Consider the following 55,658-nt stretch of genomic DNA (forward strand, 5'->3'; position numbering starts at 1 on the left):
GTTTCGGTGGTCATAGCGTGAGGGAAACGCCCGGTTACATTCCGAACCCGGAAGCTAAGCCTCACAGCGCCGATGGTACTGCAGGGGGGACCCTGTGGGAGAGTAGGACACCGCCGAACAAATATTGCGAAAACCCCCGCACTTTCGAGTGCGGGGGTTTTTTGTTTTCCGGTTTTCCGCGGGGGTACTACGGTGATCTCCATGAGCAGTTTTGTGGTCAGGTCTGTGCGGGCGGACGAGTGGCGTGCCGCCAAGGCGCTTCGGCTGGCTGCCCTGCGGGATCCCGTCGCGCATCTCGCCTTCCTGGAGACGTACGAGGAGGCCGTGGGCCGGCCTGATTCCTTCTGGCAGGAGCGGGTGAAGCAGGCTGCCGAGGGGGCGGCCGGTGCTCAGCAGATCATTGCGGAGGGACCCGACGGGGAGTGGGTCGGGGGGCTCGTGGTGCTTGTCGAGGAGCCTGGGACGACTGACTGGACGGGGGCTGCTGTCGAGCGGCGGCAGGGGCACGTTGTCGGGGTGTTCATGCTGCCCGAGCATCGGGGATGCGGGCTGACCGATGTGCTCTTCGACGCCGCTCTGGAGTGGGCCTGGGAGGCCGCGGGCGTTGAGCGGGTGCGGTTGATCGTGCACCAGGACAACGTGCGTGCGCAGCGGTTCTATCGGCGCGTGGGGTTCGTACCCAGTGGGGTCACCATGCCGTTGGGTGAGGGCTCCGATGGCTCCGAGTCCGAGATGGAGTTGGAGTTCGTGGTGGAGCGGGAGTCACACCCGTAGGTCGTGGTGGGGCCATCTGGCTCGGAGTTGTTCTCTTGATCGGAGCAGGGCCAGGGTTGGCATGCCCCGGTTCGTTCCGGTGGTGAGAAGCTCCGGGAGCTGGGGTAGCGGGGCGACCGCCGCGACGTCGTCCAGGACTAGCGTCATTGGTGGGTCGAGGCGACCGGAGGATGACCGTTCGGCCATGCGCCGGCCGCGCTCGACCACGCTTGCGGTGAGTGCCGTCAGGAGGGGCATCGCGCCCGGGTTCGACCGGGGGTCCTCGATCGGTTCACCGACCACATAGAGCGTGCCCCCTTCGGCGATGAAGGAATCCAGCACGAGGGCATCACTTCGGTTCGCCGTGCACGCCTCGCGGATGTTCACCGTCGAGAGTGAGGCGAGGGCTCGGCTCGTCAACTCCTGGGCGATGTCCCGGCGTTCGGGGTGCGCGGTGAGGGCGGCTTCGAGTTCGCCGGCGGCGCCGGGGGCTGCTTTGGGGTTGGTCCTGAGGATGCGCACGGCTTCCTGGACGTTGGTGCCCTGGGACCAGCGGTGTACGTGGCGGACTGTGCGGGCGTCTATCGCGGCGGCGTGGAGGTAGCTGCGGAGGAGTGTCTCCGCGGTTTCCGCGGTTGTCTGGTCGATCTTCGCGGTGGGGCGGACCGGGGTGAGGAGCGCGATTGCCCTTGCGGCCGCGGTGGGTCTGTCCTCGCAGCCTGTGGTGGGGGGCCAGTGGAGGCGGGACGGGGTGTCGCAGAGGTGGGTGGGGTCGTAGAGGAGGACGGGGCCGAGTTTGGCTCGGGCGTCCTTGGTGTCCCCCCAGAGGGCGGGGTTGGAGGTGAGGACGAGGGCGGGGCCCTCGGCGTCCTGGATGGCTTGGGTTGCGGGGATGGTGCGGGTGTTTTGGGTGCCGAAAAAGATGGTTTCCCACCCGCTCGCCCGTTTGCTGGCTGTTGCCATGGGTGCCATCGACAGCACCTGCGTGGGCGTCGGCGGAAGGTCCTTCGAGGCCTCAGGCGCAAGGACTTTCGGGGGCTCTGGCGGAGTTGGCTGTTCGCGGGGCTCCGGCAACGGTAGCTGTTCGCGGGGTTGCGGCTTTGTCTGGGGAGGCTCTTCGGGGAGCTCCTCCGCGTCGGGCGCTGGTTGCGTGCGTTGTAGCGGGACGTCGCCGCGCGTCGCCTTACTTGCCGCTCGTACGGACTTCCAGCGGGCCAGGGTGCCTACCACGAAGACCGTCAGGACGAAGAGGATCATCAGCTGGCCGATGAACAGGCCCCAGAACAGCCCCCAGCCTGAGAGCTGTCCCGGTGGTGTCCGGGGCCAGGCGCCCGGCACGTCGCGTGGCTCCGTGATCAGGTGGCGTAGTGCCTCCGGGGTGCGGGTGAACGTGACGCCCTGGGGCCAGGCGGCGTGGGAGAGCAGGGCCGCGAGGCCTGTTGCCGACCAGACCAGTACCGTCAGGCCGAGAAGGAACCCGATCAGGCCGACCAACAGGCCGTCGGAGACGCCGCGTTGGCCCTGTCGCGCTTCGCCCCCGTGCCGTTCGTCCGGTCTCATCGCGTCATGCCACCGTGGACTCGGAGGAGTCGTCGAGGTCGCTGAGGTGCTGTTCTACGAAGGCCGCCGCGCGTTCCTCGGCCTCCAGTTCCGCGGCTCTCAGGGCGTCGTCGGTCAGTTCGAGGTCGCGGGACGACTCCGTCATCGCCCTGTCGGTGAAGACCAGGGACCGTTCGGTCTCCGTGACGAGGTGTTTGACGACCTGGACGTTGCCGTTGACGTCCCATACGGCGATGCCCGGTGTCAGGGTCGGGATGATTTCCACGGCCCACCGGGGTAGGCCGATGACGCGACCCGTTGCCCTTGCCTCGTCGGCTTTCTGTGCGTAGATCGTTCGTGTCGACGCCATTTTGAGGATCGCCGAGGCTTCCTTTGCCGCCGCTCCGTCCACCACGTCGCTCAGGTGGTGGACGACCGCCACGAAGGACAGGCCGAGGCGGCGGCCGAACTTGAGCAGGCGCTGGAAGAGTTGGGCCACGAACGGGCTGCTGATGATGTGCCAGGCCTCCTCGACCAGGAAGATGCGCTTCTTCCGGTCGGGGCGGATCCAGGTGTGCTCCAGCCATACGCCGATGATCGCCATCAGGATCGGCATGGCGATGGAGTTGCGGTCGATGTGGGACAGGTCGAAGACGATCAGCGGGGCGTCGAGGTCGATGCCGATCGTCGTCGGGCCGTCGAACATGCCTCGCAGGTCGCCGTCGACCAGGCGGTCGATGACCAGTGCCACGTCCAGGCCCCAGGCCCGTACGTCGTCCAGGGCGACGTTCATCGCCTCCGCCGACTCCGGCTCGGGGTGGCGGAGTTGCTCGACGATGTCCGTCAGCACCGGCTGGCGTTCGACGATCGTCTCGTTGACGTAGGCGTGCGCGACCTTGAGGGCGAAGCCGGAGCGTTCGTCCAGGCTGTGGCCCATCGCCACTTCGATGATCGTACGGAGGAGCGCCAACTGGCCTGTTGTCGTGATCGCGGGGTCGAGGGGGTTCAGGCGGATACCCATGTCCAGAGCGGCCATCGGGTCCAGGCGGATGGGGGTTATCCCCAACTCCTCCGCGATGAGGTTCCATTCGCCGACGCCGTCCTCGCCCTGCGCGTCCAGGACGACCACCTGGCGGTCCCGGAAGCGGAGTTGACGTAGGACGTAGGTCTTCTCCAGGGCTGACTTGCCGTTGCCCGATTCGCCCAGCACCAGCCAGTGCGGGGCGGGGAGTTGCTGGCCGTACAGCTGGAAGGGGTCGTAGATGTAGCCCTTCCCGGAGTAGACCTCGCGGCCGATGATGACGCCGGAGTCGCCGAGGCCGGGGGCGGCCGTGGGGAGGTAGACGGCCTGGGCCTGGCCCGTGGAGGTGCGGACGGGCAGGCGGGTCGACTCGATCTTGCCGAAGAGGAAGGACGTGAAGGTGTCGGTGAGGGCGGTCAGCGGATCCCGCATCAGCGCATCAGCCCTACCTTCGGATTCCGGTGGCGAACGGGAGTGTGTTGACGAACGCTCGGTGGTGCTCTCGGTCGCACCACTCCAGCTTCAGGTACGATTTGCCCGCCGACGCCCTGATCGTGCGCTTGTCGCGCGCCAGGGCCTCCGGTGAGCGGGAGGAGACGGTGATGTAGCCGACCAGGTTCACGCCGGCCGCGCCGCTCGCGAGGTCCTCGCCGCGCTGGTCGATGCGGTTGTGGGAGGCCACGTCGCGGGGGTCGACCGTGCGGTTCATCTTGGCGGCCCGGCTCGCCTCGGCGTCGTCGTTCGTCTTCTCCGTCAGCATGCGCTCGATGGCCACTTCGGTGGGTTCGAGGTCCATCGTGACGGCCACCGTGCGGATGACGTCGGGAGTGTGGACGAGGAGCGGGGCGAGGAAGTTGACGCCCACCGGGGTCATCGGCCACTCCTTCACCCAGGCGGTGGAGTGGCACCAGGGGGCGCGCGTCGACGACTCGCGGGTCTTCGCCTGGAGGTACGTCGGCTCCATGGCGTCCAGTTCGGCCGGCCAGGCGTTGCGCTTCGTCATCGCCTGGAGGTGGTCGATCGGGTGGTCCGGGTCGTACATGGAGTGGATGAGGGAGGCGAGTCTGCCCTGGCCGAGGGGCTGGCGGACGCGGATGTCCGCCTCCTGGAGCCGGGAGCAGATGTCCGTCAGTTCGCGGGCCATGACCACGGCGAGGCCCGCGTCCCGGTCGACCTTCTTGCCGCCGTGGGGACGCGCCGCGCGCGCCATCGTGTGTGCCTCGGCGGCGAGTTCGCGGTTGAAGTGCATACAGGCGACGAGGTACGCGCGGTGCTGCTCGCTGCTCGTCGACACCATGGACTGCAGCTGGTCGTACGAGTGCTGCAGCCACGGCGGTGACTTCTCGTCGCCGCGTACGGCGACGTCCTTGGCGTGCGCGTCCGGGTCGGCGGGGAGGGTGCGGGCTAGCATCTGGAGGCGGGTGACGAAGCCGTCGCCGTTCGCCACGTGCTTGAGCAGCGTGCCGAAGCGGTCGACCAGGGCTTCCTGGTCCTCGCTGTCGCGCAGGCCGACGCCCGGGCCCTCGATCTCGATCGCCGCCGTCACCGTACGGCGGTCCGCGTGCAGGAGTACGGCGATCTCGTCCGGGCCGAACGGGGCCGCGAGCCAGTTGATGCGGCCGATGCCCGGGGGCGGGCCGATCTCGACCTCGCGGCCGTCGATCTGGGTGCCGGCCTCCATGACGGAGCTGCGGTAGGCCGTTCCCTGGCGGAGCGAGCGCTTGTAACTGCGGTTGATCTCGAACCACTTGTAGAACGTGCGGCGCTTGTACGGGACGTACACCACCGCCAGTGCCAGCATCGGGAAGCCGGTCAGCAGCACGATGCGCAGGGCCAGAACGGGCACGACCAGGCCGGACACCATGCCGAGGAAGGCGCCCACGATGATGAGCGCGATCTCGCCGGACTCGCGGTTGCGGCCGACGATCGCGTTCGGCCGGGCACGGCCGATGAGATACGTACGGCGGGGCGTGACCACGTGGGACATGTGGGCGACATGGGAATCCGTCGTCAACGCCCTTCACCTCCAGGGCGGTTGGTTCGGTTGCTGTTGCCGGCGTGCGGGCTGCGCGGCGGGGGTGCGGCGGAGGGAACGGATCCGCCGCCGCCCGAGGGCCGCGAGCTGTGTGCGGCCACGCCGCCGGACGCGGGGTTGGCCGGGCGCGGCGCGGAGGACGACTGGCCGCCGCCTCCACCGCCTCCGTTGTTGTCCGCCCGGCTGCTGTGGGTCTTGATGCCCTGGGCGACGAGGGTCGCCGGGGAGCTCATCACTGCGGCGGCCTTGCTTTCGGCGCCCTGCATGATGCGGTTGTTGCGGGAGTTGGCGATCTCGTCGCCGAAGCCCGGTACGAAGCGGTAGATCATCGCGCTCGCGAAGATGGCGAGGAGAATGATGGAGAGGCCGGAGACGACCGCCGAGAAGGCGTCCGGCCCGTCGTTGGTGGAGAGGGCGCCTGCCAGGCCCAGCACGATGGCGATCACCGGTTTGACCATGATGACCGCGATCATGATGCCGGCCCAGCGGCGGACGTGCCCCCACAGGTTCTTGTCGACCAGCCCCGCGTACACGACCGTGCCGAGCAGGGCGCCGACGTACAGCAGGGCGGCCCGGATGACGAGTTCCAGCCAGAGGACGCCGGCCGCGAGGATCGACACCATGGACACCACGATCAGCATGACCGGGCCGCCGCCGATGTCCTGGCCCTTGGCCAGCGCACCGGAGAAGGTGCCGAAGAACGTGTCGGTCTGGTCGCCGGTCGCGCTCGCGAGGACCTCGGTGACGCCGTCGGTCGCCGAGACGACGGTGTAGAGGATGAGGGGGGTGAAGGCGGAGGCGATGACGGTCAGCCAGAGGAAGCCGATCGCCTCGGAGATGGCCGTGGTGAGGGGGACGCCCCGCACGGCCCGCTTGGAGACCGCGAGCAGCCACAGCACCAGCGTCAGGACGGTGGACGCGGCGAACACGACCGCGTACTGCTGGAGGAACTTGGTGTTGGTGAAGTCGACGTTCGCGGTCTCCTTCACGGCCTCGCTGAGCTTGTCGACCGTCCAGGAGGCGGCGTCGGCGCAGCCCTTGGCGAGGGAGGACAGGGGGTCGAGGGTGGAGGTGGGGGTGGTGACCGATCCCGAGCCGCTCTGCTGTCCCTCGCAGACCGCCTTGGCCTGGTCGGGGAGCAGCGCGCAGTCCGGGTTGCCGGCTGTCGGCGATGCCGACGGTGAGGCGGACGGTGTCGGGTCCGCGTACGCCTGGGAGGCCAGGAGTACGGCCGCTGTCTGTACGGCTGTCAGCGCGCCGGCGAGCTTGAGCACGAGGTAGGACCTACCTGGCGTGTTACCGGGCATAGGTGAACCCTCCGTACTCGTCGATGGCCTTGCTGATCTCGGCGGAGGTGGCGGCCCTGTCGTCGCCGGGGACCGGGTTGGGGCCGTCCTTCGCCGAGTAGGAGACGATCTTCCAGTCGTTGCCCGACCAGCGCATGTCGTAGGTCCAGGTGCTCCAGGACGAGGTGACCGGGCTGGTGGAGTTCTCACCGGCGATGCCGCTCAGGCCGACGTACCAGACGTCCACCGTGGCGGTGGCGCCGCCGTACGCCACGGTCTTCGTGCCGACCGGGGTCACGCGCGAGACGAACGTGCTGCCCTCGGGGGCGTTGGCGTTGGCGTCGAGGCCGAGTCTGGCGAGGAGGCTCGCCGAGTAGGCCTTGTCCAAGGGGGTCTTGAGTTTGGCGGCGGCCTCGGGGGTGAAGAGGGTGTCGACGAGCTTGTCCCGGCTGTCCTTGCGGAACATGCCGGTCGAGCCCAGGGACACCGCGTAGTTGGCCGCCGCGGACTGGACGCCCTGCCGGTTGTGCGCGAACCCGGACGGGATGGCGGCGGCCTTCGTGGTGACGGGCTGCTCGCCGGAGGCCGCGGTGGGCGCGGTGTCGGGCTGGCCGGCGCTGTCACTGTCGCTGTTGGAGCCGCTGCCCGCCGTGGACGACGAAGTGGACTTTGAGGAATCGTCTCCTCCGCGGTTCGCGAAGGCGATCGCCGCGATCAGCAGGACGACCACGCCGACCGCTGTCACCGTGCCCCGCGACGACTTGGTGCGCCGGGCGCCGCCGTAGACACCGCCGTTGCCCTGGTCGTGGTAGCGGGTCCGGGTCTGGCCGGTGCCGCCGTACCCGCCGTCGTCGGGGTGCGTGGAGTCGCCGTTGTTCTGGCTGTCACCGAGACTCATCAAGCGCCCGTCCCCTCGAACTCGTGTCGAATCGACGCGTACGGGTACGCGTGACAGTACGACGGTAGCCGTGCTGGTTCCCGCGCGGGCGCGGTGTGGTGACTCGACATCAGGGAGACGCAACCTCAGCCGGTGGGCACGACGGGTGGGTGGGGTGATGGGAGGAAGAACCGGGCGAGCCCGGCGGTCCGACTGACGAGATGCGCCACGCACGGGTGGCGCCGCCTACACGGCCATGCCGTACACGATGGTGAAGAGGGTGCCGAGCGAGCCGATGATGAACACGCCCGTCAGGCCCGCGACGATGAGGCCCTTGCCCTGTTCCGCGCTGAAGGTGTCACGCAGCGCCGTGGCGCCGATGCGCTGCTTGGCCGCACCCCAGATCGCGATGCCCAGGCACATCAGGATGGCCACGGCCATCACGACCTGGACCATCGTCTTCGCTTCGGTGCCCAGGCTGCCGAAGGGGCCCCAGTCTGGAGCGATCCCGCCGATGATGGTGTTGATGTCGCCCTTTTCGGCCGCAAGCCACATGTAAGTCACCGCCCCTGTCGGGTAGTTCCGCGCGCCCCCTGCCGCAGTGCAGAGGTCAGGTCCATTCTCGCCGACAAAGACGCTGTCGGATGTCGACTTGACGTCATTCATTGGCGGGATTCGTACGAATACCTTGCCATCGCCTCTCGCGACACCCTATGGGGGAGCGCGAGACGGTGTCCGGAGGGTTGAACGGATCGTATGGTCACTCTGTGTATCACGACTGGTCACGCCGGGCAATGAAGTGTGGGCGGAACCTGTGGTGTGGTCCCGTCGTTAACCACCGATGGCCAGCTGCGACCATCGGTACGGTCACGGACTGCTTCTGACGGTCCGTATCCAAATCCGTATTCAGGTCCAGGCTATCGCGGACCTCGGACATGGCGACGGGCCGCGGCTGGTAGCCGCGGCCCGTTCCCCAGTGCCCGCCGGTGATCCCCACGACCTCCGGTGGCGTTTGTGTTCCTTCTACCGGTTCTACCGGTTCTTGTTGGCTCTGTTGGCTCTGTTGGTTCAGCCGGTGAAGGCGTCCAGGCCCTGCGGGGTGCCCCAGCCGGTCGGGCCGTCGTAGCCGGACGCGGCGGTGCAGTAGTAGCTGGTGGTGCAGGTGCCGTTGTTGCCCGACGTCACGTCGTTGAGCGCCGAGGTGCCGGCCGCCGCGTAGGGGTACGCGGCCGGGTAGTCGCTGCTGCCCGGGGTGCCGGCGAGGGCGTAGACGCCCGCGATGATCGGGGCGGAGGCGCTGGTGCCGCCGTAGGTGACCCAGCCGGTGCCGTCGCCGTAGGTGTCGTAGACCGAGACGCCGGTCGCGGGGTCGGCCACGGCGGAGACGTCGGAGATCATGCGCTTGGTGCAGGTCGCGTCGGTCTGCCAGGTCGGCTTCGCGTCGTACGAGGAGCAGCCGGAGCCGGTGCCCTCGGTGCTGCTGGTCTTCCACACGCTCTCGGTCCAGCCGCGGGTGGTGGAGGAGGTGGACAGCTTGGTGCCGCCGACGGACGTGACGTACCTGGAGGCGGCCGGGTACTCGGCGCCGTAGCCCTCGTCGCCCGCGCTGACCGTGATGGCGACGCCGGCGTGCTTGAAGTACGAGGTGTCGTACGTGGTGTCGGAGGACGACTCGGAGCCGCCGTAGCTGTTGGAGACGAACTTGGCGCCCAGGGTGACCGCGCGGTTCACGGCCGTACCGAGGTTGGCCATCGAGGACGACTTGGCCTCGACCAGCAGGATGTTGCAGTTCGGGCAGATCGCGCTGGCCATGTCGAGGTCGAGGGAGATCTCACCCGCCCAGCCGCTGTCGGCGGTGGGGAGGGAGGTCGTCGAGCCGGTCTGGCTGACCTTCGTGAAGCAGCCGTTGGCGACGGTGCAGGCGGAGAGGCCGTAGTACGAGCGGTAGGCCGCGAGGTCCGAGGCGGCGTTGGGGTCGTCGTAGGCGTCGACGATCGCGATCGTCTCGCCCGAGCCGTAGGAGTCGGCGGCGTCGGTCAGTCCGTAGGCGTCCTGGAGGTCGCTGGGGCCGTAACCGGTGGGGGTGGCCGAGGTGGCGTTCGGCTTGATGGTCTTCGGGGCGACGCCCTTGCGGGCGGCCTGCTCCTCCTGGAAGGCGGTGGTGCCGCCGGTGACGCGCAGGGCGTGGCAGGACGCGAAGCCCTTCGCCGGGGTCGCGCCACACTGGTTGGTGTAGCTCACGTGGGCCTTGGCGACCTGCGCGGCGATGGTCTTGGCGGTGACCTTCTGGGGCGCCGTGGCGGCGCCGGCCTGGGCCGCGGTGCCGAGTCCGGCGAGAGCGAGCGCGGCCGTTGCGACGGCGGCGGTGCCTATGCGGCGCCATCTGCCGTGCGTGGACTGGCTGCTGGGGGGTGACGTACGCAACGTACAGCCTCCTGTTAGGGGGTTGGCAGGGGCAGTGCGGGTGGTGACGCGGGGGGTCCCGCAGGGGTGGTGCTTGCCGCCGGTGCGGTGTCCCCGGCGGCGGGTTGGCGGCCCGCGATGACCTTCGCTTGTTGAGTACGTGACAACAAGATGGGTTGCGGAATCCTGACTTCCGCATGACTTAAGGGGGTTGCTGGGTTACCGATCACTGACGGGGTGATGGGTGGGGGGAGGGGGTGGCTTGACCGTGGACACAGGTGATCCACAACCTGTGCATAGAGATGTGCGGGGCGTGGATGGGGGCGCGTGGGGGTGCGCCTGGGTTCATTGGGGGTGTGTGGGGTGGTTTGGGGTTGGGCGGAGGTTCAGTCCAGGCTTCAGACGAGGCTTGTGGTGCGGCTGTTGCCGGGGGTGGTGAGGCGGGTGCTGGGCGGTGGCACGCCGCAGCCGTGGTGGTTGCCGAGGCGCCTACTGGCGGTGGTGTCGGCCGATGTCGACCTCGGTGCCGGGGTCGGGGCGGTGTGGATGGTGTGGCTTCCAGGCGCCGTTGGGGCGCGTGAGCACATCGAGTTCCTGGAGTGGTACGACGGGCAGTGGCGGTCCCTGGGGGGTGCCAGTTCTTCCGTCGGTGATCCGGCCGACGCCGATGTCGACGTGATCGAGGTTCGCGGCGGCTCGGGCTCGCTCAGCTTCAGCCGGCGTCTGGATCCGCCGCGTTCCATCGAAACGGCCCTGTGGATCGCCGCCGTCCAGATGTACCTGGGGCGGGAGGTCGACCACGTCCTCGTCGGCGATCGCCGGTTCGATGCGTCGTCCGGGCAGCGCAGGGTTGTCGCCGTCTGGAAGGGGCCCCAGATCAGGCGTGGGTCGCGTCCCGTGATCGTGGCTTTCGGGCGCGATGGCAGCGAGCTTTCGCGTCTCGGGCCGCTCGACAGCTTGGACAGCCGTACTTGGGCACGGGTGTGGGGGGAGTTGGGCGAGTGAGCCCGAGGGGCTGAGGGGGCTTACGGGGGCTTAGGCGAAGTGGTCGAACTCGCCCGCTCGTACGCCCAGGACGAAGGCGTGCCATCTGTGGCGGTCGGTGGTGACGACTGTGTCGGGGGCGCTGGTCGAGCGGACACGGACAGGCGTGTCGGGGGTTTCGCCGAGGGTGACTTCGATCGCGGGGGTGGTTGCCCTGGGTGGGGTCGTGTCCGCCTTCAGGGTGGTGAGGAGGGTGTGGAAGGCGGCGGGGGTGGTCGTGAGTATCGCTCCGGTGGGGTCGCCGGATTCTGTGAGGTGGATTGTTCGGGGGGCGGTGGGGGTGGTGGCGATGTGTATGCAGGAGTTGCCCTGAGCGCAGTAGGACGACTTCTGCCAGGTGAGCTTGGATGCCATTGTTTCCTCACAGGTCCATGGCGATCTTGTGGATGAAGTCCCGCGACTCTGCGGGCGAGAGCGCGCTGGCCTCCATACGGTCGAGGAGTACGCGGTACTTGTCGAGTTGGGCTTCGGAGTCGAGAAACGCCGGGCCGTGGGACTGGTCGAGGTTGACGGTGTCGAGCTGTGGCACCAGGCCCATGGAGTAGTAGATGGACTGGCCCGAACCGGGGAACGTGCCCGCGTCGAACGGGATCACATGGATGGTGATGTGTGCCTGCTCGCTCATGTCCAACAGGTGCTGAAGCTGTTTGCGGGTCACGGAGGTGCCGCCGAACTTCATGCGTAGGGCGGCTTCGTGGACGATCGCCTGCTGAGGCGTCGGGGGGTCCCGGTAGAGCACTGCCTGGCGTTTCACGCGGAACGACACACGGTGCTCGATGTCCGGGGGTGACATCTCCGGTACGTCCTGGCGGAAGATCTCGCGTCCGTAGTCCGTGGTCTGGAATAGGCCGGGGATGTGCACGGTCACGGCGGTGCGTAGGTGTGTTGCATGGTGCTCGACCTCGGCGAGGTCCAGCAGCGCGGCGGGCAGAATCTCCCGGTACTCCTCCCACCAGCCCCGCATTCGTTCGGTTGCCATGTCGCTGAGTGCCTCGACGAGGGCCTTGTCGCCGCAGTCGTAATGGCAGGCCAGAGTCCGGACGCGGTCGGGACTCACCCCGGCTCGCCCGGCTTCGACGTTGCTGATCTGGTTCTGCTGAACACCCAGCAGTCGGCTTGCCTGAGTCGAGGACAGGCCGGCGCGCTCTCGGAGTTTGCGCAGCTCGGTGCCCAAACGAAGTTGACGACCCGTCGGGTTGCTTCTCACGGGCGTCCCGCCCTCCTCGTCACCCACACGGGTGATTGATCAGTACTTTTACGGGATTCGTGTAAGACCTTTTACGGATCGCGCTAGTTTATATCTCAGGCGCCCCCACCCAGAAGCACACCGCTCGACGGAGCGACAAAGTCACTGGGCAACCGTCCAACTCCCCTCAGTGATCGGAGATTTCCGATGGCCACCGTATCGCCGCCCTGGAACTACACCCTTCAACTCCCGCGCGATGCACGCTCACCGGGTATCGGCCGCGCGACCGTGCGGACCGTTCTGGCAGCGCGTGGGCTCGGCGAAGCCATTCCCGCCGCCGAACTCGTCGCCTCCGAGCTGCTCACCAATGCCCATCAGCACACCAAGGGGCCGTACGCCCTGCGCATCGTCCAGCTCGGGGAGCCGGACCGGTTCCGGGTGGCCGTCTGGGACACCGATCCGAGGGTGCCGCCCGGGTTCGGGGACGAGGGTGCCCCTGTCGTCGTACCGCCGGCGGACGGTGAATGCGGTCGGGGGCTTCATCTCGTACGGGCCTGCGCGGACTCGTTGGGTGTGTCCGTGCTGCGGGAACTGGGGGCCTCGAAGGGCGGGAAGCTGCTGTGGGCCGAGTGCCAGTGGGGTGGCCTGCGGTGAGGTCCGTTTCTGCTGGTCCTGGTGGCCGGACGTGTCCGCCGCCTCGTCCGGGGCGCCTGCGCGAGGTTGCGGAGTGGATCGAGGGTGCGACGGGGCTGCGGGTGCAGATCGTGGGCGGGCAGTTGGTGATGTCCCCTCCTCGGTGCGGGAAGCACGTGGGGGTGGTGTCGAAGCTGCGCTGGCAGCTCGGTATGGGTCTGCCCGACGGGCTGGGGGCGTTCGCGGTGTCCTCGATCGCGCTGCCGGACGGCCTTGGCGACCCGGACGACTACGTCACGCCGGATCTGGTCGTCCTTCCGGTGGGATGGAGCGAGGAGGACTGCTGGCTGGCCGGCTCCGAGGATGCCGCACTCGTCGTCGAGGTTGTTTCGCCGGCTGAGAGGTCCCGGGACATCAGGGGCAAGGTCGACTGGTATTCCGTCGCTCGCGTGCCTGTTCTCTTCGTGGTCGATCCCAGGAACGGCACCTGGAGGTTGTACGTCGGCCCGGACAACGGCGGCTACCGCGACGTGCTGCCGGGGAGGTTCGGGGAGTCCGTGCGGTTGCCCGAGCCGTTGGGCGTCGAGGTTGTGACGGACGGCTTTCCTGTGTACGGCGCTTCTGCACGAGCCCTGGGAGGGGAAGAGTGCGCCGGCGCCACGGGGTAACACGGGATCGGCGTACCGTCGGGTCGACGAGCGCCGAGTAGCCGAGTGGTGGGATTTCCCTCGCCTGCTCGGCTACCCATTACGTATCTGAGACCGCGTTTGAGATCTGCTGTGAAGCCGTAGAACTGGCAGGGCGATCCGCCTTGGTGATCGGTAGGATCGGCAGGTGGGAGGGCGTGTGATGTTGCAGGTTCTGTACAGCGCGAAAACCAGAGAGCTGGAGCTCTCCGGGACGCGTCGAGGGCTTCTGGCGTTCGGGCAGCTGCTGCGGGGTAAGGCTGGAAGCTGTGATCTCTCGGAGAACCGGCACCCCTTTCCCTACGAAAGGTCGCTGTCCGAGATCGCGTTCCGGGAGGATCCGGAGCGCGACACCGCTTCGATCGTCACGGAGGACAGGATCCTGAGGATCCAGGGAGGGCGGGAAGCTCTCAACCTCCTCGCCGACGACATCGAAGGCTTCGCCTCCGAGGCAGATGCAAGCGATCACTGCCACGTCGACTCCCCGACATACGACTACATCGCGCCAGAGTCGGACTCGCTGGTGATTGCGTTCATGAGGTGAGCGGAGAGCTCTCGGCTGCACGGTGGTCACAGGCCTCGGTGCGAGAGAGCGATCGTGGGCCTGGTCGGGTTGCCGGTCGGCCTCGGGTGAGGCGGCGGACCATGATGCCGATCATCGCCCAGCGGATCATCGTCTCCGAGTGGGCGGGGCTGGTGGGCACGCCCGGGCTTGCCTCACCCGAATATACCGGTGCCCACGGCCTGCAGTGGCACGAAGACCCATACTCCTTTGCGTATGACGTTGCGCAAGCGGCTTTCCTCCCGCTGCTCGAAGTAATACTCGACAGCCCGGACAATAAGCACCGGGATCACCACCCCCACGAGCACGCCCTCCAGGAACGGTGTACGAGACTCCGCAGAGTGTTGCATCCCCCAGCTCACCGCCATGACGCCCAGCAGGACGTACCCGAAGGGAAGGTCGGTGACCATCTTCTTATTGGCTGCGGAAAGCCCGATGACGCCAATCAACTCGACGACCATGACAGCGAACAGGGCTATGTCCAACACGTCGAAAACCAACCCTTCTCCAGTAGACGTACCCGCAAATAACCCATAATGGAACTGCGCTGCACGCTGGCCCTTCAGATGTCACCCTGCGGAAATACGCAAAAGGAATCCCAACGCGAATGAATAGGAGAGCACGAGCGCAAGACGCAGCATCGCTCCCCTGCCTCGATCCGCTCCTCCGCCTTTTCTGTTCTCCATTCCGTACATGATGGCGCTCGAGTAAATTCCGGCAAGAAGGGCTGGGAGGGTAAACCTAAATATGGGCCCCCAGTCTGCGAGGATTGCAGCCGCAAGCAAGTAGCCGAGGACGGATACAGCAGAGCATGCAGGGCTGATCCAGCCCTGCATGGGACTCCACAAGCTGCCGTCCGGACCGCCGCGACCCATGAATCTCCTGAAAGCTGCCCACCCGAGCACAGGAAGAGCGGCAATTATCAGGAGGCCGGACCCAACGGCACCGGTATTTGAATCAACGAGAAACACTGCAACGACTCCTTATTCGGAGAATGCGATGAAGGAATCCGTGAGACTCCTGATGAGGTCGTTACGGCCATCCAATCGGGCGGCTGTGACGATCGGGGCTGCGTAAAATGTGGCGAAGCCGATGCCCGGGCGGGTGAAGTCGATATCTTCGTTGGTGGCGCTGTGCGCACGACGCCGAAGTTGCCGTCGGGAGTGGGTGGTGGTGCCGGACGTGTTGGCGCGCTTTTCTGGCAGCGCCGCCACAGGCCTCAGCAGTATTGAATCCAGGGTCACTTCATATTTTTGGCAACGACGATTAGTGCTATAGAGAATAGGGTGAATCTCCACCCTCCCTTGAGGAACAGTGCCGCTATTTCCTGGCTCCCGAACCAGCCGACTCGCATCCCTCCCCAAAGGGAAAAATTAAACGCTGCCAGGACGGCGCAGGCTTTAAATCCAACCGAAGAAGCAGTAGTCAAAAATTTCATGGTACTTCCAGCGCCGAAGTTGAAATCCATGGTTGTCTCACGATGAAGGTTTTCGAATGCACTCGACTCCACTCGGACCGGACCATCAGCAGCGCTGCCGTTACCGCTGCCGATTCCGCCGACGTTCCGGAGTTGGCTGCGAACACCGCGCCCGACTCCAGCGGCACCAGGGCCGTCGCCACCGCTGGCGCAGTGGCAACCGTCAGTGCGGTTCGCTTCAGCGAGTCACGCTGTGGGCTTCTCTGCCTCCTTGAGTTCAGGATCCGTCTTCTCTTGAGTCTCAAGATCCCCCCTGTGATCATCCCGTTACGCCGAGTGCGTCACCGGAGCGGAATTAGACACGGGGAGTCTGTGCGACAGATATGGTCGAATTTTTACTGTTATCGCAAGGTGACCCGAACCTGCGGCAGACCGTCTTGACGTCCGCGGTCCGCCTCCCGTCGTCGTACGTGGTCGCGATGGTCCGGAGGCTTCACTTGGCGGCTTATCCGTATACATCGGACAGATCGCCTGCCGTGCGTATGCCGCTGCCCCGGCCTTGCGCGGGGAGTTCGTGATGCGGTTGTGATGTGGGCGTGCCGCTGATTCCGGTGTCCGGGTGCCCTTGGTGAACAAGGGTCAGGGCTGCGGCACTGACGGGATCGACGGGATCGACGGGAAATTCTCAGGCTGGGCGGGGAGTTTCTTTCTTTCGGGAGGGACAGTGTCCGGGTGATGAAGCGCCCCTTTCGTCTCCCTCGCCTCTCCGGCGTCATCGGTCTGCCCGGCAACCGGCGGTACGCTCTGCTTCCCGTCGTCGCGCTGCTCGCCGTCACCTCCGTCTCCGGGGCGGCCCACGGCAGTGCTGTCGCAAGACCCTTCGGTGTCGCCCGTGTCGCTGGTGCGGCCCGGGCGGTGCCGCCAAGTGCCCGGGTGGGGGCCCTGTTCAGCGGGGATCTGGAGGGGGGTCACTTCTGTACGGCCTCCGTCGTGCGCAGTGGTGGCCGGGATGTGATCCTCACCGCCGCGCACTGTCTGAGTGGGGACGGGGACACCGACGTCGTCTTCGCGCCCGGGTATCGGAACGGGCGGGCGCCCTACGGGCTGTGGCGGGTCACCAAGACCTTTGTGCCGAGGGCCTGGAGCGATCGGTCCGACGAGGACAGTGACTTCGCCTTTGCCGTCGTCGGCTCCAAGGGCGGGCAGGATCTTGAGGACGCCGTGGGGGCGAACGTCCTTGTCACGGGGCGGGCGACCGGGGTCAGCGATGTCGTCGTCACCGGGTATCCCAATGTGCTGGAGGTGCCCCTCACCTGTACCAACCGGCCCACCGTGCAGAGTCGTACGCAGCAACGTATTGAGTGTCCGGCTTTTACCGACGGTACGAGTGGGAGTCCCTGGGTGGACGGGGAAGGGGAGGTGGTGGGCGTGCTCGGCGGGTTCGAGCAGGGGGGCTCGACCGATGACGTGTCCTACAGCGCGGTCTTGGGGCGGGCGGCTGCCTCGTTGTACGGGGAGGCCTCCGGTTCCGCCGATTCCTCCGGTTCCTCTTGACCGGCGGCGTGTTTCGTCATGATCACCGCTGGGTGTGGGTAGCCCCTCTACACTGACGTGGGCGTACTCCCGGGCGGTGAGGGGCGGTTGACGGTGCGTAAGGCATGGATCGTGGCGAGCGTCGCCGTCGGTGGCGCCCTCAGCTTCGTGATGCTGCTCGTCGTGGGCGTCTATCTCGTTGCGGGGAACGTTGCCGGTGGGGTCGGGAGTGGGAGCGTCGCGCTCGCCAAGGGGGCTGTGCCGGCCGCGTATTCGGCACTCGTGCAGAAGTGGGGCAATCTGTGCCCCGCCATCAATCCCGCCCTGCTCGCCGCCCAGCTGTACCAGGAGAGCGGATTCAATCCGAACGCGAAGAGTCCGGCAAAGGCGGAAGGGATAGCGCAATTCATCCCCGGCACCTGGGCCTCGCACGGAATCGACGGCGACGGTGACGGCGACCGCGACGTATGGGACCCGAATGACGCGATTCCATCGGCCGCGTCGTACGACTGCGAGCTCGCCTCCTACGTGAAGGACGCGCCCGGAGACCCGACGCACAACATGCTCGCCGCTTACAACGCGGGGGCGTACGCCGTCATCAAATACGGGGGCGTACCGCCGTATGCGGAGACCCAGAACTATGTGAAGACCATCACCACACTGCAGACGAGCTTTGCCGCCCCTGTGGGGCGCGTCGACCCCTCCGAGCAGGCGGCCGGGGCGATCAACTACGCTCAGGAGAAGCTCGGCACGCCCTACCTCTGGGGCGGTACCGGTACCGCTGAGCAGCAAGGACGCTTTGACTGCTCCGGTCTCACCCAGGCCGCGTACGAGAGCGTCGGTATCCAGCTGCCTCGGGTTGCCAACGATCAGTACAACGCCGGGGCGCATCCCTCGCGGGCGGAGCTGTTGCCGGGCGACCTCGTCTTCTTCTCCGACGATCTCACCAACTCGCGCGCCATCCGGCATGTCGGGATTTATGTAGGCGGCGGTTACATGATTGACGCGCCGCGGACCGGTGCGGTCATTCGGTTCGATCCGATCGACAGCCCCGATTACTTCGGGGCGACGCGAGTCACCGAAGATGGCGCGAAAGCGTTGCCCACCGCGGTGTGAGCGCAGCGTGAAACCATCCGCTGAGCTGCGAGTACGTGTCTCTCTTCGATAACGTCTGCGTGATCATTCGGTGGAGAGTGGAACGTATAAACGGAGTTCGTGCGTTCCTGTTCCTGTGGTGGATTCACCGGCGCCCGGATTGGGTGTCGCGGTTGTCTTGCTTTGTTGCGTGTTGTGGTTGTGGCACGTGTCAAGTGTTGGCGGCGGTGGGTCCCTGCATCACGGGGTGAGCGAGCAGGAGTGGCGCACGGAATCAGTGCGCTCTGGAAATGACGACGAAGGGGCCGCAGCACCATGGCTGGACTCGCCGAAACCGGGTCGAACCCTGACGTCGACCTGCTCTACGACATCAATGGCCTGGCCAAGGACGCGCCCCGGTGGTTCGACCGTGTGGTCGAGGTCGTGGGCGAGTACGGGCTGTTGGTCGCCATGGTGCTCCTCGTGGTCTGCTGCTGGTGGAGTGTGCGGCGGCGGGGTGGGGACGATGCGGCCGTGTCCGTGGCCGCGTTGATCTGGGCGCCGCTCGGTGCGGCGGTCGCCGTGCTCGTGAACATTCCGATACGGGGGTTCGTGGAGCGGCCTCGGCCTTTTCTCGATCACCAGGGGCTCGAGGTTCTCGTCTCCGGGAAGACCGACTACTCGTTCGTGAGCGACCACGCGACGATCACCATGGCGATGGGGGCCGGGCTGTTCGTGGCCAACCGGAAGTTCGGGCTGGTGGGGATAGGGCTCGCGCTGGTGGAGGGGTTCTGCCAGGTGTACATGGGGTTGCACTACCCGACGGACATGGTGGGCGGGTTCGCGCTCGGGACGGCTGTGGTGTTGCTGTTGTCGCCGCTGGCCATGGCGCTGCTCACTCCGGTGACTCGGGCTGTTGAGGGGTCGAGTTGGGGCGGGGTGTTGATCCGGGCGAGGGGCGCGGGCGCGGGCAGCGGGGTCGGGGCCGGTGTGGTTCCGGGGGCTCGGGGGGCTGAGGCGGAGGCCGAGCAGCGGGACTTGGCGGCGTAGCGGGTGGGTGGGGAACCCCCGGTCCCCGCCCCGTTACAGCGCCTGCGGGAACGTGAACACCCGGTTCGGGTCGTACTGGTGCTTCAGTTGCTGGAGGCGCGTCGCCGCGTCGCCGTAGTACGCCTTGCGCCAGTTCGTCAGGGTCGGGTCCGTGTAGTTCTGGTAGGCGGCGCCCGAGGCGTGTGGGGCCATGGCGTTGTGGGCCGAGGTCAGCCAGGACTGGGCCGCCGTGCCCGTCGTACCGGCCCGCCAGGCCACGATGTACTGGGCCAGCATGCGGCTGCGCCGGTGGACGAATGCCGTCGCCGTCGGTGAGACCCGGTTCACCGCGCCGCCGAGTGCCGTGAACGCGATGCTGCCCGAGCCGCCCTGGACCGAGGTGATGCGGGCCAGGAGGGTTTGGATGCCCGCCGTGGAGAGGGAGCGGTCGAAGAAGTCCGAGCGGGCCGCGTACGTCTCCCTGCCCAGCGCGCCCTGCGGGGAGCGGCCCGGGGTTCGGCCCGGCAGATGGCACTGGGCGTCGGTCGCGAAGGACGAGCAGCCCGCGTACACCTCCATCGCCTCCTCGTACGAGCGGCGCCTGAGCGAGACGCTGCTCGCCGACGAACCGATTCTGTCCGCCAGGCGGTCCACCGCGTTCTGCAGTTCTGTGTAGGTGCCCAACGAGAATGCCGAGATCGAGATGGTCGGGGTGCCGCCGGCCGTGTTCGCCACGTGCAGGGACGACCAGATCTCGTCCGGCTGCGTCGGGCCCCACTCCTGCCAGGCCTTCATCACCGCCGCCGCCTTCCGCCACGGCCAGGTCATGTACGCCGCCACCGCCTGGGGGGCGGGGTGGGTGCGGAACTGGAGTTCGGTGACGATGCCGAAGTTGCCGTTGCCCGCGCCCCGCAGGGCCCAGAACAGGTCCTTGTTCGTGGTGGCGTTCGCCGTCAGTTCGCGGCCGTCCGCCGTGATCAGCGTCGCCTGGGTGAGGCTGTCGCAGGTCAGGCCGTATGCACGGGACACCACTCCGTGGCCGCCGCCCAGCGTCAGGCCCGACACCCCCACCGTCGGGCACGAGCCCGCCGGGATGGTGACGCCCTTGGCGGTGAGGGCGCGGTAGACGTCGATCAGTTTCGAGCCCGCTCCCACTACCGCCGTGCCGCCGCCCGTGCGGACGCGGTTCAGCTTCGACACGTCGACCACCAGGCGGCCGTTGCCCGAGGACCAGCCCGCGTACGAGTGGCCGCCGTTGCGGATCGCCACGGGGACGGAGTGGGCGCGGGCGTACGACAGCACCGTACGGATGTCGTCCGCGTGGGCGACGTACGCCACCGCGGCCGGCTTGAGTCCGTCGAAGCGGGTGTTGTAGAGCTGCCGGGCCGATGCCCAGGAGGCGTCCCCGGGGCGGATGAGCGGGCCGTCGAGGTCGCGGGCGAGGGCCGTCCAGTTGGCGGGGGCCGAGGCGCTCGTCGCGGTGAGGGAGGTCGCTTCGCGAGCGGTGGTGGTCGTGCCTTCCGCGCCGTCCCCCTTCGCGCCCGTGCACGCCGCCGCCGTCGTCATCGCCGCCAAGGCGGCCACGCCGCCTCCCATGAACGTACGCCGGTGCATGGTGCTCCCCTCGGTTCCTCCGTTTGAGCCAGCGTTGGCTCCCGCCGAAAGGGACGGGTTCCATGGATCGTGGGTTCCCTCACCGGCCGCGTTCGCAGATGGACGGGGGTGGACGCGGGCGGACGAGGAAGTGAGCGGAAGGAGGTGTTCCGGGGATTTACGGCAGAGGCCGGGCGGCCGGGGCCGATCTCCGGGTCGGGACCCACACGTGTTCTCCCCGTGAGCATTCCGTGACCTCACCGCACCGACCGCAGGGGTTCACCCTCCGTTCACCCGCGCCCGTAGGTGGCTTCACCTGATCTGCCTACTTTCGGCCTTACCGGTGCTGCGTGTGCCCTCCTGGGCGCCCCGCTCACCACCCATACTTCGCGACCTCGCACGCCGCCGGATTCAGGTCGGCGGCTCCTGGAAGGAAACACCAGACAGTGAAGCTTCAGCGCATGAACCGGCGGGCCCTCACCCTCGGTGCTCTCGCCGTCTCCGGCGCCCTGGCCCTCACGGCGTGCGGCTCTGACGACACCGGCACTGACACGAAGGCCACCGGCGGTGCCACCACCGGTGCCAGCTCCATCAAGTGCGACGACGCCAAGGGCCAGCTGCTGGCCGACGGCTCCTCCGCGCAGAAGAACGCGATCGACGCCTGGGTCAAGGCCTTCACGGCCGCCTGTCCCGGTGTGCAGATCAACTACAAGGGCGGCGGCTCGGGCGCCGGCGTCACCGCGTTCACGCAGGGCACGGTCGCCTTCGCCGGCTCCGACTCGGCGCTGAAGCCCGACGACGTCACCGCGTCCAAGTCGGTCTGCACCGGCGGCACCGCCATCGACCTCCCGGCCGTCGGCGGCGCCATCGCGCTCGCCTACAACGTCCCCGGTGTCGACAACCTCGTCCTGGACGCGCCCACCCTCGCGAAGATCTTCGACAGCAAGATCACCACGTGGGACGACGCCGCGATCAAGGCGCTGAACCCGACCGCGACGCTGCCGAGCACCAAGATCCAGGCCTTCCACCGCGCCGAGGACTCCGGCACCACGGACAACCTCACCAAGTACCTGATCGCCACCACCCCCGAGAACTGGAAGTACGAGGGCGGCAAGGCCTGGCAGGCGAAGGGCGGCCAGGCGGCCTCCGGTTCCAGCGGCATCGCGGCGCAGGTCAAGCAGACCGAGGGCGCGATCGGCTACATGGAGCTGTCGTACGCCAAGGACCTGTCCACGGTGTCCGTGGAGACCGGCGCCAGCGCCCCGGTCAAGCCGTCCTCCGACTCCGCCACCAAGGCCATCGCGGCCGCCCAGGTGGTCGGCACCGGCAGCGACCTGTCGCTGAAGCTGGACTACAAGACCAAGGCCGAGGGCGCGTACCCGATCACCCTGGTGACGTACGAGATCGCCTGCGACAAGGGCAACAAGGCTGACACCCTGCCCGCCACGAAGGCCTTCCTCCGCTACATCACCAGCGAAGAGGGCCAGGGAATCCTGAGCGGGATCGACTACGCGCCGATCCCCGCCGACATCATCGCCAAGGTTCGCACCACCGTCGAGAGCCTGGCCTGATCTGAGAGTGCGGCCGGGTCCCGCCACCTGGGGGGACCCGGCCGCACCGTCCGGTGCACCGCCGCCAGGAGCCGCATCCCCGGGTGCGGCCCCGCAGACCGGAGAACCCGATGGACATAACCACCAAGAACCCAGACACCACCCCACCCGCCACCCCCGAGCCGCCCACGGCCGAGGAGAAGCGCGCCGCTCGTGGCGCCACCCGCCTCGGTGACCGGATCTTCCTCGGTCTCTCCCGCGGCTCGGGCATCCTGCTGCTGGCGATCATGGCCGCTATCGCGATCTTCCTCACCTATCGCGCGGTCATCGCCATCAACAAGGACGACGCGAACTTCCTCACCACCTTCGAGTGGAACGCGAACCTCAACCCGCCGGTGTTCGGCATCGCGGTCCTGGCCTTCGGCACCGTGGTCTCCTCGGTCATCGCCATGGCCATCGCGGTCCCGGTCGCCGTCGCCATCGCGCTGTTCCTCACGCACTACGCCCCGCGCAGGCTGAGCGGCCCGATCGCGTACGTGATCGACCTGCTCGCCGCCGTACCGTCCATCGTGTACGGCCTGTGGGGCGCCCTGATCCTCGTGCCGAAGATGAACGGCCTCTTCGGCTGGCTGAACGACTACCTCGGCTGGACCGGCATCTTCTCCTGGGAAGAGGGCGCGCCCCGCTCGATGCTGACCGTGGGCATCCTGCTCTCGGTCATGATCCTCCCGGTCATCACGAACGTCAGCCGTGAGGTGTTCCGGCAGACCCCGCGGATGAACGAGGAGGCCGCGCTGGCCCTCGGTGCCACGCGCTGGGAGGTCATCCGGATGGCGGTGCTGCCCTTCGGCCGCTCCGGTGTGATCTCCGCGTCGATGCTCGGCCTCGGCCGCGCGCTGGGCGAGACGATGGCCGTCGCCACCGTCCTGTCCCCGAGCTTCCTCATCCAGACCAGCCTGCTCGACCCGGGCGGCGGCACCTTCGCGCAGAACATCGCCGCCAAGTTCGGCGAGGCGACACCGTACGGCCGTGACGCGCTCATCGCCTCCGGTCTGGTCCTGTTCGTCATCACTCTGGTGGTCAACGGCGCGGCCCGCGCGATCATCGCCCGCCGCGCCGAGTACTCGGGGGCCAACGCATGAGCACCGTCGTAGCCGAGAAGCCCAACGGTTCCCTGCAGGGCGCCAGGCTCCCCAAGTGGTTCCCCTGGGCCCTGGCCGGCGCCTCCGTCGCGCTCGGGATCGGCATCAGCTTCGCCGCCGGCCTGGACAGCAGCATTCAGTGGGGCCTGATCGCGGCGATCCTCTTCGTCGTCGGTACGTACGTCATCGCCACGAGCGTCGAGGGTAAGCGTCAGGCCAAGGACCGCATCGCGACCTCGCTGGTCTGGGTCGCCTTCCTGATCGCCCTCGTGCCGCTGGTCTCCCTGCTGTGGACGACCGTCTCGCGCGGTGTGAAGGTCCTCGACGTCTTCTTCCTGACCCACTCGATGGGCGTCGTCTCCGACAACGAGCCGGGCGGTGGCATCTACCACGCCATCATCGGCAGCCTGGAGCAGGTCGGACTGGCCACCGCGATGGGCGCGCCGATCGGCGTACTCACCGCGATCTACCTGGTGGAGTACGGGCGGGGCGCGCTGGCCAAGGCGGTCACGTTCTTCGTGGACGTCATGACGGGCATCCCGTCGATCGTCGCGGGTCTCTTCATCCTGAGCCTCATGCTGCAGTTCGACATGCAGCCGTTCGGCTTCGCCGGTTCGCTGGCCCTGGCGATCCTGATGATGCCGGTGGTCGTCCGTTCGACGGAGGAGATGCTGAAGCTCGTACCGAACGAGCTGCGCGAGGCGTCCCTCGCGCTCGGCATCCCGAAGTGGCGCACCATCCTGAAGGTGGTCCTGCCGACCGCCATCGGCGGTATCACCACCGGTGTCATGCTGGCGGTGGCGCGTATCGCCGGCGAGACGGCTCCCGTGCTGCTCCTGGTCTTCGGCAACCCCTTCATCAACAACAACCCGTTCGAGGGTGCGCAGGCCTCGCTGCCGCTGTACATCTATCAGCAGTACGCGAACAGCGGCGGTGCGGAGGCGGCGTACGACCGTGCCTGGGCGGCTTCGCTCACGCTGATCGCCTTCGTGATGATCCTCAACCTCGGAGCTCGCGGTATCGCCCGCTGGAAGGCTCCGAAGACAGGTCGCTGACGCGGCCGTTCGACAGCGACCTCGCGTCGGCCAGGTGGCCGGCCGCCCCTCGAAAGAAGCAGTGATACCCATGGCCAAGCGAATCGACGTAAGCGGCCTCAGCGCCTACTACAGTTCCTTCCGCGCGATCGAGGACATCTCGATGACGGTCGAGCCGCGCTCGGTGACGGCCTTCATCGGCCCCTCCGGCTGCGGCAAGTCCACCTTTCTGCGCACCCTGAACCGCATGCACGAGGTCACGCCCGGCGGGCGCGTCGACGGCAAGGTCATGCTCGACGACGAGAACCTGTACGGCCCCGGGGTCGATCCGGTGGCGGTACGGCGTGAGGTCGGCATGGTCTTCCAGCGCCCGAACCCGTTCCCGACGATGTCGGTCTACGACAACGTGGCGGCGGGGCTGCGGCTGGCCGGCTCGTACAAGAAGTCCGAGCTGAGCGACATCGTGGAGAAGTCGCTGAAGGGCGCGAACCTCTGGAACGAGGTCAAGGACCGTCTGAACAAGCCCGGTTCGGGTCTGTCGGGCGGCCAGCAGCAGCGTCTGTGCATCGCGCGTGCGATCGCCGTCGAGCCCAAGGTGCTGCTGATGGACGAGCCGTGCTCGGCCCTCGACCCGATCTCCACGCTCGCGATCGAGGACCTGATCGGTGAGCTGAAGGAACGGTTCACGATCGTCATCGTGACGCACAACATGCAGCAGGCGGCGCGCGTCTCGGACAAGACGGCGTTCTTCAACCTCGCGGCGGTCGGCCAGCCCGGCAAGCTGATCGAGATAGACGACACGGAGCGCATCTTCTCCAACCCGTCCGTCCAGGCGACGGAGGACTACATCTCGGGCCGCTTCGGCTGAGCCGACCGCGTCCGGGTTGCTTCTCCGGTTCGCTTCAAGACCCCTCGCGGTGCTGCATGGCGGTGCCACCGCGAGGTCGAATAGGGCCCGCCCCTGGATTCGCTCCGGGGGTGGGCCCGTTCGTGTCCTCCGCCATTGCGGAGAGTGCGTACGGGGTCAGCCGCCGATGTCGGACCGGACGGCCGCCCGGACCAGTTCGGCCGCGTCGGCCGGGCGGATGAAGCCCGCGGCGGCACCCCTGGCCGTGCTCGCCGACCACTTCGCGACGAAGGAGGCATGGGTGGGGTACAGGGCGCCCAGCTTCTCGGCGCCGAACGGCGTGGTCGTACCGAACAGGAAGCAGAACGACTCCCCGGCCTGCCCGAGGCCGGAAAGGGTGGCGAGCGGCGCGTCGACCGCCGGGGTGCGGACACCACCGTTGACGTTGCCGTGGGCGTCGAGGACGAAGGCGGGTGCCGGGCCGGAGGTGTCCACCTGGAGGCGGGGCGCCTTGGCCGGGGGGATGCCGGTTGTCACCCAGCGGTTCAGCGCGTACTGGGCGGTGTCCAGGACGTAGTGCGCCTGGCCGGTGTTGATCGGGGAGGCGCAGCCGGTCCGGGTCGGGGGAGAGAGCATGAGGTTCAGCCCCTGGAGGCCGGCGGTGCCGCTGCCGTCGTCACCCGCGCCGAGGCCGATGTAGGCGTCGGCGTGCGCGGTGCCGGCCACCTCCCAGAGCCTCAGGCGGGGGGTGTCGTCCTGCCGGGCCGCAAGGGAACCGAGCGCCAGCACGTCGTTCTCGGCCTGCACGACGAGCACCGGCGCGTCCAGGTCGGTGCGGAAGCGGACGACGGCGGGAGTCGGGACGTTCGCCTGAGGCGCCTGCGACAGAGGGGCGCCGATGTCGCGCCGGCTGTGGACGAGGAAACCGTCGTACACGGACACCAGGGGGTGGATCGCGTTGACGTAGGTGGTGAGGCGGAACGCGGACTGCGACTCGCCGTTGGCCAGCACGGTGCGGGGACGCAGCCCGTCGAGGACGGTGGCGGCGGAGTCCTTCACGGCCTTACCGGCCTGCGAGTAGATGTCGTACGAGTAGCTGTCACCGGGATGCGACAGGCCCGCGTAACGGACCGGATCGGCGGCCTTGGCGGCGTTCACTCCGACGGCCTGGGCGGAGACGCCGACCCAGGCGAAGCCCTCGCGGATCAGCTCGTTGTGGGTGTAGATCCACTCCGGTGCCGAGTCCATCCCGGCGCTGACGTTCAGCCACTCCACGACGACGGTTCCGTTGAAGGCGGCGGGGTCGGCGGGCCGGTTCACGACGATCCGGGTGGTGTACGGGGAGGTGCTGGCCTGCGTCACCTGCCAGCGGCCGTCGGGGTCGAATGGGGCGATCGGTACATAGGATGCGGCGTTCCCGGACAGGAAGAACTCGGATTGCGTGTAGCCGACGGTGCTGAGGTCGAACGCCGTTCCCTGGAGCACGACGGCACCGTTGCCACCGGTCACCGGGCCGGTGACCGTCGGGCTCGCCGCTGCCTGGGCCGACGGGGCGGGGACTTGGCCGCCGTCGGGCTGCGCGGCGACTGCGGAGGGGGTTGCGAGCAGCAGCAGGAGGGGCACTGAGGTCGCTATTGCGAGGTATTGGCGGACCATTTTCGTCCACGTGTATTCCATGTCTATGACATCTCCCGCGACGGACTCAGGCGCGGGGTACCTGAGTCGAGGGCCCCGACGGTAACCGCATTGGGCATCCCTGTAAATCAGGTTCTCTATTTTCTATAGGGGCATACTCAAATGTCGTAAGGGAGACGAAGGGGCCGGTTTGAGCCGTGACTGTCGCGTGCGGTGCCAGGTCGAGGGTGCGGCCGGTCCGGTGACCCGGTTGCGCGCGGGACGCGCGCGACAGGGTTGCTTGCCGTCGGCCGCTCCCGTTCTCTCAAGTGGGACCGGGATCGAAGATCTCGTGTCCGTCAAAGCGGAACAAGCTCAACCAAGAAGCCCGGCCGTCAGCGTGCGGCGCCCTCGGGCCACAGCACCCGCACGGGGACGCCGTTGCGCTCGGCGTAGGCCACGACGTCTGCTGTCCCGCCGTATCCCCGCGCCGGTTTCCCGTCCCACACAGCCAACAGCTCGTCGACCAGGCCCACGAGAATCTCACTGCCCGCCTGGTGTGCCTCTGAGGTTGACTCGGTCATGCCGGTCTCGTGGACGTCGGCCGCCTTCGCCATCAGGGTGTCGTACGTGTCGTGATGCCACTCGGGGAGGCTCTCGCGGTACTCGGTGGCGGGAATGACGATCTCCAGGCGCCCGCCGTGCTCCAGAACTGCCTCCGCGAACCAGGTATCGGGGCCGTCGGCGATGCACGAGACGGCGAGTAGTTCCGCGACGTCGTACCCGCGCACCGCCTCGCTCAGCATCGTCCGAACGCGTTCCTCTACTTCCGCGTTGAGTCCGCGGTGGCCTGTGATCCCGACCCGCACCCTGAACCTCCTACAGATAGACGTTGTGCAGTTGCTCGTCGAAGTCCCGCACCACCTTGGGCGGCGCGGTGGTCGTGAGGGTACGGCGCACGGTGCGTGCCCGCTCCACGATCCGCCCCGACCGGTACTTGAGCCCGGTCTCCAGCGCGCGGGAGGCGAGGGCGAACGCCGCGTCGACCCGTCCCCCAGCGAGGTGGCCGGAGGCGATGTCGAGCACCAGGAGAGCACGCTGTTTCTCGTGGCCGGTGGCGAGTGCTCCGGTGTCCTCGGACAACACCCAGTCGGCGAGGCCGAGCCGCGCGCCGCACGCCACCCGGGTGGCGGACACCTTGGGATCGGTGAAGCTGAACACCCAGGGCCACGGCGGGGGTTCCTGCCCGTCCAGGGTGGCGACGGCGGCCCGCGACGCGGTCAGAGACTGGTCGGCCCGGTGCCGGTCCCCGGCCGCCGCGTGTGCCAGGGCCTCCACGCTGGACAACCACGCATCCGCGACGGCGGGGCGCTGGTCGCCCAGCGCGCGACGTGCTCTCACCGCGAGATTCAGCGCCTGGACGCCGTTGCCCGCGTGCGCCTCGAACTGCGCGAGGCTGCCGGTCTGGTAGGCAGTCAGCAGCGGGTTCCCGGCCGCCTTCGCGGCCTTGATGGCAGCGCCGTACCAGGTGCGGGCGCTGCCGTTGTCGCCCATGTCCCACGCCAACCACCCGGCCAGGCTCGCCGCTTCACTGCCGACGGCCGCCAGACGGGGGCGCTGGTCGGCGTGCGCGTCGCGGGTGATGGCCTGGATCAGGCGCATGTGCGCCTTGACGGACTCCTCCAGATCCCGGGCCGGGGTGGAGCCGTCGAGGCGCCGGTACGCGGACGTACTCAGCCGAAGCGCCGCCGCCTGCCCGCCTGCCGTGTCGGCTGCGTCAGAGAGTGCGGCTAGTGCAGGGATCGCGGCCACGGCCGCAGCCCCGCCGAGGAATCGGCGTCGGTCCACGTCAGACTCGTCCTTCGCGTGCGTCTGGTGGTGGCCGTTGGCGAGCCCGACAAGGTTCGGTGGGATCTCCAGATGCGCGGCAGCCGCCGCCAGAATGTCTGTGCTGTAGGCCGTGGTTCCCTTCGCTTCCAGACGGGACACGGCGGACTGGCTCATGCCGAGGGCCTGGCCCAAGGCCGTCTGCGTCATCCCCCGGTCGGAGCGGACGAGCTCAATCACCTGTCCGTAATCCCCAGCCCGGGAAGCCTCCCGCACCGGCCCTGTCTGGAAGTCCACGGCTGCCCCCACGCTACGAGTCTCTGCGGCCACGGGCTCCTACCCGTACCCGCCCAGCGCATATCCGTATGCGGGTGCCGCATGGGCGATGGTCGCACGTCCCCGGTGATCGTTGACTAGGTGTCAGCGCAACGCCCCCTCTCGTTAAGGGAGTTCGGGCGTCTGTGCGACCGGCGTGCCCCTGGTCCCCCGTCGGGGGCGTCGGGGGTGTGCCGCACCCCCACCCGTCGGCGAGCGAAGGCCGCGATATGGCGATGACCCAGATCAGAACCGATGAGCGGCCCGCTCCTCTCTCCACCACCGCCCACGATTCCGCCAGATGGAGCGTCGGTCTGGGCGGGGCGTCGTGACCGTGACGGCGGTGCGACCCATCTCGAACGGTGCGCCGGGCTACACGACCTCGCTGCCGTGCGATCCGGAATCAGCACGTATGGCCCGGCGGTTGGTTGTCGCGTCGCTGAACACCTGGGGCCTCGGCGACTTGGCCGATGTGGGCAAGCTGGTCGTCTCTGAGTTGGTCTCCAACTCGGTGCGGCACACGTCCTGCCGCCTCATCAAGGTGTCCGTCCAGCGGGTGGGAACGGACCGCGTACGTATCGGCGTAACTGACAAGTCCCGTCGGCTACCGGAGATGGGCGCAGGCGACAGCGGTCAGGAGGACGGCCGGGGGCTGCTCTTGGTCGAGGTGATGGCGGACCGGTGGGGGTACGACGAATTCCGCTGGGGAAAAACCGTCTGGGTCGAGTTGGTCGTCGCGAAGGACGACGAGGCCACGTCATGAGGCTGCGGCTGATGTCCGCCGAGGAACTGGCCGACGACCCTCGTCCTGACCTTTGTCTGGAGATTTCCCCCACCCCCCGCCAGTCAGGGGACGACGTCACGCAGCTACGGCTCACCCCCCTCGACCTCGTCCGTCTCCAGATGGAGGCTGATCAGGCGCTGGCCGAGATCCGGGCCGCTGCGACTGAGGCCGAGGCAGTTTGGTGGCGGTCGGTTGCTGCCTGGCACGCCGAAGGGCGCGCGGCGGTCGCCGCCCGTGACCCGGACGTAGATCTCCTGCGTCGGCTCCTGGTCGCGCTGCGGAGGACGACTACGCCCCTGCCTGATCCCCAGATTTCCGCCCGGCCCATCGATCGGCAATCGGCACCGGGCGGAGAACGGTGACGGGGACGACGTCCCCAACGGGTCCCCGTCACCACCCTCAGCACCACCGTCCACACCTATGGAGGCACACATGTACGCCCACTCTGACCGGCTCCCCACCGGGACACCGCTGCCCAACGGTGTCAGCATTCCCGCGCCGTGGGGACTGCGGCGCATGACCCCCTACCCGGCCATGGCCCCGTCGTACGCCCGCGTCGAGCTGGACCCCGCCACCCAGACCGGCCGGTACTTCGACACGGCCGGACAGCCGATGATGATGCCGGGCCACGGCACGAGCACCGGCACCAACCCGGCCACCAACACCGGTAACCCGTCCGACGGTTCCGGCGGCGGCGGTAACGGTGGCGGCGACCAGGACACGGGGAACGACAGCGACCAGTGACACACACGGCTCCGGTTCTGGTCGTCACCAACATGGACGACCCCACGACCGACCTGGTGATCGAGGAGCTGCACGGCCGGGGCGTCCCGGTCGTGCGGTTCGACTCCGGGGACTTCCCGGCCACCCTGTCGTTCGCGGCCACCATCACCAGCGAGGGCGTCGAAGGCACGCTGACCACGCCCACCCGCACAGCGGACCTGTCCCGCGTTCGCTCCCTCTACTACCGACGCCCCTCCGGATTCACGTTCCCGCACCTCGACGACCAGACGGCCCGCTTCGCCGTCACACAGGCCCGCTATGGCCTTGGCGGAGTCCTGGTGTCTCTGCCGGGCTGCCTGTATGTGAACCACCCCCACCGCATCGGCGACGCCGAGTTCAAACCGGCCGGGCTCGATGCCGCCGTGCGCGCCGGGTTCCGGATCCCGCCCACCCTCATCACCTCCGACCCCGACGCGGCCCGCTCGTTCATCAAGGCGCACGGCCCCGTCATCTACAAGCCGCTGTCCACTCCGCTGTACCGCAACGACGAAGGGGTCTCCTGCACGGTCGAGGTGCTGGAGGCCGCCGCCGAGGAAATCGACGACACCGTGGCCGGCACCGCTCACCTCTTCCAAACCCGGGTGGAGAAATCCGCGGACGTCCGGGTCACGGTCATGGGCGGCCAGGTGTTCGCGGTCCGTATCGACTCCGGCCTCCTCGACTGGCGCACCGACTACAGCGAGCTCACATACACCGTGGCCCAGCCGCCGCCCGGCATCACCGAGGCCATCCACGCCTACCTCGCCCATTTCGGGCTCGTCTTCGGCGCTTTCGACTTCGCCGTGGACCGTGAAGGGCGATGGTGGTTTCTGGAATGCAACAGCTCTGGACAGTGGGCGTGGCTGGAGCCGGAGACCGGGTTGCCCATGACGGCGGCGATGGCGGATCTCCTCGAAAGGAAGACGACGTGACTGATGATCAGGAGCTGTGGCATCAGCTTGCCCAGCAGCTCTCCAAGAGCCTCCATCCGCGCACCGGCCCGTGGCGGGGAGCCGTCGAAGCCGTGCCCCGGCACGAGTTCCTGCGCGGTGGGTTCTTCGACCGGGTGGAGGGACCGGGCCCGACCGCGTGGCGGCCGGTCATGCCCGACTCCCCGGAGTGGCTGAGCCGTTGCTACGACGACGAGTCCCTCGTGACCCAGATCGCCGGGACCATCGGGCCCGGAGACATCCGGGGCGAGATCCTGCGGGCGCCTACGTCGTCCTCCACCATGCCCGGCCTGGTCGTACGGATGTGGGAAGACCTCCAGGTCGATGACGCCCACCAGGTCCTCGAAATCGGCACGGGAACCGGCTACTCCACCGCCCTCGCCTGTCACCGCCTCGGGGACGACCAGGTGACCTCCGTCGAAGTTGACGAAGGTGTCTCGGGCCGGGCGCGTGCCGCCCTCGGCCAACTCGGCTACAGCCCGAACCTGGTTGTGGGTGACGGGCTCCTCGGTCACAAGGACGCCGGCCTCTATGACCGGGTCATCGCCACGTGCGGGATCACCACCATCCCCGCCGAGTGGATCGCCCAGACCCGCCCCGGCGGCATCATCCTCGCCACGGTGAGCGGCTGGCTCTACTCCTCGGAACTCGCCCGGCTGATCGTGCACGACGACGGCACCGCCACAGGCCACTTCCTCAGCGGGCAGATCTCGTTCATGCTCGCCCGGCCGCAGAGCCCGCCGCCCCTCGGGATCCTGCCCGACCTGAACCAGGGCACCGAACGCCCCACCCCGCTCGGCGCTGACGTCCTGGACGACTGGAACACCCGCTTCGTCGCCCAGATCGCCGCACCCCGTGCCCAGCGCGTCACCCTCGACCGCGACGGCCGAGAGGAACACGTCCTGATCGACGTCGAGGCCGGGGCGTGGGCGGTCCTCCACCAGGACCGTGACGACTGGGTGGTGCGTCAGGGTGGCCCCACCCTGCTGTGGGACGCCGTCGAGGAGCACGTCACCCGCTGGCGCCGGGACGGAACCCCGTCGTTGGATCGCTTCGGCATCACCGTCACCCCCGAGCGGCAGACGATCACCTGGCCCGGCAACTGACCCACTCCACCGAGGCCCCCGTCCTCCACCTGAGGGGGGCCACCGGGCCCCCTTACAGCACCGCCAAGTACACGACCCCATAGCCGGCGGCAGCCACCACAGCCGCCGCCGGCATCGTGATGAACCAGCCCATGACGATGTTCTTTGCGATCCCCCACCGCACCGCCTTCACCCGCTTCGTCGCGCCCACGCCCATGATCGCCGAGGTGATCACATGGGTCGTGGAGACCGGGACCTTGAAGAGGTAGGCCGTGGCGAACATGATCGACGCGCCCGTGGTCTCCGCCGCGAAGCCCTGGGGCGGGTCCAGCTCGATGATCTTGCGGCCGAGGGTGCGCATGATGCGCCAGCCGCCCGCGTACGTGCCCAGGGACAGCATCAGCGCGCAGGAGATCTTGACCCAGATCGGGATCGGGTCGCCGTAGTCCTCGACGTCGGCGATGACCAGGGCCATCACCACGATGCCCATCGTCTTCTGGGCGTCCTGGAGGCCGTGGCCCAGGGCCATGCCCGCCGCCGACACCGTCTGGGCGATACGGAAGCCGCGCTTGGCCTTGTGCGGGTTGGAGCGGCGGAAGATCCACATGATCGCCGCCATCACCAGGTAGCCGGCCAGGAGGCCCACCACCGGGGAGAGGAACATCGGGATGACGACCTTCTCCAGGACGCCGTCCCAGTAGACCTTCGTACCGCCCGCCAGCGCGGCCCCCACCATGCCGCCGAACAGCGCGTGCGAGGAGGACGAGGGGAGACCGAAGTACCAGGTGACCAGGTTCCAGGTGATCGCGCCGACCAGCGCGGCGAACAGGATCGCCATGCCGGAGGAGCCCTTGGGCGTCTCGATCAGGCCCTCGCTGACCGTCTTCGCGACACCGCTGCCCAGGAACGCGCCGAGCAGGTTCATCACCGCGGCCATCGCCAGCGCCGCGCGGGGTGTCAGCGCGCGTGTGGACACGGACGTGGCGATCGCGTTCGCCGAGTCGTGGAAGCCGTTCGTATACGTGAATCCGAGCGCGACAGCGATGGTCACGATCAGTGCGAAGGTGTCCATGAAGAGGTCAGGACTCCTTGACGGCGATGGTCTCCACCGTGTTCGCCACGTGCTCGAAGGCGTCGGCCGCCTCCTCCAGCACGTCCACGATCTGCTTGAGCTTCAGCACTTCGATCGCGTCGTACTTGCCGTTGAACAGGTGGGCCAGAAGCTTCCGGTGGATCTGGTCCGCCTGGTTCTCCAGCCGGTTCACCTCGATCCAGTACTCCGTCAGGTTCTCCATCGTGCGGAGGTTCGGCATCGCCTCCGCCGTCAGCTCCGCCGCCCGCGCCAGTACCTCGATCTGCTGCTCGACGCCCTTGGGCAGTTCCTCCACGTTGTAGAGGACGACCAGGTCGACGGCCTCCTCCATGAAGTCCATGATGTCGTCGAGCAGCGAGGCGAGCTTGTAGATGTCCTCACGGTCGAACGGCGTGATGAACGAGGAGTTCAACTGGTGGAAGATCGCGTGCGTGGCGTCGTCACCGGCGTGTTCCGCGGCCCGCATACGCTCTGCGATCTCGGCCCGGCCGGAGGCGTCCGCCCCGAGCAGTTCCATGAGGAGTCGCGAGCCCGTGACGATGTTGTCCGCGGACGCGGCGAACATGTCGTAGAAGCTCGTCTCCCTGGGGGTCAGACGAAATCGCACGTGAGGTCCTCGGAGTCCTTCGGGTTCGGTCAGGCTGATGCTAGGCGCAACATCCGGCCACGGCTATCGGGTCGCCCCCCAGTGTCGCGCATCGGCCGGAGTGGACTGCACGGTGGTCTACACCGGCCCTATACCCAGCAAAGTTGGTTACGATATACCCGGCAGGGGTATATTGACGCTTTTGTGTCCGATGTTTGTCCAACGGGAGGACGCGACGATGACGACCACCGAGGCCGGCGCGGAGACGCCCGACGTGGTGACCGACGTGGCGCATGACGTGGTGACCGACCATGACCGGGGTGTGCACGGGTATCACCAGCAGAAGGACGAGCATCTGAAGCGGTTGCGCCGGATCGAGGGGCAGATCCGCGGGCTCCAGCGGATGGTCGACGAGGACGTCTACTGCATCGACATACTCACCCAGGTCTCGGCCTCCACCAAGGCCCTGCAGTCCTTCGCGCTCCAGCTCCTGGAGGAGCACCTGCGGCACTGTGTCGCGGACGCGGCCCTCAAGGGCGGTACCGAGATCGACGCGAAGGTGGAGGAGGCGACCAAGGCGATCGGTCGTCTGCTGCGTACCTGACCAGCCCCGGCCGACCTCCGTGGTGTGGATGGGGTACATGGTGTACGTCGCTTTTCAGCCACCCTGCGTGAGCTTGCGCCCCTCGCGCTCCTCCGCCACCCGCAGCACCTCGTCGATGCTCTCCAGGCTGAGCCGCTCCTCGCCGGCCGCGGAGGCCGCGATGATCAGGTCTCCGCACAGCTCGATCTCGGCGAGGGCCACGTGGTCCTGAACCGCCGTACCGCCGACCGGTGCCACGTGCATCACCTCTTCTCTGCCGTCACCGCTTCCTAGAGTAGGGAGCGGGCCACGCACCGCGCATGGCACGGACGGGCTAGTCCTTGCGCTACGGCGGACGCAGCCGAGCCGTTCCGGGTTGCTCGCACGCCTCGCGCCCGGTGCTCACCGCTCGGCGATACGGCCCGCGTAGATGTCCGCCGGCCTCGGCAACCGTACGTGCACGGGAGCCCCGAAGTCGTACAGCAGTGTCGTCGAGGCCACCGCGACCGTGCCCTTTTGCTGGCCGTTGACGAAGCTGAACCGGTGCAGGAGCTTGCGGATACGGCCCTCGTCGTCGAGGTAGGCGTCGAAGGGGACCCGGGCCGTGGCGAACCCTTTCGCCGCCGCTCCCAGCGGGCCCCTGTTGCCCGGCGAGGCGTTCTTCGCGGCCTCGGCGAGGTCGGCGGTGCCCCGGTAGTGCCGTACGTCGACGCCGGCGACCCGGGTCCGGCCGACGTACGTCGCCTCGCGCGTCCCGCGCAGCACCTCGGCGGCGGCGAACGGGTCCGTGGCCCCGCCCGTCACCAGGTTGCCGTCGGACAGGGTCGCCGTGTCCACCCGTACCCACTTGTCGGCGGGGACGCCCGCACCCCGGTTCTTCATGAACAGGGCGCCAGGGGCGAGGAGTTCGGTGATCGGGCGGTGCGGGCTGGTGCCCGCCGGGTCCTGGGGGAGCAGTACCCGCAGGTGGCCGAGCTGCTTCGTGTAGTCGTAGACGCCCTCGCCCCGGATGGTGACGCGGGTGCCGCCGGTGGCCATCTCCATGGACGTGGTGGTGCGGGAGGTGCCCGCGTCGACCAGTGCCGTGGCGGCCCGGTGCAGGACGCGGACCGCGTCGCCGACCGGGCGGCCGTCCGCGGTGGCGGCCTCGCCGGCGCGCGTGCAGCCGGTGGCGCAGATCAGTAGGCCGGTCGTCGCGGCGGCCATGACGACCGTCCCGCCACCTCGCCAGTGCCGCCGCCGTTCCATCCGCCGTCCACCCCCAAGCAGGGCCGTCGGTCCACGGCCTCTGTCCCTCCGCCTAACGAGGGGTGGGGGAGGTTGTCACGCGCATACCAGTGCTTTACCCGGGGATGGGTACCGTTGAAGGTGTGGCGCAGCACGACCGAAGCGAACATTCCCAGTTCCCCGAAGAGCACTCCGTTTCCATGGTGGAGCACGGGCCGTTCTGCTTCGCCAGATGCGTCTGCGGGTGGCGCGGACCGGCCCGCCGGGCCCGGAGCATGGCCCGGACGGACGGCAGGGGGCACGTGGACGACGCGCCTCAGCCCGTCCGCTGACCGCCCCTTGGCCTACCTCTGCGGCAGGGCCAGCAGCTCGTCGACCAGGTCCTTGTCGCGGGGCTGGGTGAGGCGTTCGCGGGCGGCCGTCGGGGGCAGCCACAGGATGAGGTCGACCTCGTCGTTCGGGGTGAAGGCGCCGGACGTTGCCTCCGCCGCCCAGTAACTCACCTGCTTGGGGCGGCCGTTGACCTCGTAATGGGTCTGGCTGAGGGGAGCGCCGGGAGCCGCCCGGTAGCCCGTCTCCTCCTCGACCTCGCGCAGCGCGGCGGCGAGTTGCTCCTCGTCGCGCTTCAGGTGGCCCTTCGGGTGCGACCAGTCGTCGTACTTCGGCCGGTGGACGAGGCAGATCTCCAGGCCGCCGTCCACGGGCGAGCGGCGCCACAGGACGCAGCCCGCCGCGAGTACGGGGTGCTCGCTGTCGGATGTCACCTCGTAGGTCACCTTGTGATCATCGCCTTCTTCTCCCAGGACTGCTGGAACGCGAACCGGGCCGCCTCCACCTCGTGGCGCTGGTCGGCGTGGAGCACGCCGAGCGCGTACGCCGTCGCCGGGGCGATGCGGGGGGTGCGTGCCGCCGCGGCCGCCGCCGCGGCGGCCTCGGACGCGTCCCGGTGCCGGTTGAGCGCCGTGCCGGCCGCCAGCAGTCGTCCGTCGAGGCCGATGCGGGCTTCGTCGCCCTCCAGGACCTCGTGGGCGTAGCGGCGCAGGCGCAGGAGGAGGCGTACGTGGTGCCAGGGGGCGTCCTGGGGGTGGGGGGCCGGGTCGGGGGAGAGGCCGTGGACGAGGGCCTCCGCGTTGTAGGGGTGGCCGGCGGTGAGGAGGGGGAGGGCGGTGACGGCGTCGCAGAGGCGTTCGTGGGCCGCGGCCGCGAGGGGGCGCAGGTCGGTGGGGGTGGTGGTGGCGCTGGGGGTCAGGGGGACTTCGCTGGCGAGGACGGCGACGTTGTCGGCCACCGCGTGGAAGCGGCTCGATCCCAGGGCCTGCAGGGCCGCCGAGTGGGATCGGGTGCGGGCCAGGGTCAGTTGGCGTTCCAGCAGGGCGCCCGCTTTCGCGGCGCCCACTGTCAGGTTGCTGCGGTCCGGGGTGGCCGCCGGGCGGGACCGGGGGCCTGCGTCGCCGGGTCCCACAGCCAGTTGCTTCGGGAAAGGTGCTGCCCCCGACAGTCGCTGCAGGGCCAGCAACAGGCGTTCCAGGCGGGCCGCGTAGGCGTGTTCCCTCGCCAACGTGCCTGACAGCCAGGCCAGTTCGGGGTGGAGCGTCTCCGACCAGGTGGGGTCGAGGAGCGGGCGGAAGGTGTGGAGGGTGCCCGTGATGCGGCGGGCCGCGTGGCGCAGGGCGCGGGCCGCGTCCACGGGCTCCTCTCCGGGGGAGGCGGAGGAGCCCGCGTGTGCCGTACCCGTGCCCGTCTCCCTGTGCAGGCGCAGGGCGCGGAGGAACTCCGTCGCCTGCGCCCGCAGGTAGTCCGCCAGGGCGTCCGCCGGCACGGGACCGGCCGTTGCGGGACCGGCCGTCGTGGGGTCGGTCGGGTCAAGTTGTCGCTGTGCCACGCCTACGCCTCCGGGCGTCTATGAGCATCTCCTGGACGTTCCGCAGTGGCTGGCCCTCGGAGTCCGCCGCGTGCCGGGTCCACTCGCCGTCCGGGCCCAGGTGCCAGGACTGCGTGGTGTCGGACATGCCGGTTTCCAGCAACCGGTTGATCGAGGCCCGGTGGGCCGGGTCCGTGACCCTCACGAGTGCCTCGATGCGGCGGTCGAGGTTGCGGTGCATCATGTCGGCGCTGCCGAACCACACCTCGGGCTCGCCGCCGTTGCCGAAGACGAAGACCCGGGAGTGTTCGAGGAAGCGGCCGAGGACGGAACGGACCCGGATGTTCTCGGAGAGACCCGGGACTCCGGGCCGTACGGCGCAGATGCCGCGGACCCAGATGTCGCACGGGACGCCCGCCTGGGAGGCGCGGTACAGCGAGTCGATGAGCGCCTCGTCCACCATCGAGTTGACCTTGATACGGACATACGCGGGGCGTCCGGCACGGTGGTGCTGGACCTCCTTGTTGATCCGCGAGATCAGGCCGTCCCGAAGGGACTTGGGGGCCACCAGCAGACGGCGGTACGTCTCCCGGCGGGAGTAGCCGGACAGCCGGTTGAAGAGGTCCGACAGGTCCGCGCCCACCTGCTGGTCGGCGGTCAGGAGGCCCAGGTCCTCGTAGAGGCGGGCCGTCTTGGGGTGGTAGTTGCCGGTGCCGACGTGGGAGTAGCGGCGCAGGGTGTCGCCCTCCTGGCGGACCACCAGGGACAGCTTGCAGTGGGTCTTCAGACCGACGAGGCCGTAGACGACGTGGCAGCCGGACGCCTCCAGCTTGCGCGCCCACTTGATGTTGGCCTGCTCGTCGAAGCGGGCCTTGATCTCGACGAGGACGAGGACCTGCTTGCCGGCCTCGGCCGCCTCGATCAGGGCGTCCACGATCGGGGAGTCGCCCGAGGTCCGGTACAGGGTCTGCTTGATGGCGAGGACGTCCTCGTCGAGCGCCGCCTGCTCCAGGAAGGCCTGCACGGAGGTGGAGAAGCTGTCGTACGGGTGGTGGAGGAGTACGTCCCGTTCGCGCAGGGCCGCGAAGATGTCCGGCGCGGACGACGACTCGACCTCGGCCAGGTCGCGGTGGGTGCCGGCGATGAACTTCGGGAACTTCAGCTCGGGCCGGTCGAGGGAGGAGATGCCGAAGAGACCGGTGAGGTCGAGGGGACCCGGCAGCGGGTACACCTCTGCCTCGGTGATGTTCAACTCCCGTACCAGCAGGTCGAGTACGTACCGGTCGATGGACTCCTCGACCTCGAGGCGCACCGGCGGCCCGAAGCGGCGCCGCATCAGTTCCTTCTCCAGGGCCTGGAGGAGGTTCTCGGCGTCGTCCTCCTCGACCTCCAGGTCCTCGTTGCGGGTGAGGCGGAAGGCGTGGTGCTCCAGGACCTCCATGCCGGGGAACAGCTCTTCGAGGTGCGCGGCGATGACGTCCTCGATCGGCACGTACCGGCTCGGGGAGGCCTCCAGGAAGCGGGACAGCAGCGGCGGCACCTTCACGCGCGCGAAGTGACGGTGTCCGCTCACCGGGTTGCGGACGATCACCGCGAGGTTCAGGGAGAGACCCGAGATGTACGGGAAGGGGTGCGCCGGGTCGACGGCCAGCGGCGTGAGCACCGGGAAGATCTGGTGGCGGAAGAGGGTGAACAGGCGGGCCTGCTCCTTCTCCGTCAGCTCGCTCCAGCGGACCAGGTGCACGCCCTCCTCGGCGAGCGCCGGGGCCACGTCCTCCTGGTAGCAGGCGGCGTGCCGGGCCATCAGCTCGCGGGAGCGGGCCCAGATCATCTCCAGCACCTCGCGGGGCTGGAGGCCGGAGGCGGAACGGGTGGCCACGCCGGTGGCTATCCGGCGCTTCAGACCGGCCACCCGGACCATGAAGAACTCGTCCAGGTTGCTGGCGAAGATCGCGAGAAAGTTAGCCCGTTCGAGGAGGGGTGTGTTGGGATCCTCGGCCAGTTCCAGCACCCGCTCGTTGAACGCGAGCCAGCTGCGCTCCCGGTCGAGGAAGCGGCCCTGCGGCAGCAGCTCGCCGTCGTAGGGTGCCTCCTCGTACTCGTCGAGGTCTGCGTCGATGTCGGGTTCCAGGTCGGAGACCACGGCCGACACCGTGTGCGGGCGGTGGGAGGTCAGGGAACCGACGGACGGCTGCGCGTGCTGTACCTGCGACTGGGCGTTTGGCTGGCTCATGACCCCATTGTTCCGCGCCTCGCCCGGTACGGGCGCGTCGGAGCGTGCGGGCGGGAGCGCGGCGGGGGCGGTCCGGTCGGCTCCGGCCGCGTTGGTGCCCTCGGGGGGCGGTGAAGGCTCAGGCACGGCGGGCGTCATTGGGTGAGCCTCGCAAGCCTGGCTGAATCACTGGTTACGGGGACATGACGTACGGGATATCGGGGGGCGGCTCGCGGGGGTGGGCGAGCGGGCAGGCGGTGTCGGCCGGGGGTGCGCGTATGCCCCTCCTCCCCGGTGGCAGGGGCATACGCGGGTCGGGCGGGCCCGCTCAGACCGTGCGGCGGCGCAGCAGCCAGAAGGAGGCGGCCGCCGCGGCGGCGGTGAGGGCGAGGACGACTCCGGTCTCCATGAGCTGGAGGGGCCAGAAGTGGGAGGCCGGGTGGTAGTCGCGGAAGTAGCCGACGATGTCGGCGGCGGCGCGGCACTTGTCGTCGTTGCAGTACGGGTCCGGTACGTGGGACCCGCTGGAGGTGATGACACCGTCGCGGACGACCATGCCGGTCCACTCGGGGTATCCGCCCTTGCGGGTCAGGGTCTCGACCGGCCACAGGTGCGGGCGCAGCTCGCCGAGGAAGGTCATGAGGGCCAGCAGGGCCGCGGAGGCGACTACGAGGGCGCGCAGCGAGCGTTGTACGAACATGCCCGCGAGGGCGCCCACGGCCAGGCCGAGCAGGGCGTACGCGGTGGCGAGGGTGCCGTTGGCGAAGTAGCCGCCGCTCTGGTGCCACTGCCAGCTGCCCAGCGGCCCCCACAGCTGGCTGTGCTTGTCCCACATCAGGCGGTGGAGGAGGGTGAGGAGGCCGGTTCCGGTGACGAGCAGCGCGGCCGGTACGGCGAGCTGGGCGGCCAGCCAGCGCGCCGGGGAGACCGACTGGGTCCAGAGCAGCTGAGCGGTGCCCTTCTCCAGTTCCCGGCCGATCAGGGCGCTGCCCGCCCAGGCGGCGGTGAGGAGGGGGACGAGGCCGGTCAGGCGTCTGCCGACGGAATCCGCGGTGCCGAGATGGTGGTAGTCGGACACGGAGTACTCGCAGGCGCGTTGGACGCCCCCGTCGTGGCAGCCGGCCCTGGTGAACTCGGCGAAGGCCGCGTCGAGCGCGTATCCGTAGTTCCACAGCAGTGCTCCGGCGGCCACGGCGACCAGCATCAGCCAGAACCAGAGCGCCGAGCGGTGCAGGCGCAGTGTGGCCCGGACGAGACCCTGGAGGGTGCCGGTGCGCCGCGGTCTTGTGGGTGTCGCGAGTGCGGTGGCGGTGGTGGTCATGCGGAGGCTCCCGTGCGGCGCTTGAGCAGGGCGAACGCGATCACCACGGCCACCGCGGTGAGGGCGAGGAGGATGCCGGTCTCCACGAGCTGGAGGGGCCAGAAGTGGGAGGCGGGGTGGTAGTCGAGGTAGACGCCGGCGACGTCGTTGCGGGCGATGCACGCGGCCCTGTCGTCGCAGAACAGGTCGGGGATGCGGGCGCCGGTCGAGGTGTAGGAACCCTTGCCGACCCACATGCTGACGGTGTCCTCGAAACCGACGGCGCTCTTCCGGGTCTCGGCCGGCCACAGGTGCGGACGCAGGGACTGGAACTGTTGTACGGCGATGCCGATGGCGACGACTCCGACGCCGAGCCCTGGCAGCGAGCGGCGCGCGACCATGCCCGCGAGAACGCCGAGGGCCAGACCGGCCAGGGCGTAGGCGGTGGCGAGGGTGCCGTTGGGCTCGAAGATCTGGGCGTCGTACCAGTGGTAGCTGTCCTGCCGCAGTTCGGCGGTGGCCGCCCACATCATGCGGTGCAGCAGGGTGAGCAGGAGCATGCCCGCGGTGATCAGTACGGCGGGCACGGCGATCTTGGCGGCCAGCCAGCGCGCCGGGGACACGGACTGCGTCCAGGCCAGTTGTGCCGTGCCGTCCTCCAGCTCGCGGCCGATGAGCGAGGCGCCCGCCCAGGCGGCGATCAGGAACGGGGCGAAGAATATGAGGAGGCTGCCGAGGACGACGCCCGAGTCCCAGCGTGCTCCGAGCGTGCCCAGGGTGTCGCAGCCGAGGTTGGGCGTGCCGTCGGCACCGCAGCCCGAGCGCGCCAGCTCGTCCATGGCCGCGTTCGCGCCCGGCCCGTACGTCCAGAGGATCAACCCGGCGGTCACGACGACGTACAGCAGCCAGAACCAGAGTGCGGAGCGGTGCACACGCAGGAGGGTCCAGGTGAGGCCGTGGAGACGGCCGGTGCGCTGTACCGCGGGTCGCTCGGGTGCCGTGAGTGCGGCGGTGGTGGTGGTCATACGGCGGCCTCCGCCGACTCGTCCGCGTCGAGGCTGTCGAGGTGCAGGGGCGGTGCCTCGGGGGAGCGGAGGTGGGCGAGGACCAGTTCCTCCAGGGTGGGGGCGGAGATCTGCCAGGTGTCGGCGAGGCGGCCCCCGGGGCGGATGAGGGCGGTGGTCTGGCGGCCCGTCGTACGGGACTCGACGACCGTGTGGCCGTCGAGGTCGGCGGCCGGGCCGGTGACCAGGGTGTGGGCGGCGAGCAGGTCCTCCAGCGGGCCGGCGAGGCGGACCCGGCCTGCGCCGACCAGGAGGACGTGGTCGCAGGAGCTCTCCAGCTCGGCGACGACGTGCGAGGACATGACGACCGTGGTGCCGTTCTCGGCGGCGTCGGCCATCAGGGTGCCCATCAGCTCGTGCCGGGCGAGCGGGTCCAGGTCGGCCATCGGCTCGTCCAGGAGCAGCAGTTCGGGGCGCTTGCCGAGGGCGAGGGCGATCGCGACCCGGGTGCGCTGGCCGCCGGAGAGGGTGCGGATCTTGGCGTCGAGGTCTAGGGCGCCGTCAGCTATGACACCCGCGGCGACGGCCTGGTCCCAGCGCCGGGGGTTGAGCTCCCGGCCCAGGCGGAGGGTGTCCTCGACGGTGAGCTGGAGGTGCAGGGGCTTGTCCTGGGCGACGTACGCCATACGCTCACGCGCCGCCGCCGGGCTGGTGCCGAGGACGGTGAGCGTGCCCTCGGTGGGCCTGAGGAGACCGGCCGCGTGGGCCAGCAGCGTCGACTTGCCGGCGCCGTTGGGCCCGACGACCGCGCAGACGCGCCCGGCCGGCAGGCGGAACGCGCACTCGCGCAGCGCCCAGCCCTTGTCCTTCCGCCAGCTGAACCGCTTGCCCAGTCCGGCCGCCTCCATGGCGGTGTCGCTCATCCCTGGTCCCCCTTGAACTGCGTGTCGACGGAAGGTGTGTCGACGAAATGTGTGTCGAGTACGGAAGTGAACAGCGCGGCCACGTCGTCCCGTTCGAGTCCGGCGTCGCGGGCTCGGACGGCCCAGTCGGCCAGTTCGGCGCCGAAGGGGGAGTCCGCCGGGGCGGCCCCCAGCGACTTGCGGACGAACGTGCCGAGGCCCCGCCGTGCCTCGACCAGGCCTTCGCGTTCCAGCTCGCGGTAGGCCTTCAGGACGGTGTTCGGATTGATGGCGGTGGCCTCCACGACCTCACGGGCGGTGGGCAGCTTGTCGCCGGGTTCCAACAGGCCCAGGCGCAGGGCCTGTTTGGTCTGCTGGACGATCTGCAGATAGGTGGCGACGCCGGTGCGTCTGTCGATGCGGTACTCGACCACTCGTACAACCACCCTTTCACTAATTGAGTAGTGAAAGGGTGGCCCAAGAGTGGGGGCGGTGTCAAGATCACCGCCCCCATCAGGTTTTTCCGGGGAGTTGGGGAGACGTGCGAGACGTACCGGGTCGGTCAGGACTCGGTCAGGACTCGGTGCGGTACATCAGGTCCGTCTCGTGGGTCACGAAGCCCAGCCGCTCGTAGAGTGCCACCGCCGCCGTGTTGTCCGCGTCGACGTACAGCATCGCCGTGGGCAGCCCGCGCTCCGCCAGGTGGCGCAGGCCGATCGTGGTGAGCGCCCGGCCGAGGCCGCCGCCCTGGGCACCCGGGAGCAGGCCGATGACGTACACCTCGCCGAGGCCCTCCGCCGCGTGCGTCTTCGTCCAGTGGAAGCCGATGAGTTCGCCGCCGCGGAAGGCGAGGAAGAAGCCCTCCGGGTCGAACCAGGCCTCGGCCCTGCGGTCTTCGAGGTCGCGCTGGGTGAGGGAGCCCTGCTCGGGGTGGTGGGCGAAGGCGGCGGAGTTCACGGCGAGCCAGGCCGCGTCGTCCTCGCCGGGCACGAAGGTCCGTACCGTCACGTCCTGCGGGAGCTTCGGCTCGGGCAGCTCCAGGTCGGTCAACGGCCGCCGCAGCTGGCGCAGTTCGCGGAAGAGGGCGAGGCCGAGGACCTGGGCGAGGTGCCGGGCGGCGGAGTGGGCGCCGTGCGCCCAGACGCGCAGCCGCTTGCCGGAGGCGGCCAGCAGGGCCGAGCCGAGGGCGCGCCCGTGACCGTGGCCGCGGTGGGCCGGGTGGATGACCAGTTCGGCGGCCGGCGCCTCTACGGGATCGGTGTCCTCCAGCTGTGCGTAGCCGACGAGTTCGCCGCCGACGACGAGGAGGAAGTGCGACACGCCCTCGCGGGCGCCCCCGCGCAGTTGGAGCCGCCCCTGCTCGGACACCGCCTGCTGGCCGTCGGTCCGGGCGGCGTCCGCGAGCAGCGCGAGGACGGCGTCGGCCTGCTCGGGGGTGAGGGCGGCCAGGGTGTCGATGGAACGGGACGGGTCGGGGGGGCCGGGGCGCGCGGTGTCGTCGCTGGTCATGGCTACGAGGGTAAGGCCTGCCCGATTCGTGGTGAATCTCCCGAGGAGGCAACCGTTCCGTAACCCTGAACCCCTGTCGCGCTACGCGCGTTGACTCTAGGCTGCGCCGGGACGGGACTGAAATTCTCACGTACTTCTTACGTCGCACCTGCTTCTTGCGTCGTACTCGCACGTCCTCTCACGGACGTCCCTTTCTTCTTCGGGTCCTCTTCCGGACTTCGCGAACTTCAGGGGAGCACATGCCAGCCACACCCCAGCCGTACCACCGCCGCAGACGCCGTACGCGCGCGCTGCTCGCCGGCGTCGCCGGTATCGCCACGGTCGGCGCACTCGCCGCCGCCGCTCTCCCGGCCAGCGCCGGTGACAGCTCGTACAAGCCCGGCGGTCAGGCACACAGCAAGCCGAGCCGCTACCAGGACGTGCAGCTGCTGTCCTTCAACGACCTGCACGGCAACCTGGAGCCGCCGTCCGGCTCCTCCGGCCGCGTCACCGAACTCCAGGCCGACGGCACGACGAAGACGATCGACGCGGGCGGTGTCGAGTACCTCGCCACGCACCTGCGCGAGGCGCGCGGGGACAACCCGTACTCGATCACGGCGGCCGGCGGCGACATGGTCGGCGCCTCCCCGCTGATCTCGGGCCTCTTCCACGACGAGCCCACCATCGAGGCGCTCAACGGCCTCGACCTCGACGTCACCGCGGTCGGCAACCACGAGTTCGACGAGGGCGCCAAGGAACTGGGCCGCCTGCAGAACGGCGGCTGCCACCCGACGGACGGCTGCTACGTCAAGGGAAAGAAGTTCAAGGGCGCGGACTTCCCCTACCTCGCGGCGAACGTGCTCGACGAGAAGACCAACAAGCCGATCCTCAAGCCCTACTGGGTGTGGAAGAACAACGGCGTCAAGATCGGCTTCATCGGCGTGACCCTTGAGGACACCCCGGGTGTCGTCTCCGCCGAGGGTGTGAAGGGCCTCAAGTTCAAGGACGAGGTCGAGACGATCAACAAGTACGCCAAGGAGCTGGAGAAGCAGGGCGTCAAGTCGATCGTCGCGCTGATCCACGAGGGCGGCCTCCCGGCCTCGACGGCCTACAACTACGACTGCAACGCGGCGGGCGGCGGCTCCGGCATCTCCGGTCCGATCGTCGACATCGCGAAGAACATCACCCCGAAGGTCGACGCGCTGGTCACCGGCCACACGCACGCCGCGTACGCCTGCACGATCCCGGACCCGTCGGGCAAGCCGCGCACGGTCACCTCGGCCGCGTCCTTCGGCCGCCTCTACACGGACACCACGCTGACCTACGACCGCAAGACGGGTGACATCGCCCGTACGGCCGTCCGTTCAGCGAACCACGTGGTCACCCGGACCGTCGCCAAGGCCGCGGACATGACCGACCTGATCGCCCGGTGGAACACCCTCGCGGCGCCCGTCGGCAACCGCTCGATCGGCTACATCTCCGGCGACATCAACAACACCGGCACCGAGTCCCCGCTGGGCGACCTCATCGCCGACGCGCAACTGGCTTACGGCAAGAAGCTCGACCCGGAGACCGACCTCGCGCTGATGAACCCGGGCGGAATCCGCGCGGGGCTCACCTTCGCGGCGAAGGGCGCCGAGGGCGACGGTGTCGTCACCTACGCCGAGGGCTTCACGGTCCAGCCGTTCTCCAACACGGTGAACCTCCAGAGCTTCACCGGCGCGCAGATCATCTCCGTACTCCAGGAGCAGGTGAGCGGCACGAACGCGGCCTCGCCGAAGGTGCTCCAGGTGTCGTCGGGGCTCACCTACACCCTTGACCTGACGAAGGCCGGCGCCGCGCGCCTGGTCGCCGACTCGGTCAGGCTGAACGGTGCGGCGATCGACCCGGCCGCCACCTACCGTGTCGCGACGAACAACTTCCTCGCGGGCGGTGGCGACGGCTTCCCGACGCTGGGCCAGGGCACGAACGACCTGGTCGGCGCGGACGACCTCGCGGTGCTGGCGGACTACCTGACCGCCAACTCCACGGCCACGACGCCGATCGCGCCTCCGGCGGCGAAGCGGATCACGATCGTGCAGTAGCGGCTACACCTCAGAGGGCCCAAGGCATGTTGCCTTGGGCCCTTTGCCATGCCCGTAATAAATCCTGTGTGAAATGGGGATCGGTTCCCCGACTGTCCTGAAAATTGGTCTCAGCTGCTATTAATCGAGGTCTAAGCGGAATTGGCTTTTTCCACTTCCCGGGTCCCGTAGTGTTTTCCATGTCGAAAGCGAACGGCGGACGACACGAAAATAAAAGGAAAGTAAGGGAGAGCGACATGAGCTTCAAGAAGATCATCTCGGTCAAGAAGACCCGCAAGGCCGTACCGGCGCCCCACAAGCCCGCGCCGAAGAAGGTCACCCCCAGGCGTCGACCGGTCGCCCATAAGGACTGACAAAACCGCAGTCCCATTCGCAGCCCCATTCGCTGTCACAGTGAATGGCAAGTCGCCAACAGTTGATTCACAACCCTGGAGGGAATTCCTATGAGCTTCCACAAGATCGTCCCCGTCAAGAAGGCGTCCAAGCCCGCCGCCGCCCCGGCTCCGGCTCCGAAGAAGAAGGCTCCGAAGAAGCCGGCGCCCCAGAAGGCGCAGCGTCGTCCGGTCGGGCACCAGCGCTGAGACCGGCGCGGAGACCTGTGATGAGGCGGGGTCACCGGTGGACGAGCACATCGTCCGGGTGGCCCCGCCTCAGGTGTGTAGGGGGAAAAGGAAAGGGAGTTGAACATGAGGGAGGTCCGGGAGGCATTCCGCCGGTTCTGGCCTTTGACGCGTGGCGACCGGAAATGGCTGGCGGCGATCGTCACTTGCGTGGTGGTGTCCGCCCTGGCCGAGACCGCCGCGATCCTGCTGTTCGCGGAACTGACGGACAACGCCCTGAAATCGGGTTCCCTCGCCGCCTTCTGGGGCCCGGCCGGCGCCTGGCTGGCCGTCGCCGTGCTCGGTGCGCTCGTCGGCTACGCCGGAAACTCGCTCGCCACCTGGACCGCCGAGAGATTCGTCCTGCGCCTGCGCGCCAACGTCTTCCGGCACGTCCAGGGTCTCCCGCCCCACTTCTTCCAGAAGCACCGCCAGGGCGACCTTGTGGAACGCCTCACAGGTGATGTCGAGGCGATAGAGCAGATGGTCGTCTCGGGAGTCGTCGGCACCGTCTCCGCCGCATTCTCGGCCCTCTTCTACTCCGCCGCCGCCCTCTGGCTGCGCTGGGACCTGGCCCTGGTCACCTTCTTCCTGGCCCCCCTCTTCCTCCTCGCCGCCCGCCGCTTCGCAGGCCGCATCAGGACGGCGAGCCAGGACGAGCGGGTCGCCGACGGTGCGATCACCTCCGTGGTGGAGGAGTCCCTCGGCAACATCGTCCTCACCCAGGCCTACAACCGCCGCCGCGACGAGGAGAAGCGCCTAGACCGGGAGGCCCGCGCCTGGATGAAGGCGAGTGTGCGCGGGGCGCGGCTGAGCGAGATGTACGAACAGTTCGTCGAGGTCGTCGAGACTCTGTGCGTCCTCACGGTGATCGGCCTCGGCGTCTGGGAGATCTCCGCCGGCCGTATGTCACTGGGCGCGCTCCTCGCCTTCGCCGCCTTCGTCGGTTACCTCTATCCGCCGATCCGCAGCCTCGGCCAGCTCGGCCTGACCCTGACGGCGGCGACCGCGGGCGCGGAACGCCTCGGCGAGCTGCTGGACGCCGAGCCCGCCGTCACCGACCCGGCCGAGCCGGTCGCCCAGTGGCCGGTGCGCGGCTGGGTCAGCGTCCACGGCGCCTCCTTCACCTATCCGGGAGGTCCGGGAGGTCCGGGAGATTCAGGAGATCCGGGAGGTCCGGGAGAGGGAACGGACCGGCGGCCGTCGCTGCGCGACGTGACCTTCACCGCCGCCCCCGGCGAACTGGTCCTGATCACGGGAGCGAGCGGCGCCGGAAAATCGACCCTGTCGAAACTCCTCACCCGCTTCTACGACCCCTCAGCGGGCGTGATCTGCCTGGACGGCGTCCCGCTGACCGACGTACCCCTCACCTTCCTGCGCGAGAACGTGGTGCTGCTGCCGCAGGAGACGCTGATCCTGCACGGTTCGATCCGCGAGAACATCGAGTGCGGGCGCCCTGGCGCGAGCGACGCGGACATCGAGGCGGCGGCACGGGCGGCCGACGCGCACGACTTCGTCACCGCGCTCCCGGAGGGGTACGGCACGAGGATCGCCCCCGGCACGGCCACGCTCTCCGGCGGCCAGTTGCAGCGGATCGCCATCGCCCGGGCCATGCTGCGCCGGGCCCCGGTACTGGTCCTCGACGAGCCGACGGCCGGCCTGGACTCGATCGCCGCCCGCCGGATCGTCCCGGCGCTGCGCCGGCTGATGGCGGGCCGTACGACCATCATGATCACCCACGATCTGAGCCTCGCCCCGGACGCGGACCGCATCCTGGTCGTCGACGAGGGCCGCCTCGCCGAGACGGGCACGCACGACGAACTGATGGCACGGGGCGGGGTGTACGCGAGGCTCGCGGCCCCGCTGCTCCCCCGATCTGCCGGGTCCTACCTGCGCGAGGAGACGCTGACGCTGGCCCTGAGGGTGTAACCCATCCCCCGCACGGTGTGGATGAGCCGGGGTTCGCCCCGGCTCTCCAGTTTCCGGCGCAGGTACATGACGTACACGTCAAGGGTGTTGGAGGTGGGCTCGAAGTCGAAGCCCCAGACGTCCTTGAGGATCTGGACCCGGCCGAGAATCCTGTCGGGGCGTCTCAGCAGGTATTCGAGGAGGTTGAACTCGGTCTTGGTGAGGTCGAGTTGACGGTTGGCGCGGGTGACGGTACGGGTCCGCGGGTCCAGGAGGACATCCTGGAAGCTGAGGCCCGCGAGCGCCGAGGGCGGCCGGGGTTCGCGTTGTGGGCTCCGGCGCAGCAACGCCCGTACCCGCGCGAGGAGTTCCTCGGTGGCGAAGGGTTTCATGAGGTAGTCGTCGGCGCCGTTGTCGAGCGCGACGATGCGGTCCCCGACGGCTGCCCGTCCGGTGATCATCAGGATCGGGACGGTGCACCCCGAGGCCCGTAGCCGCCGGGTCGCGGCGAGCCCGTCGAGGCCGGGCATGGTGACGTCCATGAGCACGAGGTCGGGTGCGGTGTCCGGTTCGGCCACTAAGGCGAGCGCCGTGCGGCCGTCCCCGGCGAGCACGGTCTCGTACCCCTCGAACCTGAGCACCCGGTCGAGCCCTTCACGTACGGCCGCGTCGTCGTCGGCCAACAGGATCTTCCGCGTCATCTCAATACGGTCTGACGACGCGCTGTGACAGGGCTGGCAGGCGGTTATGCGTGGGCTACCGCTCGTGCGCAGCGCCAGTGGAGGAAGGCCGCGATTGGGGCGAAGGCGGCCAGCGGGACCCACAGGAGCAGAAGGGGAGTCGGTGGATCGTCCGTCGTGATCGTCAGCACCACCAGGACCAGGGAGGTGCACACGAACACGATGAGCGCGCCGATGACCGCCCGCTCCCAGGCCTTGCGGTGAGCGGTCCGCCTCAGAATGTGCGCCTCGGTCGCCGGGCGCGGCTCCCAGGCCGTGCCCCGGTGCCGGGCGGCGACGGCTCGCAGCTCGTCGACCTCGGCCGGCGGGTCGTCCAACTGCCAGTCGTCGACGTGCGGGAGGAGGAACCGCCGGCCATCGGTGTCGTACAGGAAGACCAGCCACTTGCGCCCGAAGGAGGGCGCCTTGGGGAGCGACTGGGCCCGGAAGTCGTAGACGTCGTGCCAGGCCCACCGGCGTTCGATCACGAACCCGCGCACGACGACTCCGCGCCTGTCCATCAGCGTGCGCGCGCGGTACATGAACAGCACCCCCTGTACGACAACCGCCGCGAAGAACGTGAGGAGTACGGCCCTCTCCCAACTGCGCCCGGTAGGGCTGCTGATCTGGAGCAGGCAGGACACCACCATCAACCCCAGGTACGCGAGCCACCCGCGGGGCGCCTTCCGCCGCTTCCGGTACTCCCGCTCGATCCCGTCACCGTCACGGCCACCGACACCGACGTCCCCGCCCATTGACCCTCCCCAGAGCCTGTAATGGGGTGATCGTAGAGCGGGGACCTGTGCACGTCAGGAGGCGGACGGTGTCCAGTCGCCGAGCCAGTCGGCGATCTCCTGGCCGGTGGCCTGGGTGTCGGTCAGCTGCGGGCGGTCACTGCTCGCGGCGCCCGAACCCGCGCCGGTGTTCTTGTACTCGGCGAAGCGGTCGTCCTTCCACGAGAAGCCGCTCATGTCGGTCCAGGGGGTGGTCCTGATCGCGGCGCTCAGGGAGGTGTTGCGGATGGTGGTCTGGGGGTCGAGGGCCGCGTCGCCGCCCGCGTGCCAGGGGCGGCCGAGGTAGAAGCTGCGGTCGGAAACGTCGCCGCTCACCGTGGAGTTGGCGATCAGGATGCCCTTGCGGTTCGCGACGGTGCTGGGGGCCGTGACGTAACCGGCCGAGGTGCCGTTCCAGCGCTTCTTCAGGGTGATGACCGACTTGTCGATCACGGCGGTGGCCCGGCCGAAGATGAAGTCGGTGTTGCCGACGATGTAGGAGTTGGTGATGTAGACGCGGCCCAGCTTGTCCTTGGACGCGGTGTCCACCAGCAGGGTGTCCTGGTCGCCGCTGACGATGACGCTGTCGAGGAACACCTTGTCGGCGGAGGTGCGCAGGGCGACCGCCTGGTTGGCGATGTCCTGGTGCGCGGCCTCGTCGAAGTCGTTGGAGATGGTCAGGTTGCGGGCCTGGAAGTCGTCCCCGTCGACGGCGACCGTGGCGCTGCCGCCGGTGCCGTACGTACCGGAACCGTCGGGCTTGGCCGTACCGGACGCGTTGTTGTAGACGATCGTGGTGTCCTTGCGGCTCCCGCCGCTGCCCTGAATGGTGACGTGCGGCTTGTTCGACGGCACCTTGACCAGCTCGCGGTACGTCCCCGGCTTGACGGAGATGACCACCCTGGAGGCGTTGTTCGCCGGTACGGCGTTCACGGCGGCCTGCACGGTCCTGTACTGGCCGGAGCCGTCGGCGGCGACGGTGAGGGTGGTAGCGGCGGCGGCCGTGGTGGTCGTGCCGGTGGCGGCTGTGCTGGTCGCCTTGGCCACGGAACTGCGGGGCCCCGCACCGGACTTGAGGAGCGCGGGCACGTCGGCCGTCTTGTCCAGGGTGTAGCCGTAGTACGTCTTCGGGTCCCAGGCGGCGCCCGACCCCCCGCTCTCGTTCTTGCCGGTCGTACCCGAGAAGACGTTGCCGCGCTGGACGAGGGTGGCGGTGGCGTCGCGGACGACGGGGTTGGTCATGCCCTGGAAGTAGGAGTTCTCCAGCACCATGTTGGTCTTGCCGCGGGAGTAATTTCCGTACGAGGACTTGATGGTGGTCCCCGCCTCGTCCTCCAGGAAGTTGTTGTAGAGGTGCGCGTGGGCCACGTTGTCGGTGGACGGGTTGCGCTGCTCGGTCTCGCGGATCCAGTTGTGGTGGATCGTGATGTCGGCGGTGGTGTTCGCGGTCCAGCCGATACCGAAGGCCTTGTTGTCCTGGCTCAGCTTGTTCCAGGACACGGTCAGGTAGGTCGTGTCCTTGCGGCTGTCGATGAGTCCGTCGGCCATGTGCCGCAGGTCGTTGTGATCGATCCACACATGATGGGCGCCGTCCATCTGGATGGCGTCGAAGTCGTGTTCCTTGTCGTTCCAGATGCCCTGGTAGGCGTCCCGGATGGTGAGATTCCGGATGATGACGTTGTGGACTCCGGTGCCGAGGAAGAACCCGCCGCCGACGATCTGCCCCGAAGTCCCCGACCCGATGATGGTCTTGTCGGAGGCGACCTTGATCTCCTTGCCGACCGGGTCCATGTTGATGGTGGCGGCGACAACGATGATGTACGGCTCGGAGGCGGTCGCGTACTTCTCCAGGTCGGCGAGCGTCTTCACGGTGACGGTCTGGCCGTCCCGGCCGCCGTAAGTCCCGTTCTGGCCAAGGGCGTTGACGGAGGCGAAGCCGTTGGCGACATCGGTGACACCGGCGAGGGCGGAGGCGGCGGCCGTGGAGGACGCGGCGGAGGCCTTCGGCTGCGCGTCCGAGCCGAACACGCCCAGGGCGGAGCCGTAGGCCATGGCACCGGCGGAGACCAGGGCCAGCGGTACGCCGGCCACCAGAGCGGTCTTGCGGCGGCGGTGACGGCTGGACGTGCTGCGGGATGCGCTCACGGCTGCTTCCGATCAAGTGAGGGGTCAAGAGGGTTTAACTGGAGGGGGTACCACGTCGCTTGGCTGTTGCAGCCGGGGCGGGAAAGGTTGCCGTGATGTGGAGACGAAGACCGGGGACCGGAGGGGAAGCGGAATGATCGGGACGGTGTTCCGCACCACGGACGTACCTGTGGGAGACAGGTTCGACTACTGGCAGGAACTGGTCGGCCGGACGCGCGCCAGCGCACTCGTCAGCGAGCACGCCGCCGACTTCTGGGCGGAGCAGCGGCTGATGGAACTGGGGCCGGTGGTCGTGAGCCAGATGTCGTTCAGACCCACGCGCTACCGGCGGACCCCGAAAATGGTGCGCCAGGCCGACCCCGAGCTGTATCACCTGACGCTGCTGCTCGACGGCGGGCTGGCGCTCGACCACGCAGGGCAGGCCAGCACATTCACCTCACATGACCTGCACCTGGCCGACAGTTCGCAGCCGTACGACGTCAGGTCGGCGGACGACCGTCAGGGCGGCGTCGTCACGGGAATGGCCGTGGACTTCCCCAAGGCACTGCTGCCCCTGCCGCCGCACCGGGTACGGGAGTTGCTGGGCCTGAACCTGCCGGGGCGCGAGGGGGTCGGTGCGCTCCTGGCGGAGTTCGTCGTCGGGCTGAACCGGCAGATCGGCACCCTCCAGCCGTACGACGCGCCCCGCCTGGGCACGGTCGTCATCGACCTCATGTCGGCCTGGTTCGCGCAACTGCTAGAAGCGGAGGCCGTGTTGTCGCCGGAGACCCGGGGGCGGGCCATGGCGGAACGCGTCCAGACGTTCATCCGGCAGAACCTGCACGACCCCGAACTGACGCCACCCGTGATCGCCGCCGCCCACAACATCTCGCTCAGCTATCTGCACCGCATCTTCCAACAGCAGATGCGGGGGGAGACGGTCGCGGCCTGGATCCGTCGCCGACGTGTGGAGAACGCCCACCGAGACCTGGCGTGCCACTCGCTCCGGGGTACGCCGATCCACATCATCGCCGCCCGCTGGGGGTACCCGCGCCCGTCCGACTTCACGCGGGCGTTCCGCGCGGAGTTCGGGATGTCCCCCAGGGAGTACAGGCAACAGGCGCTGTGCGAGCGGTAACAGACCAGGAGTAGACGCAGTGCCAAGGAACTGTGGACCGACTGGCAACGACAACAGGGCTGCTGCCCGGCATTGTTGATTTCGCAACGGGGGAAATCTCGGTCGCGGAGCTGATGCGATCTGCTCGGCTCCGCGACCGAGGAAATCCGGCATCACCACTCCGTCGGGATCCGCCCACCCCGGCTGACCGCGATCCGTAGGACGTCCGCCAACGACTCGGTGGCCCGCGTGAGCCCGAACCGCACGGCCCGCTCCCCCGCCCTGGGGTCACCGAGCAGGCCCCGCGCCCCCTTCAACACCTGCTCCCCGGACTCCAGTTGGGCCGCCTCGATGTCGTCGGCGAGGAGAGAGAGCCGGCTGAGGTCGCTGTCGGTGCTGAGGTAGCAGGGGTTGCCTTCGGGGGTGGTCCAGGGGAGCAGACGCATGTGCGGGGCCCTTCGGTGGGGGTGGCCGTGACGAGCGGTGATTACCGTTCGCGTTCAGATCGTCACTGCTCCGACGTACTCTGCGGAAGAGGGCGGGCGTTGCCGGGGCGCCCAGGCAACGGCGAGGGCTGACATGGGCGAACAGGTTGACGGGGACGGCGAGTCGGGCCGGGCGGTGCTGGGGCGCACGCTCAGGTTCCTGCGGGAGAAGGCGGGCAAGTCGCTCGGCCAACTGTCCGAAGAGACCGGCTACGACAAGAGCTACCTGTCACGGCTGGAGTCGGGCGAGCGGCTGTCCAAGGTGACGGTCATGGAGGACCTGGATACGTATTACGGGACCGATGACCTGCTCGTGAGCCATTGGAGGGTGGCTCGGCTGGACGCGTTCAAGGACCAGTACAAGGCGTTCATGGGGCTGGAGGGGACGGCGCGGGTGATGTGGTTGTTCGCCCCGTCAGTGCCTGGACTGTTCCAGACCGAGGATTTCGCCCGAGAGGTGTTGTCTGGTGGCCAGACAACGGAGGACAGCGACGAGTCGATCGATGAACTCGTCGCGGCGCGCCTTGGCCGGCAGTACCTACTGCGGCAGAAGCCGTTGTCGGACGTCCGCGTGATCATCGACGAGGTCGCGTTTCGGCGCCCGGCCGCCAGCGCCAAGACGTGGGGCGAACAGCTGGTTCATCTTGAGGGCGTTGCCCAGTGGTCCAACGTGACACTCCAAGTACTGCCGTTCTCCGCAGGAGTTCACCATCACATGAACGGGTCGCTGACGGTGCTCTGGCAGAAGAACGGAAGCAGCGCTGCCTATAAGGAAGGCAACGAGTGCAGCGAGCTGATGGAGGACTCGGAGGACGTCCTGCGACTCCGACTGTCCTACGATCGGCTTCGCGACCTGGCGTTGTCCCCGTCGGATTCGCTCACGTTCATCAGGGGCCTACTGGAGGAGCGCAGCCCATGACGCACACTCTCGACCTCAGCACGGCTGTGTGGCGCAAGTCGAGCTACAGCGGAGGCGGTGCCAACGACTGCGTCGAGGTCGCCGACGGCCACG

At 68.6% G+C, this 55,658-nt stretch carries 55 protein-coding genes and 1 rRNA gene (1 of these 56 running past the window's edge); 25 read left to right on the forward strand and 31 right to left on the reverse strand.

Annotated features, from left to right (window positions below; genetic code table 11):
* The first annotated feature begins 2 nt into the window (after positions 1-2).
* A 5S ribosomal RNA gene (gene rrf / locus G3I71_RS35075) occupies positions 3-119 on the forward strand.
* An 82-nt stretch (positions 120-201) separates the two neighbouring features.
* Positions 202-774, forward strand: coding sequence for an N-acetyltransferase (locus G3I71_RS35080; RefSeq protein WP_164321181.1), 573 nt, complete (start codon positions 202-204; stop codon positions 772-774).
* Here G3I71_RS35080 and G3I71_RS35085 read toward each other — a convergent pair.
* The 7 genes from G3I71_RS35085 to G3I71_RS35115 all read right to left on the reverse strand — a co-directional run bounded on the left by G3I71_RS35085 (position 763) and on the right by G3I71_RS35115 (position 9,935).
* Entirely contained in the window at positions 763-2,313 is a 1,551-nt protein-coding gene (locus tag G3I71_RS35085) for a type IV secretory system conjugative DNA transfer family protein (protein ID WP_164321183.1), read from the reverse strand. The two genes, G3I71_RS35080 and G3I71_RS35085, sit on opposite strands and share 12 nt — an antisense overlap.
* Before the next feature lie 4 nt (positions 2,314-2,317).
* Positions 2,318-3,745, reverse strand: coding sequence for an ATP-binding protein (locus tag G3I71_RS35090; protein ID WP_164321185.1), 1,428 nt, complete (start codon positions 3,743-3,745; stop codon positions 2,318-2,320).
* A 13-nt stretch (positions 3,746-3,758) separates the two neighbouring features.
* Positions 3,759-5,300, reverse strand: a complete 1,542-nt coding sequence (locus tag G3I71_RS35095; RefSeq protein WP_203732218.1) for an SCO6880 family protein — start codon at positions 5,298-5,300, stop codon at positions 3,759-3,761.
* Positions 5,301-5,323: 23 nt separating this feature from the next.
* A complete protein-coding gene (locus G3I71_RS35100) occupies positions 5,324-6,655 on the reverse strand; it encodes a hypothetical protein (protein WP_164321189.1) in 1,332 nt (443 codons plus the stop codon).
* Positions 6,645-7,532, reverse strand: a complete 888-nt coding sequence (locus G3I71_RS35105) for a hypothetical protein (protein ID WP_164321191.1) — start codon at positions 7,530-7,532, stop codon at positions 6,645-6,647. The genes G3I71_RS35100 and G3I71_RS35105 overlap by 11 nt, the downstream gene beginning before the upstream one ends.
* A gap of 225 nt (positions 7,533-7,757) precedes the next feature.
* Entirely contained in the window at positions 7,758-8,066 is a 309-nt protein-coding gene (locus G3I71_RS35110; RefSeq protein WP_006375688.1) for a hypothetical protein, read from the reverse strand.
* 513 nt (positions 8,067-8,579) lie between these two features.
* Complete coding sequence (locus tag G3I71_RS35115; RefSeq protein ID WP_164321193.1) at positions 8,580-9,935, reverse strand: S53 family peptidase; 1,356 nt, start codon at positions 9,933-9,935, stop codon at positions 8,580-8,582.
* Positions 9,936-10,325: 390 nt separating this feature from the next.
* Between G3I71_RS35115 and G3I71_RS35120 the strand changes: the two genes are divergently transcribed.
* A complete protein-coding gene (locus G3I71_RS35120; protein ID WP_343243155.1) occupies positions 10,326-10,919 on the forward strand; it encodes a hypothetical protein in 594 nt (197 codons plus the stop codon).
* Between the two features lie 30 nt (positions 10,920-10,949).
* On the opposite strand, the gene G3I71_RS35125 is transcribed toward G3I71_RS35120, so the two are convergent.
* Positions 10,950-11,312: a DUF397 domain-containing protein gene (locus G3I71_RS35125; RefSeq protein WP_164321195.1), complete on the reverse strand. Its 363-nt coding sequence runs from the start codon at positions 11,310-11,312 to the stop codon at positions 10,950-10,952.
* 7 nt (positions 11,313-11,319) lie between these two features.
* The gene (locus tag G3I71_RS35130; protein WP_164321197.1) at positions 11,320-12,165 is read right to left on the reverse strand and encodes a helix-turn-helix transcriptional regulator; all 846 of its coding nucleotides are present in this window, start codon (positions 12,163-12,165) and stop codon (positions 11,320-11,322) included.
* A 186-nt stretch (positions 12,166-12,351) separates the two neighbouring features.
* On the opposite strand from G3I71_RS35130, the gene G3I71_RS35135 reads away from it, so the two are divergent.
* The 3 genes from G3I71_RS35135 to G3I71_RS35145 all read left to right on the forward strand — a co-directional run bounded on the left by G3I71_RS35135 (position 12,352) and on the right by G3I71_RS35145 (position 14,007).
* Positions 12,352-12,798, forward strand: coding sequence for an ATP-binding protein (locus G3I71_RS35135; protein ID WP_164321199.1), 447 nt, complete (start codon positions 12,352-12,354; stop codon positions 12,796-12,798).
* On the forward strand, positions 12,795-13,445 hold the full coding sequence (locus G3I71_RS35140; RefSeq protein WP_343243156.1) for a Uma2 family endonuclease: 651 nt from the start codon (positions 12,795-12,797) through the stop codon (positions 13,443-13,445). Before G3I71_RS35135 ends, G3I71_RS35140 begins: the two co-directional genes overlap by 4 nt.
* A 181-nt stretch (positions 13,446-13,626) precedes the next feature.
* On the forward strand, positions 13,627-14,007 hold the full coding sequence (locus G3I71_RS35145; protein WP_164321201.1) for a hypothetical protein: 381 nt from the start codon (positions 13,627-13,629) through the stop codon (positions 14,005-14,007).
* Between the two features lie 173 nt (positions 14,008-14,180).
* On the opposite strand, the gene G3I71_RS35150 is transcribed toward G3I71_RS35145, so the two are convergent.
* Together G3I71_RS35150 and G3I71_RS35155 are read right to left on the reverse strand one after the other, a co-directional pair.
* Positions 14,181-14,525, reverse strand: coding sequence for a hypothetical protein (locus tag G3I71_RS35150; RefSeq protein WP_164321203.1), 345 nt, complete (start codon positions 14,523-14,525; stop codon positions 14,181-14,183).
* A gap of 483 nt (positions 14,526-15,008) precedes the next feature.
* Positions 15,009-15,323 carry a hypothetical protein gene (locus G3I71_RS35155; protein WP_164321205.1) on the reverse strand — a complete coding sequence of 105 codons (315 nt, stop codon included), beginning with the start codon at positions 15,321-15,323 and terminating at the stop codon, positions 15,009-15,011.
* Positions 15,324-16,177: 854 nt separating this feature from the next.
* On the opposite strand from G3I71_RS35155, the gene G3I71_RS35160 reads away from it, so the two are divergent.
* From G3I71_RS35160 to G3I71_RS35170, 3 genes are all read left to right on the forward strand, one after another.
* Complete coding sequence (locus tag G3I71_RS35160) at positions 16,178-16,996, forward strand: serine protease (protein ID WP_164321207.1); 819 nt, start codon at positions 16,178-16,180, stop codon at positions 16,994-16,996.
* A gap of 87 nt (positions 16,997-17,083) precedes the next feature.
* Positions 17,084-18,091, forward strand: coding sequence for a bifunctional lytic transglycosylase/C40 family peptidase (locus G3I71_RS35165; RefSeq protein WP_203732204.1), 1,008 nt, complete (start codon positions 17,084-17,086; stop codon positions 18,089-18,091).
* A gap of 294 nt (positions 18,092-18,385) precedes the next feature.
* Complete coding sequence (locus G3I71_RS35170) at positions 18,386-19,099, forward strand: phosphatase PAP2 family protein (RefSeq protein ID WP_164321211.1); 714 nt, start codon at positions 18,386-18,388, stop codon at positions 19,097-19,099.
* Between the two features lie 33 nt (positions 19,100-19,132).
* Here G3I71_RS35170 and G3I71_RS35175 read toward each other — a convergent pair whose 3' ends face one another.
* On the reverse strand, positions 19,133-20,692 hold the full coding sequence (locus G3I71_RS35175; protein WP_164321213.1) for an FAD-binding oxidoreductase: 1,560 nt from the start codon (positions 20,690-20,692) through the stop codon (positions 19,133-19,135).
* Between the two features lie 425 nt (positions 20,693-21,117).
* Here G3I71_RS35175 and pstS point away from each other — a divergent pair, with 425 nt between their 5' ends.
* From pstS to pstB, 4 genes are all read left to right on the forward strand, one after another.
* Positions 21,118-22,242, forward strand: coding sequence for a phosphate ABC transporter substrate-binding protein PstS (gene pstS, locus G3I71_RS35180; protein ID WP_164321215.1), 1,125 nt, complete (start codon positions 21,118-21,120; stop codon positions 22,240-22,242).
* Positions 22,243-22,352: 110 nt separating this feature from the next.
* Entirely contained in the window at positions 22,353-23,363 is a 1,011-nt protein-coding gene (gene pstC / locus G3I71_RS35185) for a phosphate ABC transporter permease subunit PstC (protein ID WP_164321217.1), read from the forward strand.
* A complete protein-coding gene (gene pstA, locus G3I71_RS35190) occupies positions 23,360-24,418 on the forward strand; it encodes a phosphate ABC transporter permease PstA (RefSeq protein ID WP_164321219.1) in 1,059 nt (352 codons plus the stop codon). Before pstC ends, pstA begins: the two co-directional genes overlap by 4 nt.
* A gap of 70 nt (positions 24,419-24,488) precedes the next feature.
* Positions 24,489-25,265, forward strand: a complete 777-nt coding sequence (pstB, locus tag G3I71_RS35195) for a phosphate ABC transporter ATP-binding protein PstB (protein ID WP_164321221.1) — start codon at positions 24,489-24,491, stop codon at positions 25,263-25,265.
* Positions 25,266-25,421: 156 nt separating this feature from the next.
* Here pstB and G3I71_RS35200 read toward each other — a convergent pair whose 3' ends face one another.
* The 3 genes from G3I71_RS35200 to G3I71_RS35210 form a co-directional block, all read right to left on the reverse strand.
* Complete coding sequence (locus tag G3I71_RS35200; protein ID WP_239149522.1) at positions 25,422-26,921, reverse strand: alpha/beta hydrolase domain-containing protein; 1,500 nt, start codon at positions 26,919-26,921, stop codon at positions 25,422-25,424.
* Positions 26,922-27,253: 332 nt separating this feature from the next.
* Entirely contained in the window at positions 27,254-27,727 is a 474-nt protein-coding gene (locus tag G3I71_RS35205) for a hypothetical protein (RefSeq protein WP_164321223.1), read from the reverse strand.
* Positions 27,728-27,737: 10 nt separating this feature from the next.
* Positions 27,738-28,895, reverse strand: coding sequence for a helix-turn-helix transcriptional regulator (locus G3I71_RS35210; protein ID WP_203732208.1), 1,158 nt, complete (start codon positions 28,893-28,895; stop codon positions 27,738-27,740).
* 448 nt (positions 28,896-29,343) lie between these two features.
* On the opposite strand from G3I71_RS35210, the gene G3I71_RS35215 reads away from it, so the two are divergent.
* The 5 genes from G3I71_RS35215 to tgmC all read left to right on the forward strand — a co-directional run bounded on the left by G3I71_RS35215 (position 29,344) and on the right by tgmC (position 32,602).
* Positions 29,344-29,763: an ATP-binding protein gene (locus G3I71_RS35215; protein ID WP_343243157.1), complete on the forward strand. Its 420-nt coding sequence runs from the start codon at positions 29,344-29,346 to the stop codon at positions 29,761-29,763.
* 11 nt (positions 29,764-29,774) lie between these two features.
* Positions 29,775-30,146: a hypothetical protein gene (locus G3I71_RS35220; RefSeq protein WP_164321227.1), complete on the forward strand. Its 372-nt coding sequence runs from the start codon at positions 29,775-29,777 to the stop codon at positions 30,144-30,146.
* Positions 30,147-30,216: 70 nt separating this feature from the next.
* Positions 30,217-30,528, forward strand: coding sequence for a putative ATP-grasp-modified RiPP (tgmA, locus tag G3I71_RS35225; protein ID WP_164321230.1), 312 nt, complete (start codon positions 30,217-30,219; stop codon positions 30,526-30,528).
* Entirely contained in the window at positions 30,525-31,478 is a 954-nt protein-coding gene (tgmB, locus tag G3I71_RS35230; RefSeq protein ID WP_164321232.1) for an ATP-grasp ribosomal peptide maturase, read from the forward strand. The genes tgmA and tgmB overlap by 4 nt, the downstream gene beginning before the upstream one ends.
* Entirely contained in the window at positions 31,475-32,602 is a 1,128-nt protein-coding gene (gene tgmC, locus G3I71_RS35235; protein WP_343243158.1) for an ATP-grasp peptide maturase system methyltransferase, read from the forward strand. Before tgmB ends, tgmC begins: the two co-directional genes overlap by 4 nt.
* A gap of 52 nt (positions 32,603-32,654) precedes the next feature.
* Here the strand turns inward: tgmC and G3I71_RS35240 are convergent, their stop codons facing one another.
* Entirely contained in the window at positions 32,655-33,653 is a 999-nt protein-coding gene (locus tag G3I71_RS35240; protein WP_164321236.1) for an inorganic phosphate transporter, read from the reverse strand.
* Between the two features lie 7 nt (positions 33,654-33,660).
* On the reverse strand, positions 33,661-34,281 hold the full coding sequence (locus tag G3I71_RS35245; protein ID WP_164321238.1) for a DUF47 domain-containing protein: 621 nt from the start codon (positions 34,279-34,281) through the stop codon (positions 33,661-33,663).
* Positions 34,282-34,498: 217 nt separating this feature from the next.
* Between G3I71_RS35245 and G3I71_RS35250 the strand changes: the two genes are divergently transcribed.
* Positions 34,499-34,864: a metal-sensitive transcriptional regulator gene (locus tag G3I71_RS35250; RefSeq protein ID WP_164321241.1), complete on the forward strand. Its 366-nt coding sequence runs from the start codon at positions 34,499-34,501 to the stop codon at positions 34,862-34,864.
* 54 nt (positions 34,865-34,918) lie between these two features.
* On the opposite strand, the gene G3I71_RS35255 is transcribed toward G3I71_RS35250, so the two are convergent.
* The 10 genes from G3I71_RS35255 to mshD all read right to left on the reverse strand — a co-directional run bounded on the left by G3I71_RS35255 (position 34,919) and on the right by mshD (position 44,858).
* A complete protein-coding gene (locus tag G3I71_RS35255) occupies positions 34,919-35,107 on the reverse strand; it encodes a hypothetical protein (RefSeq protein WP_164321242.1) in 189 nt (62 codons plus the stop codon).
* Between the two features lie 138 nt (positions 35,108-35,245).
* Positions 35,246-36,091 (reverse strand): hypothetical protein, encoded by an 846-nt coding sequence (locus G3I71_RS35260; protein WP_164321244.1) that lies wholly within the window; start codon positions 36,089-36,091, stop codon positions 35,246-35,248.
* Between the two features lie 323 nt (positions 36,092-36,414).
* Positions 36,415-36,834, reverse strand: coding sequence for an NUDIX hydrolase (locus G3I71_RS35265; protein WP_164321246.1), 420 nt, complete (start codon positions 36,832-36,834; stop codon positions 36,415-36,417).
* A gap of 8 nt (positions 36,835-36,842) precedes the next feature.
* A complete protein-coding gene (locus tag G3I71_RS35270) occupies positions 36,843-37,952 on the reverse strand; it encodes a CHAD domain-containing protein (protein WP_164321248.1) in 1,110 nt (369 codons plus the stop codon).
* Positions 37,933-40,164: an RNA degradosome polyphosphate kinase gene (locus tag G3I71_RS35275; protein ID WP_164321250.1), complete on the reverse strand. Its 2,232-nt coding sequence runs from the start codon at positions 40,162-40,164 to the stop codon at positions 37,933-37,935. The genes G3I71_RS35270 and G3I71_RS35275 overlap by 20 nt, the downstream gene beginning before the upstream one ends.
* Before the next feature lie 307 nt (positions 40,165-40,471).
* Complete coding sequence (locus G3I71_RS35280) at positions 40,472-41,464, reverse strand: ABC transporter permease (protein WP_164321252.1); 993 nt, start codon at positions 41,462-41,464, stop codon at positions 40,472-40,474.
* Complete coding sequence (locus G3I71_RS35285; RefSeq protein ID WP_164321254.1) at positions 41,461-42,468, reverse strand: ABC transporter permease; 1,008 nt, start codon at positions 42,466-42,468, stop codon at positions 41,461-41,463. Before G3I71_RS35285 ends, G3I71_RS35280 begins: the two co-directional genes overlap by 4 nt.
* A complete protein-coding gene (locus G3I71_RS35290; RefSeq protein ID WP_164321256.1) occupies positions 42,465-43,370 on the reverse strand; it encodes an ABC transporter ATP-binding protein in 906 nt (301 codons plus the stop codon). The genes G3I71_RS35285 and G3I71_RS35290 overlap by 4 nt, the downstream gene beginning before the upstream one ends.
* Complete coding sequence (locus G3I71_RS35295) at positions 43,367-43,783, reverse strand: GntR family transcriptional regulator (RefSeq protein WP_164321258.1); 417 nt, start codon at positions 43,781-43,783, stop codon at positions 43,367-43,369. The genes G3I71_RS35290 and G3I71_RS35295 overlap by 4 nt, the downstream gene beginning before the upstream one ends.
* A gap of 139 nt (positions 43,784-43,922) precedes the next feature.
* Positions 43,923-44,858 (reverse strand): mycothiol synthase, encoded by a 936-nt coding sequence (gene mshD / locus G3I71_RS35300; RefSeq protein ID WP_164321260.1) that lies wholly within the window; start codon positions 44,856-44,858, stop codon positions 43,923-43,925.
* Between the two features lie 239 nt (positions 44,859-45,097).
* On the opposite strand from mshD, the gene G3I71_RS35305 reads away from it, so the two are divergent.
* From G3I71_RS35305 to G3I71_RS35310, 3 genes are all read left to right on the forward strand, one after another.
* A complete protein-coding gene (locus G3I71_RS35305; protein WP_164321262.1) occupies positions 45,098-46,921 on the forward strand; it encodes a bifunctional UDP-sugar hydrolase/5'-nucleotidase in 1,824 nt (607 codons plus the stop codon).
* A 443-nt stretch (positions 46,922-47,364) separates the two neighbouring features.
* Positions 47,365-47,502, forward strand: a complete 138-nt coding sequence (locus G3I71_RS50435) for a hypothetical protein (RefSeq protein WP_203732212.1) — start codon at positions 47,365-47,367, stop codon at positions 47,500-47,502.
* Between the two features lie 105 nt (positions 47,503-47,607).
* Complete coding sequence (locus G3I71_RS35310; protein WP_164321264.1) at positions 47,608-49,449, forward strand: ABC transporter ATP-binding protein; 1,842 nt, start codon at positions 47,608-47,610, stop codon at positions 49,447-49,449.
* Here G3I71_RS35310 and G3I71_RS35315 read toward each other — a convergent pair.
* From G3I71_RS35315 to G3I71_RS35325, 3 genes are read right to left on the reverse strand one after another with little or no spacing between them, the layout of a single operon-like run.
* A complete protein-coding gene (locus tag G3I71_RS35315; protein ID WP_164321266.1) occupies positions 49,407-50,129 on the reverse strand; it encodes a response regulator transcription factor in 723 nt (240 codons plus the stop codon). The two genes, G3I71_RS35310 and G3I71_RS35315, sit on opposite strands and share 43 nt — an antisense overlap.
* Before the next feature lie 44 nt (positions 50,130-50,173).
* Positions 50,174-50,902: a PH domain-containing protein gene (locus G3I71_RS35320; protein WP_164321268.1), complete on the reverse strand. Its 729-nt coding sequence runs from the start codon at positions 50,900-50,902 to the stop codon at positions 50,174-50,176.
* Positions 50,903-50,956: 54 nt separating this feature from the next.
* Positions 50,957-53,065, reverse strand: a complete 2,109-nt coding sequence (locus tag G3I71_RS35325) for a pectinesterase family protein (protein WP_164321270.1) — start codon at positions 53,063-53,065, stop codon at positions 50,957-50,959.
* A gap of 133 nt (positions 53,066-53,198) precedes the next feature.
* On the opposite strand from G3I71_RS35325, the gene G3I71_RS35330 reads away from it, so the two are divergent.
* Positions 53,199-54,182 (forward strand): AraC family transcriptional regulator, encoded by a 984-nt coding sequence (locus tag G3I71_RS35330; RefSeq protein WP_164321271.1) that lies wholly within the window; start codon positions 53,199-53,201, stop codon positions 54,180-54,182.
* 152 nt (positions 54,183-54,334) lie between these two features.
* Here the strand turns inward: G3I71_RS35330 and G3I71_RS35335 are convergent, their stop codons facing one another.
* Positions 54,335-54,607 carry a hypothetical protein gene (locus G3I71_RS35335; RefSeq protein ID WP_164321273.1) on the reverse strand — a complete coding sequence of 91 codons (273 nt, stop codon included), beginning with the start codon at positions 54,605-54,607 and terminating at the stop codon, positions 54,335-54,337.
* A gap of 133 nt (positions 54,608-54,740) precedes the next feature.
* Here G3I71_RS35335 and G3I71_RS35340 point away from each other — a divergent pair, with 133 nt between their 5' ends.
* Positions 54,741-55,565, forward strand: coding sequence for a helix-turn-helix transcriptional regulator (locus G3I71_RS35340; protein ID WP_164321275.1), 825 nt, complete (start codon positions 54,741-54,743; stop codon positions 55,563-55,565).
* Positions 55,562-55,658, forward strand: the beginning of a protein-coding gene (locus G3I71_RS35345; protein ID WP_164321276.1) for a DUF397 domain-containing protein. 125 nt of this gene lie beyond the right edge of the window; only the first 97 of its 222 coding nucleotides appear in the window; the start codon lies at positions 55,562-55,564; its stop codon lies beyond the right edge, outside the window. The genes G3I71_RS35340 and G3I71_RS35345 overlap by 4 nt, the downstream gene beginning before the upstream one ends.

Source organism: Streptomyces sp. SID12501, from assembly GCF_010550245.1.
GTDB lineage: Bacteria > Actinomycetota > Actinomycetes > Streptomycetales > Streptomycetaceae > Streptomyces.

Coding starts and splice junctions, on each gene's coding strand:
- G3I71_RS35285 (WP_164321254.1), bottom strand. CDS start 42,468: ATGACCACCACCACCGCCGCACTCACGGCACCCGAGCGACCCGCGGTA.
- G3I71_RS35280 (WP_164321252.1), bottom strand. CDS start 41,464: ATGACCACCACCGCCACCGCACTCGCGACACCCACAAGACCGCGGCGC.
- G3I71_RS35340 (WP_164321275.1), top strand. CDS start 54,741: ATGGGCGAACAGGTTGACGGGGACGGCGAGTCGGGCCGGGCGGTGCTG.
- G3I71_RS35260 (WP_164321244.1), bottom strand. CDS start 36,091: ATGGAACGGCGGCGGCACTGGCGAGGTGGCGGGACGGTCGTCATGGCC.
- G3I71_RS35275 (WP_164321250.1), bottom strand. CDS start 40,164: ATGAGCCAGCCAAACGCCCAGTCGCAGGTACAGCACGCGCAGCCGTCC.
- G3I71_RS35305 (WP_164321262.1), top strand. CDS start 45,098: ATGCCAGCCACACCCCAGCCGTACCACCGCCGCAGACGCCGTACGCGC.
- G3I71_RS35320 (WP_164321268.1), bottom strand. CDS start 50,902: ATGGGCGGGGACGTCGGTGTCGGTGGCCGTGACGGTGACGGGATCGAG.
- G3I71_RS35085 (WP_164321183.1), bottom strand. CDS start 2,313: ATGAGACCGGACGAACGGCACGGGGGCGAAGCGCGACAGGGCCAACGC.
- G3I71_RS35290 (WP_164321256.1), bottom strand. CDS start 43,370: ATGAGCGACACCGCCATGGAGGCGGCCGGACTGGGCAAGCGGTTCAGC.
- G3I71_RS35145 (WP_164321201.1), top strand. CDS start 13,627: ATGTTGCAGGTTCTGTACAGCGCGAAAACCAGAGAGCTGGAGCTCTCC.
- G3I71_RS35170 (WP_164321211.1), top strand. CDS start 18,386: ATGGCTGGACTCGCCGAAACCGGGTCGAACCCTGACGTCGACCTGCTC.
- G3I71_RS35250 (WP_164321241.1), top strand. CDS start 34,499: ATGACGACCACCGAGGCCGGCGCGGAGACGCCCGACGTGGTGACCGAC.
- pstA (WP_164321219.1), top strand. CDS start 23,360: ATGAGCACCGTCGTAGCCGAGAAGCCCAACGGTTCCCTGCAGGGCGCC.
- pstB (WP_164321221.1), top strand. CDS start 24,489: ATGGCCAAGCGAATCGACGTAAGCGGCCTCAGCGCCTACTACAGTTCC.
- mshD (WP_164321260.1), bottom strand. CDS start 44,858: ATGACCAGCGACGACACCGCGCGCCCCGGCCCCCCCGACCCGTCCCGT.
- G3I71_RS35080 (WP_164321181.1), top strand. CDS start 202: ATGAGCAGTTTTGTGGTCAGGTCTGTGCGGGCGGACGAGTGGCGTGCC.
- G3I71_RS35210 (WP_203732208.1), bottom strand. CDS start 28,895: ATGACGCAGACGGCCTTGGGCCAGGCCCTCGGCATGAGCCAGTCCGCC.
- tgmA (WP_164321230.1), top strand. CDS start 30,217: ATGTACGCCCACTCTGACCGGCTCCCCACCGGGACACCGCTGCCCAAC.
- G3I71_RS35335 (WP_164321273.1), bottom strand. CDS start 54,607: ATGCGTCTGCTCCCCTGGACCACCCCCGAAGGCAACCCCTGCTACCTC.
- G3I71_RS35315 (WP_164321266.1), bottom strand. CDS start 50,129: ATGACGCGGAAGATCCTGTTGGCCGACGACGACGCGGCCGTACGTGAA.
- G3I71_RS35200 (WP_239149522.1), bottom strand. CDS start 26,921: ATGGAATACACGTGGACGAAAATGGTCCGCCAATACCTCGCAATAGCG.
- G3I71_RS35110 (WP_006375688.1), bottom strand. CDS start 8,066: ATGTGGCTTGCGGCCGAAAAGGGCGACATCAACACCATCATCGGCGGG.
- G3I71_RS35175 (WP_164321213.1), bottom strand. CDS start 20,692: ATGCACCGGCGTACGTTCATGGGAGGCGGCGTGGCCGCCTTGGCGGCG.
- G3I71_RS35100 (WP_164321189.1), bottom strand. CDS start 6,655: ATGCCCGGTAACACGCCAGGTAGGTCCTACCTCGTGCTCAAGCTCGCC.
- G3I71_RS35310 (WP_164321264.1), top strand. CDS start 47,608: ATGAGGGAGGTCCGGGAGGCATTCCGCCGGTTCTGGCCTTTGACGCGT.
- G3I71_RS50435 (WP_203732212.1), top strand. CDS start 47,365: ATGAGCTTCCACAAGATCGTCCCCGTCAAGAAGGCGTCCAAGCCCGCC.
- pstC (WP_164321217.1), top strand. CDS start 22,353: ATGGACATAACCACCAAGAACCCAGACACCACCCCACCCGCCACCCCC.
- G3I71_RS35105 (WP_164321191.1), bottom strand. CDS start 7,532: ATGAGTCTCGGTGACAGCCAGAACAACGGCGACTCCACGCACCCCGAC.
- G3I71_RS35135 (WP_164321199.1), top strand. CDS start 12,352: ATGGCCACCGTATCGCCGCCCTGGAACTACACCCTTCAACTCCCGCGC.
- G3I71_RS35240 (WP_164321236.1), bottom strand. CDS start 33,653: ATGGACACCTTCGCACTGATCGTGACCATCGCTGTCGCGCTCGGATTC.
- G3I71_RS35330 (WP_164321271.1), top strand. CDS start 53,199: ATGATCGGGACGGTGTTCCGCACCACGGACGTACCTGTGGGAGACAGG.
- G3I71_RS35220 (WP_164321227.1), top strand. CDS start 29,775: ATGTCCGCCGAGGAACTGGCCGACGACCCTCGTCCTGACCTTTGTCTG.
- G3I71_RS35090 (WP_164321185.1), bottom strand. CDS start 3,745: ATGCGGGATCCGCTGACCGCCCTCACCGACACCTTCACGTCCTTCCTC.
- G3I71_RS35095 (WP_203732218.1), bottom strand. CDS start 5,300: ATGTCCCACGTGGTCACGCCCCGCCGTACGTATCTCATCGGCCGTGCC.
- G3I71_RS35255 (WP_164321242.1), bottom strand. CDS start 35,107: ATGCACGTGGCACCGGTCGGCGGTACGGCGGTTCAGGACCACGTGGCC.
- G3I71_RS35160 (WP_164321207.1), top strand. CDS start 16,178: ATGAAGCGCCCCTTTCGTCTCCCTCGCCTCTCCGGCGTCATCGGTCTG.
- G3I71_RS35125 (WP_164321195.1), bottom strand. CDS start 11,312: ATGGCATCCAAGCTCACCTGGCAGAAGTCGTCCTACTGCGCTCAGGGC.